We start from the raw sequence: 57,671 nt of genomic DNA, 5'->3' as shown, positions 1-57,671 counted from the left end.
CGCCACTGCCCTGATTGGAAACAAAAAAGGGCGCGACAAATAGCATATTCTTGCTTGCATCAATGCCTGCGCCATTAATCGGCAGAATCTTTTGATAATCCAGGTTCACGCTGCCACGCTCTGGGCCATCCTGGTAGTCACCACTGACAAAAGGGCTGTCGCCTAGGCCAACCCTGGTTAATTGTGCCTCTGCGTCAGACTCAGGCAATTGGATAACCCAGTGCTTATGAGTCTTGATACTAAACAGAGTCAGAATGACATTATCCCTGTCTTCATTAAGGGGAACCACAGTACCATCTTGCTGTACGACATAGAGATCATCGTCAGTAAAGTTAAACCGGTAGATCCCGGCTAGGATAACAAGACCAATCAAGGCGGCAATAAGTAATACAATTTTTTTAGCCATAAACATCCCTTTAACTGCCATGGGCATAAACATGCGAACATTCACAGCACAATACCCTGAGTTTTAATCCAGTACCATAATAGATAAATTAAATAATCTTTATTAGACAGCTATATTTCACCACAAACTTAGGTAAGCCTGCGCAAAAAAGAAGTGAAGAGATAGCATCGCATGACGAAATAGCGGCCGAATTGAGAGGGGGAAAAAATGAGGACGCTTAAAAGAAAAATACCCCAGCAATAATTGCTGGGGTAAACCAAAACTAGGATGATGGTTTTAAGGCTAGCATTGTTTTAGTTCTTAAACCGCTGCCAGCATTGATCCAAGATTGCAGTAACGCCGACCTGTGTAACCAAACATGAGAGGGGTCATTCTCATCCTCAGCTATCTGAATCAGGTCATCCCGATATCAACTGCAACTATTGTATTAAATAAAGAACAGACTGCAACGTGAATTCTGTTCAAGGATTAGCTCAACCTAAATAAGCCATTGCAAATCAGATAGGCAATACTTTTTTAACTATATGATTTTAAAAAAATAACCCTGGGAATTTCTCACGCCCAGGGTTATCGTCTTGTTAAGAGAACAATGTTTTTAAGTTATTGATAACTGAAAGTAGCAATAACCTTGACGCTGACATGGACAAAATGCTGCTTTTTCAGTCACTTCAGGTTATTTACGCTGAGCATACAGCGCTGCATATGGTTCATCCCAATATGGAGGCGAGCCAATATGGTCTTTAATAAAATCGATAAAGGCACTGACCTTTGGCGCCAAGTGCTTACGTCTTGGGTAAACCGCTTGCAGAGGCAGGTGATGAGTCAATTGCCACTCAGGCAATAATGGCACCAAAGTCCCCTTCTCTATCTCATCTTCGAGCAGGTAACTGGCCAGATAGACGACACCTAAACCGCTCACAGCGGCAGACTTAAGTGCTGGGGCATTGTCGACTCTGAAATTACCCGACACACCTATCTCGCAGTAATCATCGCCCTTCTTAAACTGCCACACGCTATGTTCGTGCCACTCACCCTGGTAAACGAGACAGTTATGATCTACCAACTGCTCGGGGCGATCAGGATAACCATGCTTAGCTACATAGTCTGGCGATGCGGCTAACAGAAACTGACACTTCATCAAAGGTCTGGCAACCATGCCCAGCGGCAACTGCTCTGACATGGTTAGTAAAAGATCTAGCCCTTCGCTGACCACATCGACCTTATGATCCAGCAAACTGACCTGCAACTCCAACTCAGGATGTCTGGCCATAAAATCAGGCAATGCAGGAATGATATGCATGGTACCGAAAGACTGCGAAATCCCCACCTTGAGTACACCACGTGTCGCATCATTGAGATTATGCACACTGGCAACCGCCTGGTCTGCGTCGCGAAGTAACTCCTCACCTTGTGCATAAAGTAGCTGTCCGGCTTCGGTTAAACTCAGGCTTCGAGTGGTACGCTGTATCAGCTGAACACCTAATTTATGCTCAAGATCGGCAACCTGAGTACTGACTTTTGACTTAGAAATCCCCAATTTTCGCGCTGCAGAGCTAAAACTCCCGGCGCGAGCAACATGAGTAAAAATTGCAATAGGTTCTAAAAGTTCTAACATTTAAATAGCCTTAAGGTGTATGCGACACTATAAATACCAATTATAAATCATAGAGATACCTCAACGGTTTAGAGTTATCCCCTTGACTATGCAGATTATTTTAAGAGTAGAGTCAGACTGTTAGCCATTTCAATTTCGTTATCGAAATTTAGCCAGCATTGTTATTATTTTTACAAGTATACCAAAGATTTGCACTTTGATTCTAATACCTATTTTTTAGTCACTATACACCCAGATAGGACATTAGGAAAAGCCAATAACAAAAAGCAACCTGAAGGCAAAAAAAAGCCCTGCACCCAAGGTAAATGCAGGGAAATGTGGATCTTGCGATGCCAGAGGAATTAACTTGCGAATTACTCGCGCAGCGGCTGCTGTTTAGCGCTCACTAATGGGAAATCGCTCAGTGCGGGGACTTCGCTGCGCAGCTGTGACTCAATCATAACCAGCTGCTGAAAGTTGTCACACAGCTTGTCGGCGCGCGCTTCTAAATCTGTTGCCTGTTGCTCGATTTGGGCTTCGATATCATCACCGACTCGCTCCATCTTGGCAGAAAAGGCGTTCATCTTCTCTTCGAAGGTATCACCATCGCCGTTCATCATCTCGCTGCCCAGGGTCATCATCATGCTACCGATTGAACTTTGCACCACCTGCTCCATCTCTTTTTCAAACTCCTTACCAAAGGTGTCTTCCAGAGAGGACTCGGTTGCGCCAAGGTAAAACTTATCGCCATTTTGATAGGCTACGGTATCGATACGCTTAGCCAGGCTGTCCATCATCTCATCAATCTTAGCGCCGGCGGCATCACCGAGTAGCGGCGTTAATGCCATGCTTACGGCGGTAGAGGCGATATCCACGGCGTCATGTACCACATCGATCACCTCAGGAAGTTGATTAGACACCTCCCCCGCATACTGATTAACCAGTGCCTGCTGTTTGTCATTAAGCTGGACTCTGTCGCCATCGACATAGAGCTGACCCAGCTCGATACGATAGACCTCTTTTTTTGATTTACTGACAACCAACTTGCTCGGCTCCACCGAGACATCATAGTTGAGACTCACCTCGCACTGCTTGTCGTCACGGCCAAAGGAGATCTGGTTATCTTTACCCTCGCCAGCCCAAGCCGAACTCGTGGTCGCTAGTACAAATGCAGTCAGTCCAAGAGATGCAGTCAGTTTCTTCATGTTCTTATTCCTTAAGTCGTCGATGATTCACATGATGTGTAGCTCAAGGGGCACCATGTGTCGTTGATTACAGAGAATACAGATATCGTGCCAAAATCAACTAATTCAATACAATCAACAATATAGCCATATTCGATAGGATAGACCTAGTGAGAAAACTTAACTCTCCAACCAGTTTTTAGTGAATTTTACTAACTGATAAAGCGGCGATCGCAGCCTTTAAAAGATAGAACGGCCCAAGGCCTGGGAGAGATGTTCAAGTGCGGCGGTTCCCGCTAATGAGTTGCCATTCTTATCTAGCTCGGGTGACCAGACACAGACACTCATATCACCTGGGATCACGGCAATAATACCGCCGCCTACGCCACTCTTACCTGGCATACCTACCCGATAGGCAAACTCTCCAGCTCCATCATACAGGCCAGATGTCGCCAGTAGGGCATTGAGTTTACGGGTCTGGATGGGTGATACCACAGGCTTACCGTCTATGCTCTTGCCAGCGTTTGCCAGGTAGAGCATCGCCTTTGACAGATCGGCGCAGCTCATCTTAAGGGCGCAGTAATGAAAGTAGTTTTTTAGCACCTTATCGACATCGTTATTAAAGTTGCCGAAAGACTTCATCAGATAGGCGATGGCCGCGTTGCGGGCGCTGTGTTCATATTCAGAGGCTGCGACACGCTTATCGTAAATCACATGGGGATTGGTGCTCAGTTTTCTCACCACCTCTAGCATATGATGCTTGGGCGCACCCAAACGGCTTTGCAAGAGATCGGCAATGATCAGGGCGCCAGCATTAATAAAGGGGTTTCGCGGCACGCCGCGCTCAAGTTCAATCTGAACCAGAGAGTTAAAGGACTGTCCCGAAGGCTCTTTACCGACACGAGACCAGATCTCCCTCTCTTCATATAGGGTTAAGGCCAGCGTGAGGCTAAATACTTTAGAGATACTCTGAATCGAAAAGGGCTCGAGATAATCTCCAGCCCCTATCGTTTGACCATCAACTGTGGTGACGGCGATCCCCAATTTTTGGGGATCCACCTCGGCTAAGGCTGGAATATAATCGGCAACCTTACCCTTGCCCAGCAGCGGACGGACCTGCTCAATAATATTTTCGAGCAGTGCCTTTTGCGGCATTAGTTCCACCAAATATCGTACAGTTCGCTAACCACAACATCTTTAGCTGGCTGATTCTTCCAAAAATCACTCACGGCTTGGCGATCTTCTTCGGTACACTTGCCTATGGTCTGGGTCGCGATGATCCCTTCCCACTCTTTATGACCGCCACCATGAAAACCCAGTTTTCTGGCTTCAATCACCTGATCGATAAACTGATCGACAATGTCATCGATCTGTTCTTCGCTTACCGAGTCTTCGAAGGTCCAGTTTACGTCGAAACCTAACTCTTGAAATTCATCGATGCGTAATTTCTTGCGTAAACGACGACTACGTGTTGCCATGTGTATACCCTCTCTTTATAGAAATTCAGCTTACTCGGTACGCTCAAACATCAGATCCCAGACACCATGGCCTAAGCGATGGCCTCTGGCCTCAAATTTGGTCAAAGGGCGATGATCGGGGCGAGGCACAAAATCACCACTGGCAGATTGGTTTTTATAACCTGGTGCCGCGCTCATCACCTCTAACATATGCTCACTGTAGTTTTCCCAATCGGTCGCAAGGTGGAACACACCACCCACTTTCAGGCAGCGGTGAATAAGCTGAGCAAACTCAGGCTGCACGATACGACGCTTATGATGGCGCTTCTTATGCCAAGGATCGGGGAAGAACAGCTGCACCCTGGCTAAACTACCGCTTTGAATGCTATTTTCCAATACTTCAATGGCATCATGGTGAAACACGCGCAGGTTTGTAACACCCGCTTCTGCCGCATCGGCCAAGCAGGCGCCCACACCTGGCTTATGCACTTCGATGCCGATAAAGTTAAGCTCAGGCGCCGCCTTAGCCATCTCGACCAGTGAGGCCCCCATACCAAAGCCAATCTCAAGCACAGTATCAGCCTCACGGCCAAACACCTTAGCCAGATCCAGCGGCTCGGGAGAGTAATCCAATCCCATGATAGGCCATTGCTGCTCCATGGCCTGCGCCTGGCCTTTGGTCAGACGTCCTTCACGTAATACAAAGCTTCTAACTTTACGAAGGTACTTACCCTCTTCGTTAAACTCTGCTGTGGTCACTTCGCTCATTATTTTTCAGCCTCTGATCTGCCATTAATTGGCCATATAGCGCCGAGAAAAAGTAAGCGTCAAGCATCTCAAGGCTCGACTCACAAACTCATTTGATCCGACCTGGATCCTGACACTTATATGATTGGAAAATTATAAAAAGAAGGGCATTATCCAAAGTTACTGCGCTAAGGCAAGCCCTATGTTGCCAAAGTATACCAATAATCCCGACAGGCGCGAATTGTGCCTTAACAAGGATGCCATTTAGGTTGAGAAAAACCTTACCCGTCTATACACTGAGCGCCATGAAAACAGAGCAATTTCACCAGCGCATCGTCTCCTGGTATGACGAACATGGGCGCAAACACCTTCCCTGGCAACAAGATAAGACCCCCTACAAAGTTTGGGTATCTGAGATCATGTTGCAGCAGACTCAGGTAGCAACCGTTATCCCCTACTTCGAAGCCTTTATGAAGCGCTTCCCAACCATAGTGGATCTGGCAAACGCCGATCAGGATGAGGTGTTGCACCACTGGACAGGCCTTGGCTATTACGCCAGGGCCCGCAACCTGCATAAGAGTGCTCAGATAGTGGCTAACGACTATCAAGGGCAATTCCCCACAGAATTTGAGCAGGTGCTCGCCTTGCCAGGAATTGGTCGCTCCACCGCTGGTGCAATACTCTCACTATCTCTTGGTCAGCATCACCCCATCTTAGATGGTAACGTCAAGCGAGTGCTGGCCAGGCATGGCGCCATCGCCGGTTGGCCTGGAAAACGTGAGGTCGAAGAGCAGCTGTGGCAACTCACCCAAACATTGACGCCGCAAGAGGGCGTAACCAAATACAATCAGGCGATGATGGATATTGGAGCCAGCATCTGTACCCGCTCAAAACCTAAGTGCGAGCTCTGCCCTGTTGCCATCGACTGCAAGGCACAGTTAATGGGGCGCCAAACGGATTTTCCCGGTAAGAAGCCGAAGAAATCAATTCCAGAGAAGCTAGCCTTTATGCTGGTCATTAAAGAAGGCGATCAAGTACTGATGAGTAAGAGGCCCCCCGCGGGAATATGGGGCGGCCTCTGGTGTTTTCCTCAGTTTGACAGTCAAAGTGCACTCGAGGAGTTTGCCAAGGCTAAGGGGCTTACCCTCAAGAGTCGTGACCCCTTTGACAGCTTTCACCATACCTTCAGCCATTTCCATCTGGATATCAGTGCCTATATTGCCGAGAAAACCACAACTCCACATGAGATCATGGAAGAAGCGGCATCTCTCTGGTATAACATAGCCAAGCCACCCAAGGTTGGACTCGCCGCTGCAACGGAGCGGCTACTGTCTAACTTAGGTTCAGTATTAAATAAGGAGTAATCATGGCGCGTACAGTTAACTGCCAGTATCTAAAGAAAGAGGCAGACGGCCTAGCCTTTCAGCTATACCCGGGTGAACTCGGTAAGCGTATTTTTGACAACATCAGTCAGGAAGCCTGGTCACTCTGGCAGGCCAAGCAGACCATGCTTATCAATGAGAAAAAACTCAACATGATGAATGTTGACGATCGCAAGTTCCTCGAAGAGCAGATGGTAAACTTTCTGTTTGAGGGCAAAGAGGTCGAAATTGAAGGCTATGTGCCGCAAAAAGATGACGAATAATAAAAAAGCGCCGAAAGGCGCTTTTTTGTGTCTGGCAGATACTCTTTACTTCAAAAAGAGATTACCGGCGGATACCTTCGACCACAAGATCCAGGGTTACATGGCTAGAGGCTGGTCCAAGGTCCATCTTGATATCATAATCTTTCAGGGCAAATTCTGTTTGTCCAACAAAACCGGCGCGATAGCCTCCCCACGGGTCTTGCCCCTCACCGATAAACTTAGCATCTATCGCCACCGGCTTAGTGACACCATTAAGAGTCAGATTGCCATTAAGCACGAAATTACCCTGGCCTAAATCTTCCACTGAGCTTGAAACAAAGCTAGCCTTGGGGTGCTTGGCAACATTAAGGAAATCTTCGCTTCTTAAGTGCTTGTCACGTTCGGCGTGGTTTGAATCCAGGCTTGCAGTGTCGATTTCAACATTGACCTTTGCATCGCCGATCTGCTTGCTATCGAAGCTAAAGTTACCTTCAAAGTCGTTAAAACGCCCAACGACAAAGCTGTAGCCCAGATGACTCACCTTAAACTGTATCGAGGCATGAGCACCTTGAGTATCTATTACATAATCGGCGGCTGATGCCGTCATAGGAAGCATGATTGCACCTGCACCTATTGCGCTTAAGAGTGTGGCGCCTAATAAAGCCTTCTTCATTGTGTCTCCTTAATGTTTAACATGCGTTTTAATGTTGCGTCTCTGTCTATGAGGTGATGTTTTATGGCGCCCAAGGCATGCAGCGATACCAAAGCGATAAAGCCATAGGCTAAATATTGGTGTAGCCAACCGGCGATATCCGCCTGCCCCTCGAACAAACGCCCGAGACTGGGTAACTCAACCAGCGAAAATACACCAATCGCCCGGCCGTCAGCCGTAGAGATCAGATAGCCGGTGATTAAAATGGCAATCAGCAGCAGGTATAGCAGGCGATGAACTATGGCCGCCGATACCTGCTCCCACTTTTTATGCTCTGTTAACGCCTTGGGGGCCGGGTTAAATCCACGCCAAAGCAAGCGACACAGGGTGGCGACTAACAACAGGACACCGATACTCTTATGCAGATCCGGCGCCTGCTTGTACCAAGGGCTGTAATAGGTCAACTCAACCATCCATACACCAAGGGCAAACAGCACCAATACGGCAATGGCCGACAACCAATGCAAGGCGATGCTGACAATCCCATAGCGGCTCTGAGTATTTTTAAACACGATTCATCCTCATTAACGACTTAACACCATGTTAACTTCGGTTTATCTAGATAAATATCGCGTAATTTCGCCAATTAACTTCTAGATTTTAGAAAGGTTTCAACCCTATAAGCCTTATATCGGGGGAAACAGAGGTAAGCTAGGAACAGATATGGTCTCTTTAAGACAAAACAGAGTAAAAAGTCAGATTTCATCACTCAATTTGTACTAAAAACCGACATCATTGCTAAAAAGCCAGCACTTTGAGCATTAACTAGCCATGCGGTTAAAATTATCCAAAAAAGCACTTGCAGGATAAATATCAGCGCTATATTATACGCGCACTCCAAACGGGACGGGTCACAAAGACCTGGTTTGAAGTAGTTAACTAGACACTTAGTTTAGTTGCCCGAATAGCTCAGTCGGTAGAGCAGAGGATTGAAAATCCTCGTGTCCCTGGTTCGATTCCGGGTTCGGGCACCACAATTTAGCCGGCATAGCTCAGTTGGTAGAGCAACTGACTTGTAATCAGTAGGTCCCGAGTTCGACTCTTGGTGCCGGCACCATATAAATCAGCCTCGACATTGTCGGGGCTTTTTTATATCTGTAATTTACCGCCCCTTGATGGGATTCATTGCACTCCTGATGCCAACATCCCCTCTCATAATAAAGCCGTCATTAACGAGTTGCCCCTTGATACTAGGCAACAAAAAAGGAGCACTAGGCTCCTTTTGTGGTTAAGTATATTTTTGAATATTACTTCCAGCTACGCATCTTATAGCCTTTTACGGCATAAAAGAGAATAAACAGGTAGCATGGCAACATCACCATATAGCCGCCCTGCTGACCCAGAGAGGTCGCCGAGCTAGTGAGTCCCCAGAAAAGCGGGCCGAAGGCGCCGCCTGCAATCCCCATCACCAAGAGCGCTGAGCCAGTACTGGTCAGTTTGCCCATGCCAGAGAGCGCCAGAGGCCACACCGCAGGCCAGACGATGGCGTTAGCCAAACCTAAGAAGGCGATCATCAGCAGAGTGTCGGGCAACATGGCACCACCGAAAGGCACCAAAAGTATATTTGCAATGGTATAAGATTCGTTGTCGCCAAACAGGATACCTAAGGTCAGCAAGAGCCCCAATATCGCAGAGATCATCAACGCTTTAGGCTGAGAGATAAAGCGAGGAATCGTCAGAATACCAAGCGAGTAACCCAGAACCATACAGATCATGGTATAGGAGGTCATCACACCATAATTCTCGACCCCCAAAGAGAGTGCGAAGGTACCTATGGTATCACCGGCAATCACCTCGACGGCGACATAGAAAAAGAGCGCAACCACGCCAAGCGCCAGGTTGGGATGCGATAATGCCTCACGAGTATGGCCTTTGCTGCCTTCTTCTGGCTCATCCTCATTTTCAAGCTCAGGCAGTGGCGACTTCTTCACCAGCACGGCCAATACCCCGATAAAAATGGCCATTCCCAGATAAGGGAAAACCAAACCATTAGCCATCTCATCTATCTGAGCCTGAGTAAGCTCTGTGCCCACACGATCTTTAAAGCTATCTAGGATAAGTGCGGTAAATACCAGCGGCGCGATAACCCCAGCACCTTTATTGAGGATCCCCATTACGCTTACACGGGCTGCTGCCGATTCTTCGGGGCCAATTCTGACCACATAGGGGTTCACCGCAGTTTGTAGCAGCGTTTGCCCTGTGCCCATGACCAACTGAGCGAAGAGAAACAGTGCAAATATCTGAGTCTTAGCAGCAGGAATAAACAACAGACCGGCAATCATCATGATCCCCATCCCCATTGCCATACCGGTTTTATAACCTACCTTGCGGATCACCCATGCAGAGGGCAAAGCGGTAAGGGTTACGGCGATATAGAAGGAGAAAAGGATGAGGGAGGCTTGCAGAGGGGTGAGTTGCAGGATCTGTTTAAGGTAAGGCATCAAGGACCCGTTCAGCCAGGTCGCAAAGCCCAAAATAAAGAAGAGCCCTGCCACGATCGCCATAGGGATCACGCTGCTGCGCTTACTTTCACTATTTAATGTCATTTCCATAAGCCTGTTTTCTTATAGTAATTAATCTTTGGATATCAGTTTGCTGATATCGGCTCGGTACATTTACGGCTACTGCAACAAGAGAGCAAAGCGGCGAAAGCATTGCCTTACTCTGCTCCATTGTTTCATCGATGTTAAAACATAAACACAAAAAAGACAACGCTGTCATTTTGTGTTTTTAACAGGAAGACCTAACCCTGCGTTTTAGTTATTAAAATGTCACGCCATTATTCACACCCAGGCTTAAACCTTGATGAATATGCCGCGCTTATACATCCAATAGAGTAACAGCCACTGCACTATCAATAGGGCAAGCGCCGAAGCCAGTGGCTGCATATCAAAAGGCAGTGCATGGATCAAACCACCAAACAAACTGCTAGCCAGATATTCCCATTTGACCAGGCTTGATGCCAAATAGATGATGATGGCGTTGCACCCTATCACGACAAATACAAACGAGAGGCGATGTAGCTTTATCACATCCACCAGCGCGTAGAAGATAGCCAGTAGTATTAAGCTCCAGCCCGTAGTCACCAAGACAAAGCTGCTGGTCCAGAGATCTTTATTTACCGGCAGGTAAGGGTCTATCAACCAGCCAAGAGCAACGCAAAGGACGCCCGCTAATAACAAGGTAATCACCTTGGCCCACTCCCCTTTGGGATGAGCCTTAACGATAAAGTGACCGGTAAATACGCCTGCCAAGGCATTTACTATGGCGGGAAAAGTCGAGAGGATCCCTTCGGGGTCGGTTGCCCTCCCCTGATACGTTATACCGGGGAGAAAATGACTATCTACATAGGCGTTAATAGAGCCAGACATAGACAGATCGCCGGCCACACCACCAGGAACCGGCAACCATAACTGCAGCGCGCCATAGCCAAACAAGATGCCAAACGCCAGCAATATCTGGGTACGCAGGCTTGTATGCCATACCAACAAGGCAGCAAAGAACCAGGCAAAGGCTATGCGGCCAAGCACGCTAGCATACCTTACCTCATCGCCAGCCATGGGGACGCCAACGCCCCAACCATGGTTATAAAGCACACCAAACACAAGTAGCAAAAACAAACGTTTTATTGCGTGACGGTAGAGCGGTAGCCGCTCATTCCAGGCAAGGCTGTCGATGCGTTTAGGAGAGAGACCTAAGGCAACACCAGAGAGGAAGATAAATAACGGAAAGATAAGATCATAGAAGGTAAAACCATGCCACTGACTATGGTGCATCTGGGCATCGGCGATACGCCAGCCCTGCCAGCCAGTCCAGACAAGTAGCGCGGCAAACAGTGCCTCACCGCCCAAGATCCAGAACATATCGAAGCCGCGCAGGGCATCGAGTGACTTAAGCCTAGGTTTAACAGTAGGTTTTGGACTTGTCTTATTCATTGAATCCATCAGGGGATCTCTTATCATTGTTCTTATAGATTAAAGCCCCGAAAGCTAGCTTTCAGGGCTCGAGACTGCTGACCTAGTTATTTAGGCCTGATACACCAAATGGCCATCGATATAGGTTTGAGCTACTCGATTATCCTGATCGAGCAGCACCATATCTGCCTTGGCGCCCACTCTAAAGACACCACGCTGGCGATGACCGATAAACTCGGCAGGATACTTAGCCGCCATTCTAAGCGCCTCTTCCCTTGGAACGCCGAGCATGGCCACACTATTGTTTACCGCGCCCACCATATCCAGCACACAACCTGCCAGCTCACCCGTCACCGCATTGAGTCTGTCTCCTTTACGGATGACCTGGGTGCCAAATAGCTCGAAACTGGCGTTATCATCCATGCCCACTGGCGGCATGGCATCAGTCACCAGCATCACCTTGCCTTTTGGCTTGGCAGCAATAGCCACCTTGGCAGACGCTGGATGTACATGATGACCATCGACAATCAATCCGCACCATGCGCTTTGGCTCTCAAGAGCTGCACCTACCATTCCAGGCGCTCTTGAATCCATGGGAGACATGGCATTAAACAGGTGGGTAAAACCGCTCGCACCAGCCTCAAGTGCTTTAATCACAGTGTCATAGTCGGCATTGGAATGACCAAGACAGACGCGAACACCTGAATCAACTAAGGTACGAATCACCTCAGGCGCCACATTTTCAGGCGCCAAGGTTACCACTTTAGTGCCCAGATCTTCTCTAGCAAAGATAGCAAGCTCAGCCTCTGAGATATGGCGAATAAAATTAGCCGGGTGCACCCCTTTTTTGGGGACGGAGAGGTGAGGCCCTTCAAAATGTATACCTAACACACCTGGTGTATTAGCCGCTAATGCCTCGGCAACTGTGTCTGCCGCCGCTTGCATCACACCAAGATCATCTGTGATCAGAGTAGGTAGAAAGCCCGTGGTACCAAACCTTGCGTGGGCCTGGCCAATGGTTTTAAGACACTCGACACTTGGCGCGGCATTAAAGAGTGCGCCGCCCCCGCCGTTCACCTGCACGTCGATAAAGCCGGGCACTAAGGTTCCAGCCAGATAGATGGGCTCGATGCCAGGCGCCTTTTCAAACGCGGTTATATGGCCAGCCTCTAGGGTAATGGCTTGATTATGATGATAGTGCTCGCCATCGAATACTCGCTCGGCGATCAGTGTCTGTTTCATATACTCAATTCCTGGCAAAACATGGTCATACAATGATGGTTTAATCTTGGCTGATGCCGTGACGCTGACGCGCAAAATAAGCTGCGCCTAATTCTGGTGGCGCCAATATAGGAGAGATCTTCTCAACCACTCCCTTGTCTAACCAGGGTGCTAAAGGCTCCGCAAGTCCACCTATCATAGAAAAACGCGGAGGCTTAACCTCAAACAACCTCTTAGCCAAGGCACTGATATATTCTGCGCCTTCCATCACAATCGCTTTAGCGACCGGATCTTGCTCCTGGGCACAAGATAACACCGTACGAGCCAAGGTGGCATAACAACCTGAAGATTGACCAGCCAGATGCTCGACTATTCCCATGGCGTCGCTCACCTTGAAATGAGACAGTAATCGTTCGGTAAGTAGTGTAGCAGGGCCGAAGCCGTCGAGATGCAGAAGCACCTGCTGAGCCGCCTGCAGGCCCAGCCATGCGCCACTACCTTTATCACCCAGTGCGAAACCATGGCCGCCCAAGCTCAGAGATTTATCACCGACATGGGCATATCCACAAGAGCCAGTGCCAGTAATGATCACAGCGCCGTCACCGCCTCTATGAGCCCCAATACAGGCCGTGTGCAGATCTGTGGTGACATACATCTTCGCAAACGGGTGTTGCCAGCTGGTAATTTCATTATAGAGGTGTTGTACATTGACGCCGGCAAGACCGACACCCGCGATAAGTTGCTTGCTATCACCTGGCGCCAATCCCGCATCTTTCAGCGCTAACTCAGTCGCCCCAATGATAGAATCAAAGGTGTGTGTTAGACCGTAAAGCGGATTAGCACGCCCCGCCACACCTGTACCCACGACGCTATCATCGCTGGCATAAATCGTTGCACGGCATTTGCTGCCACCGCCGTCTATGCCTATGAACAGGGCTTGTTCCTCTGTCTGGTTAAATCCCATCACGGACCTCTTTCACAGTTTTATTATCCAGGGCGAGATCTAAAACCGCCCTGCCCACTGACGAAGTTAATGCCATGTTACACCAAAAATGACAACGCTGTCATTTAATATTTTTAATCGCCTTAAAGCTAATTAGCGCCTCTAAAAATAAGGCGCCTTCAATTGAACTAAAGTCCTTTAAACTGGCAAATTAGAAAGCGTAGCTTGAGAGCCTAAAAGCGGCTCTCAAGCTAGATGAAGTGTTAATTGACTCTAAGAATCCGCCCCTTGCGAACACCATCGGCGGCCACAGCTCTGACCTCAACCTTGCCCGATACCTTCACCGCTTCGGTATAGGTCTGCCAAGGACCGTCGTCGACGCGATATTCAACGCCAAGGCCTGGATAGATAATATTGGTGTGCAGGTAACCCTCTTTGATCTTGGCCCCTACTGTCGGCACTCGATAGGCGATGCCAGCCTTGTCTAACTTAGCCAGCTCCTTATGACCGAGAGTATTGGCAAAAACTTGCCACTGGGCGGTTTGCGCAGCCCGCATCTCAGGGGTGAAAAAGTTAGACTCTGGGCCATATTTGGCCCCTTGATATTGGTAAGGTACTTCCCAATCAGCCTTGTGCCACGCCCTTTCGGCCAAGACTAACAGTCGCGGAAACACCAGATACTCGACCACTTGATCGCTACGAACGGTCTCACTCCAAAGCTGTCCCTGGATCCCCTTGAACCGTACACCAGCATCGAGCGGTCCACTGATACGATTACCCTGCTCATCAAGCTTTAGGGTATCGTCGGCTTCGAAGGTGTTACCTTCGATATCAGTCCACTGCTCGGCATTGGCAGGCAGGTTATCCGGCATAAAGCTAAATAGCTTACGTTCATTAGTGCTGCGACTCGCCCAGTAATAACCATGCTCTTTAGGATCTGCCTCGTAGGGAAAATCGAAATAAAGCACCTCGGGATTACTTAATACTGTATCCCAACCCAAATTGGCCTGAGCATGGGCGCGTTTATGGCCGCCGTGTGCCACTACGTCCCAAATATTGGTTTGATTCTTCTTCGGCATACGCTCAGGACGGGTATGGCTCATGCCATCACTCCAACCTGCCGCTTCTATGCCTTTAGCTGCCAGCATGTTGGCAACTCGCTCGATAAAGTAAGCGCCAAAGTCTGCCTCATTGTCTAGGCCATTACCTTTCTCTTTGAGCAGTGCCTGGCACACTGGCGATTCAACCCAGGCGCCTGCAGTCTCATCGGCACCGATATGATACAAGGTCAATGTTTGCCCAGCCGCCTGATGCAACTTGGCTATCTCGCTAACCACCTTATCGACAAAGTGATAGCTTGAGGCCATACAAACGTTGAGCGTGTTGTCGTCATAATATTGAATAGAAGCATATTGCGTCGTATCCAGCGGATCGATCAGGCGATATTCATTAGCGCCGGCCTCATCCCCCTTAGCCATCAGCTTGCGATACCTGGCTTCCATCGACTTAATGGCGGCACGCGAATGCCCTGGCATGTCCATTGATGGGATCACCTGGATCTGTCTGGCACTGGCGTATTTGAGGATCTCAATATAATCGGCCTTAGAATAGAAACCGTTGACCTTACTGGTTGCATCAGGGCCACTTCCCAACTGAGGTAAGAGGCAGGTGTTTTCTTGCAGATCATGACAGCGGCGACTCCCCACCGCTGTCAGCTCTGGCAACCCCTCTATCTCCAGGCGCCACCCCTCATCGTCTGCCATATGCAGGTGCAACTTATTAAGTTTGTACGCTGCCATCTGATCCAGCAGATTCAGGATAAACTGCTTACTGTGAAAGTTACGCGCCACATCCACATGCATGCCACGAAACTCATACCTTGGCTCATCTTCAATATGCATGGCACTTATCGATAGAGTATTTAAATCGATAAGACTCGCAAGTGATGACAGACCATAAGAGAAGCCGGCGTCATCGGCCGCGGCAATAGTGATGCCGTCTTGACTAATCGTAAGCTGGTAGCTCCCCTCGCTGACCGCAGATGGCAGAGTAGTGAGCTTGAGTAAAATCCCCTCGGGTGAAGCGTTAACGCCCAACCGAGATAGCCTATCGAATGCAGCCTGCACCGATGCCATAGAGGCATCGCCCAGCATCAATCGATAGCCGGCTGCCAGTGAAATGGGTGCACTCTGGCTGTCTATGATCTGCTTTTTAGGGGTGGGAATAATGCTGTTAACGGCAAGTTCGGGACGGTTTTCTATATCTTGATTGGCATCGAACAACACCTGAGGTGTTGCCCATTTCAACTTATCGGTATCGCTACGCTTATATTGAGTCTCAGCGCTAACATAGGCTTCGACATAGGGACGCTGCTCCATACCTGTTGCAGCATCTTTGCTTAATTGGGTACTGGCAATCACCTCAGGTTCAAGACCGGGTACGACAATATAGTAATTGGGCATGGCATCGGTTTCAGACAGCTGCCACAACTCACCTAAAAAGGTGATATCAACTGGCTGACCTTTTTGAAAGCCTGCAAACTTATCTGTCGGCGAGATCCTGTGTAGATCGCCTTTAACTTGTATCAGCTCAAACTCGTCGGTCAATACCTCTTTTACCGGACGCATCTGGCTGTAATAGATTGCCCAGTCCTTTTCGGCAAAATCAGTACCTGGGAGCAATCGAATCTGCGCCGCAAAGCAGCGACCGTCGACACCTGCCGAGGTGCATTGCTCGGGGTAATTAGTTAAGGTGCTATAGGTTACGTCCAGACTTGTGGCAAATTGATGCAGTGCTTGCTGTGCCGGGGCTTTAACTGAAATTTGAGCCTGCGCAGATTCGGGCTTTGACACCTCGAGACTGGCCTGCTGACTACAGGCTGGTAATCCAAGGCTAAACAGCAGCGCCAATGGGATGAGCTTATTATTCATTGTTATCCTCACATCTTTATACAACTTGAAGCTTCAAGTCTTCTTGCGGCCACCTTTCCCCTTTCAGTATCGGCAATAAACATCCTTTATATTGCAAGATCTGAGATCGCCACCACTTTGATTTTTAATAAGGCCTAGCGCTTTTACCGGGCAAAATATGCCAGAAACTCAGCAGACTTCCTCATCACGACCGGAGAATTTAGCCAATGAGGTCAGCTTCCACCAGTAGCTGTGTAAAGTTTGCATTTAGCCTCCCAAGAAAAAAATGCTAGATGTGCCATGCTTCATCGACGCCGAACAAACAGCAAATCTTTGACTCAATAACACATCTAGCCATCTCTAGTATCTGGGGAGAGACTATAGGAAAAAACAAACACAATAACCATAAAGTAAATGGCTACTGCCAATGCAAGCGTTAGGAGACCTCTCCCTAACAATGCAAACCTTACAAAACGAACGTGTCACACAAGCAAATGACAACGCTGTCATTCATTAATCTACCTAAGAAAGAACAGAATTTCTACATTTTTTTGACATTTTGAGGCAATTTTTTCTGCCGATGATGACAAAGCGCCTGTCTGTGGTTGTTTCTGCCTAACTAGAGCGCCTCATTAAGTCACACCTGTGTGACAACGCTGTCAACTCTTGCTAACATCTTATGCGCTCATTTTAAAAGCCGCCTGCTTCGCCAAAACCATAAGCTCTTGTTAGCGTCAAACTGACATGGTTTAGGTAAATGATGAGATAGGCTCGATTTGGGGATCTGTGAAAAAACGTAACCTTAAGACGTTATCACTTGCACTTGGCCCCATTCAGACGGTAAAAGATAGACCAGTAGTTACCTGATAACTGTGTTCACATCTCAGGTAATCGCCACAAACTAAAATTAATTAAGGTATCAAGATGGCCAAGATAGTCCCTCTTTCAACGGAAAAGCATTTAAACACTAAGCTAACTCACTCAAACGATTTCAGCCGTTTCAGCAAAGAACATCTGATCCCAGTACTGGCTAGAGAGATCCCCAGCCTTGCCTCTGAATTTCCGATCGTTTTTGTAAAGAATGGTGAAACGGGCCACTTCATCCCAGTGGCCATCATGGGAATTGAGCCAGAGGTCAACCTGTACTGCCAAAACAACCAGTGGGATGCCCCAATTAGTCCTATCGGCTTTAGCAATGCGCCTCTCTCTATCGCCAAAACCTCAGCCGAGGGCGACAATGTGATCGTATGCATAGATGAAGAGAGCCACATGGTTTCTCAAGAGGAAGGTAATCGCCTGTTTACCGATGATGGCGAGCGAAGCGAGTACTTAACTGCCAGAACTAACGCCCTATTGGACGTGGCGGCAATGCACCAACAAACCCAAGCCATTTGCCAATATCTTGCCGATAAAAACTTACTTACCCCGCAGCAATTAACCATCAAGTTGGAAAAATCGGAGCAGAAGATCAACATCAATGGCGTCTATTTAATTGATGATAAAACCTTAAATGAACTTAGCGATGAAGAGTTCCTCGAACTGAGAAAGAAGGGCCTGCTACCCATCATCTACGCCCATAGAGCCTCGCTCAATCAGCTGTCGCGTCTTATCGCCAAACAAAACCAGTTCGATAAGCTGCAATAAGCATCCACTTTAAGCCAATGGCGGGACGTTGGAATAAACAGCGCCCCGCCAAATCGATTTACCTCACACAAAAATTACCCATCTTAGAGTTTCTCAACTCAGCACTTTTGTAAGCCATACGCTGCAATTTTTTCTAGCAACTCTCTGTGATCGGGCAGCTCACTCACCAGATGCTGTGCAACCTTAGCTATTTGCTGGGCCTGCGCTTGACTAGCCTCAGTTTGCTCAGCCTGGGGTGCAGCTTTTGCCGTCGGGTAATGCATGCCATAGAGGACATAAAGATAGTTTTCTAAATCAAACACCTCAAACTTACTAAAAAAGTCTTGTCTGATAGGCACATGGTTGCGCCATAGGGCTAACCTGTTGGCCAATTCACTCGGCAACCCCGAAGGCGCACGATTATCTCGCCAGAAGGCGGAATCCTCTCTATCTGACAAGTAATAGTGCATCTTGATAAATTCAACCACCCGCTCCCAGGCATAGGTCATCACCTGATTAAACTGCTGTCCAAGTAGGTCGAGGGCATCCCTATCGGTAGGAAAACGGTTGGCAATGAATCCTGCGGCAAAATCGGTCAGTAAAATAGAGGTGGCCTCTAATGGCTCGAGAAAACCTTGGGCTAACCCCAGAGAGAGGCAGTTTTTGTGCAAGAACTCCTTACGATAGCCGAGCTTCATTGGCAACACTCGGTACTTATACTGCGCCAGATCTTGTCCCAAATAGCGAGATAACTTATTCAACGCCTCGTCGTCATCCATATATTCAGACGAATAGACAAATCCTACCCCGCGTCTGTTAGTTAGGGCGATGTCCCATATCCAACCCGCCTGATGGGCGGTAGCCAAGGTATAAGGCGGAATCGACGCATCGGCAGCAATGGGCACCTGCACCGCTATCGCCTTATCGGCGAAGAGCTGATGGGATTTATCGACAAAAGGCACCTTGAGCGTTTTATCGATCAGCAGCGATTCAAAACCACTGCAATCGATATAGAAGTCGGCGCTGATACTGCCTCGGCTATCGGTTTCAAGGGAGCCTATATCGCCACTGCCCGTTAGCGAAACATCGAGTACATTCGCCATAATATGCTCAACATTAAAACGGCGAATGGCATTCTCGGCCAACAACTTGGCAAACTTAGCCGCATTGAGGTGATAGGCATAACCTCAATGCCCCTTCATACTCGCTATGGGTGATCTGCTTTGGCGCCCTGCCCGCTTCACACACTTTGTGCTGGGGCGAAACCAGATCGCCATAGGCCAGCTCTGAATTGGTCAGCCAATGTTGAGTCAGATCCTCACCAAGTGGGCTTGGCATGTCGAAAAGATGATGGTAAAAATTGCCCTCTCCATGACGGCCCTTATCCATCCAATTAACAAACTTAATGGACTGTTTAAAGGTCACATCACAGCGGCGAATAAACTCCGACTCACTGATCCCAAAACGCTTCAGGCTCTGACGAATGGCCGGCACAGTACCTTCGCCAACACCGATAATGGGAATATCGGGCGACTCCACCAGACTGATTAGAACGTCCTCTCTATGCGCTAACACCTTGCCTAAATGATTGGCCGCTAACCAGCCTGCCGTTCCGCCACCCAGAATAATGATACGTTTAATGTCCATAAACCACCTACGCTAATGTGTCATTGGGCTTGCTGCTAATAAAAAGCCCAGCAAATGCCGGGCTTCTTTAGATTTTACTTTAAGATTAGAATCTTAGTGCAATACCGACCTTGTATCTTGCTTCACCATCGAAGCTCCATACTGGGTAGTCATCCTTGAACTCGTTAATCACATCTGGGTTATCTATTGGTGACACACCAATCTGGATGCTGTCTTCTTCGGTCAGGTTAACCGCTTCAAAGGTCAGATCCAACCACTCTGTCACACTGTAGTTCATGCTCAGATCCAGTGAGCCATAGTCCTGATGCTGACGGTTGCCGTAGAAACCAGGCAGTTCACGCATCATATACTCACTGCGCCAGTTGTAAGCCAGACGAGCAGAGAAGCTCTCCATCTCGTAGTAGCCCACTAGGTTAACTGTGTGCTTAGAAGAGTCAGAGAATACACCGACTTTGTCAGGATAGTTCTCAGCAGGTGAGCCGGCATCGGCAAAGGTATAGTTAACTGAGTAACCTAAACCATTATCGAAAGAGTCTTGCAGCTGCAATTCCACCCCTTCAATACGGCCACCGTTAGCATTGTACTTCTCACTCACAGTCCAGCAGTCATAAACTCCCTCACCACAAGCACTGCCACCTTGCTCAATCAGATTAGGATCTTCAATACCGATCTGCTGGTTAAGCTTTTGACGAGTGGTAATAAATGAGCTTACGTCCTTGATGAAGTAAGTCAAAGATGCCAAACCTTCACCACCGAAGTACCACTCCAGGCTCACATCAGCTTGAGTCGCCTTAAATGGGTCTAGTGCCACAGAGCCGCGGTTCAATTTCTCGTTGCCTGGTGTACCATCGTTCAAACCTGGCAGCGTAGAAGTCGCAAACAGATCGGCATAGTTTGGTCGAGACATTACCTGCGCCGCAGTGGTACGCAGTAATAGATCAGGTGTCAGATCGAAAGTCACGTTGATGCTAGGCAACACGTCGCTATAGCTAGACTTGTCAGTGCTCAGTTCATCGGCAAACTCACCGGTTGAACTCAGTGCATAGTAATCAGACTCGATATCAGTTGAGATGAAACGCAGACCAAAGTTACCGCGAATACCTTCGCCTTCGAAGTTTGCCATGGCGTATGCAGCCAGGTTCTTCTCGTTCAGTGTACCGTAGCCAGACTTGTCACGGGTAAAGCCATCGACAGAGGCTTTAGCATCGCGGATCATGGCATCAAAATTAGGCTTAGGCAGAGTGAAACCAGCGCCCGCTGAGATAGTTCCTGAATAGTATTCAGAAGCATCTCTGGATACTATGTCACCGACGATAGCAGCATCCGTTTCCTGAGTCACATCATGATCGGCGTAGCGCACACCGGCCTTAATTGAGGTGATAGCCCCAAAATCGACAGGCACGGTGAAATCAACCTGAGCATAGGTCTCTTCATCTGTGTTAGGTTGCTTCTTCAGCGCCCAGCCCGCAGTAGCTAATTCGCTGTTAAAATCACCCGCGTCGAATGACTTTTTGGCGATATCAATCAGGATTTTCTCACCAGTAGCATCGTAACGACCGGCAAAATCACCTGGCTGACCAATAGAGTTACCATAGTTAGAGGTTAAGCTAGTACCACCATCAGCCTTGGTATTACCGACACGGCCTTCCATGGTGAACCTGTCACCTTCGTATTTGAAGTCAAAGTCATAGGTATCAGATGACATCTCGGCTTCACGAGCCCAAGTTTGCGCCCAAGCAAATCCGCCTTCACCAGTGTGAGTGATATCAACACATACACCTGCAGCATTTGTCTCATCACAGGTGCTAACACCCTGCTGTGTTGGGAAAAGGAAAATAGAGGTGTTAGCGTTGTTTGCCTTAAGATCCAGGCTAGTTGCAGTAAAGCCAAACTCTAGGTTATCGGTTGGACGATACTGTAGGGCAACGTTGTAAGCGGTACGCTCACGATCTTGTTGGAAGGTTGTTGGCACTATCTCGCCCCAACCAAGCAAAGTTTCAATACCGTTACGCTGATACTCGGTTTGCGAACCGGCAGCAGAAACCAAGATACCAAATTTTTCGCTTTCGTTGGTCCAGCTGTAAAGACCAGATAGCGCAGGGTCTGTTGCTTCAGAAACCGTACCGTAGTCGCCTTTAGCGCTTAAAAACAGCGTGTTAGCGTCCAAATCTAATGGCTTGCGCGTCTTAACAACGACAGTACCACCAATACCACCTTCTGTGATATCGGCTTGAGAAGATTTATACACTTCAATACCGCTGATCATCTCAGGTGGCAGCAAAGAGTAGTTAAAGCTACGGTCGATAGCCTGCTGATCGAACCAACCGGTTGAGGCTACCGAGTGGCCATTTAGTAAGGTGCGTGTTAATTGCGCCGAAGCACCACGGATAGACACCTGCTGTCCCTGACCAAATTGACGGTTAACAGATACCCCTGGGATACGACCCAGCGATTCACCTACGTCTCCGTCAGGAAACTTACCAATATCTTCAGCTGTTACTGCATCAACAACAGCATCAGAGAATCTTTTAGCGTTGATCGACGCCTTCATCGACGCACGTAAACCACGCACTTCAATTTTTTCAATATTATCCGTATTGACAGCTTCTGCATCGGCTTCAGCCGCCATTGCAGAAACAGACACAGCACCACTCATGAGCAATGCAATGTTTGTAGCTAGTACACTTTTCTTAAAAGTAGATGGTCGCATCTCGTTTCCCTTCCATAACTTTATTATCTTTATTCGTATTCATAACCATCCCCGAAGGAATGACAACGCTGTCATGTGAGTACAAAGATTACACAACAATTAACAGATGTGCCACAACAAAATAACCAAAAGCGGAAAACTCTTCGGTTTTATACATTTACCAAACAAATTTAAGAAACACGGTAACGATTTAAGGTGCTGATTATTATCAACAAATTCAATATTGAATTCGTGTTACCAAACGAGAGTTAACTAAGGAAATCAATTTGATGATTGCTTAATAGGGTAAAAGTTAGCAATATTGTCGCTAGGGGAAGTGAGATTTGCTGTCTAACCATACAGTATATCGTTTGAGACATATTTATTTTCTGTTGCAGCTAAAACTGCGCAGACACAACGAGTATCCGCTAGATGAAAGTCACCATAAACGATGTCGCAAAACATGCCGGCGTTTCGATAAAAACGGTTTCAAGGGTCACTAATAACGAACCGTCAGTGCGTCAGACGACCATAGATAAGGTAAATCAAGCCATTGCGGCATTGAATTACCAACCCAATGTCGCTGCCCGAAATCTAGCAGGAACTAAATCCTATGTAATTGCCTTCGTCTATGACAATCCAAACGCTTACTATGTCATTGATATGCAAAATGGTATTTTGTCATCATGCAAACAACGCGGATATGAACTGCTAATCCATCCTTGCGATGCCAAATCAGACAATATTTGCCAGGAACTGGTTGATATGGTGCGCCATGCAAGACTGTCTGGATTAGTGCTGACACCACCGCTATCTGAAGATCCAAAAGTCTTGGCGGCGCTCGATAAAATTGGGGCTAACTATGTCCGGATCATCGCCGGGGAAGAGGCGGATTATGATACGGGTTTATCGATTATGGTAAACGACAAGCATGGCGCCATCTCAATAACCCAACATCTGATTGATTTAGGCCATAAAAAAATCGCCTTCTTAAGTGGCGATCATCAACACGAGTCGACTAAAGCCCGCCTGGCAGGCTTTACACTCGCTATGGAGAACAATCAATTAGAGGTTGACCCATCAAACATTATTAATGGCCAATATTCTTTCGAGTCAGGTGTGCAAGGTGCCAAACAACTCTTGGCTAAAGCAGAGCGCCCTACTGCCATTGTGGCCTGTAACGATGAAATCGCAGCTGGCGCGCTCTTTGCGGCTAGATTAGAGGGCATGGCCATCCCCGAAGAGCTCTCAATTGTCGGGTTTGAAGACAGCCCCTTTTCCAGACAAACATGGCCCAAACTAACCACAGTCCATCAGCCCAATAAGCTGATTGCACAAACCGCCACCGAGCTGCTTATTGAGAATCAAGGTAATAAACAAAGCGAACTGACTCACCAGGTCTTTATTCCTCAACCTGTGATCAGAGACTCCTCATCGAGTCCTAGATAACTTGGTAAGATTAGCCTATGCCATAAAAAAGCCGCTGATATTAATCAACGGCTTTTTTAATCTTCACCTTAAACGGCTTCTTCGTTCTCTTCACCGGTGCGAATACGAATCACACGCTCCACTTCGGTAACGAAGATCTTACCATCCCCGATTTTACCTGTTTTGGCGGTATCAACGATAACCTCTAAGGCTTGCTCCAATTGTTCATCTTGGATCACTAACTCAATTTTAACCTTAGGCAAAAAATCAACCATATACTCGGCGCCGCGATAGAGCTCAGTATGCCCTTTCTGGCGACCGAAACCTTTGACTTCAGAAACCGTCATGCCGGTAATACCGATCTCCGCCAGAGATTCACGCACATCATCTAACTTAAACGGCTTAATAATGGCCTCGACCTTCTTCATCAAACGCTCCCTAATATTACGTTAACCCTAAGTTTATGAAGTACTAGCTTACCACGTCCAATTAATCCGCCAAAGATGATTATATCGAGAGGTAAAACGATTCAATATTCATAGAACAGAACAATATATCAGTCCCCCATCAACCAGCATCTGCTTATCTATACTCTATAAACCCGCCGTAAAAAGCAGGGGCAAGTCATTGCAGGATGCATAGACTCAACAATCGCAAGGAAATGCCATGAAACTTAAAAATGGATTTACGCTCATTGAGCTAATGGTGACCCTATCGGTCGCTACCATACTCCTCTCCATAGCGGTACCCAACTTATCCAGCCTACATCAGGCATATCGCGCCGATGCAGCGATAAGAATCATCCAACAAACACTTCAGTTTGCTCGAAATGCCGCCATTAATTATGGTGTGCGGGTAACTGTATGCCCAATCAAAGATAATCAATGCACTAATGATTGGCACTTAGGACTCAGTGTTTTTACTGACTCAGGAACCAGCAATCAACTCGATGGTAATGACAAACTATTGATGCAAACAACCTCATTCAATCGCGATGACTTCGTTTACTACAACCGCGCTGCGGCGCGCTTTCAGCCTGATGGTCTCGCATCCGCTAGCAACGGAACATTAAGGTATTGCCCAAGCTCGGCCGATAGCCCTCATTCTAAAGCGGTAGTCGTCAATCAAGCAGGTAGAGTACGCTTTTCAAAGGAGAAAAATATCAGCTGCAATCAGTAAGCATCCCCTAGCTAGCAGTAGATGCCAAATTTAATCAAGCTGACAAATTATTGGCATTAAAAAGAATAGCTTATATATACTGAAATCCTAAAGCTTCTCGCTTATACTTTGTAACAGTAGCAGTGAGGATCCTTAAATGCGTAAGAACAAGAAAGGTTTTACCCTAGTAGAATTAATGGTGACAGTTGCCGTGGCAGCGATACTTTTGACGATTGGTGTCCCTTCTTTAACGTCAGTGTATGAACAAGTGCGAGTAAACAATAACGTTGAAAAGATTCATAATCTCTTTGCTTTCGCTCGCAATCAAGCAATCAGCTACGGAGCAACCGTAAACGTTTGTTCTTTTGCGTCGGCAACCTCATGCGGAACAGACACTGATTGGAGTGGGGGTATTAGAGTCTATATTACTGATGCCGATAATAACGATCATGAGTTAAAAGCTATTGACAGTTTTAATAGTCAAGACAAAGTTAAAGCATCAGCAATCTCAATGACTTTTTCACCAGACGGATTATCTTCAGGTGGAAATGTAACCTACTGTCCGAATGGCAAAGCCTCAAACTCGCAAAGAGTCCTCATTAGTACAAGTGGATTAGTTTCTTATGGCACTGACGGAAATGCCTGCTAATATTCATTACTTTTATAAAAATAAAAAGCCCCACTAAAATGGGGCCTTTGAAACTTATCACCTAAATCCTATCTAAGCGTTTGTTTATCTATTCTTTTTGCATTAGTGCTTGAGAACTCATGCCCCAAAGGCACACATTCTTCAACACTTTTAATAAAGTACTTCTTACCTTTATTATCTGTTAATTGTTTTCCTGGTAAACTGGCAACTCTTAACTGAAGATCTTTCTCGTTCCAGCGATAAAAAACGACTTGCTCGCCTTTCTTAGTACTATTGATAAAGCACTTATAATCCTGCTTAGCCGCAAATGCTGAGCTGGCTACACTTGATAGTGCGAAGCATAATACGCTGACTACTAATTTATTCATTTCCAACACTCCGCCGAAGGTCCTTTAACACCTGCAGATGTCATAGTAATGGTTCCACATGTCGAGTCTCTGCTAGCTTGTGCACCTTGAGCAGTTGCAGTAATAGTGAACGAGCTAGTACCCGATGAAGCCACACTATAATGACCATGTTCAGTTACAAATGGACTCGCTCCCAATCCGAGCTTCGTCATATCCGTAGCATAGGCACGATTATCAAGATAATACTGCTCCTGTAAATTGGCGACTCGCATTACCGCCGCTACCCCTTCAGAGCGGCCACTCTTAGTCACATAATTGATATATGAAGGATAGGCTATTGCCGCCAATATTCCGACAATAGCGACTGTTATCATTAACTCAATCAGGGTAAACCCAAGTAGTGAACTCTTCTTCATTAAAACGCTACTCATCTATGTGGTAATAAATTTTGTTTGTGTTCAAGCCCGATTCAATATCTACAGTCCCTGAGCAATTCTCGCCTTTTTCATCACATTTTCCTCGACCAATGATAAGTACAGCATCGGGATTATCGGGATCATTTGGGTCATCCGATTCTGGCGGAGTTATAATTTTTGGTGGCTGAGGAATACAGTTGTCACACACATCAATGACATACTCTTCTGAATACCTTCCCCCCTTATGCAGATCTAACGTATATAACTTCCCTACAGATTGAAGCGAACATGAATCTGGATCTGGGGCAGGGCCTGTCGGCGTAAACGAAGTGAAATATACTTTACCGCTTATGATCACTGACGGTGACAAGCTTTTCTCGCCGGCTCCAGCAAAATCGTAATACCAACCTCTTTTCTCCCCAAAGGCGATATTTTCACTCTCTGTGGAAGGAGCTCCTGATGTAATGTTGTAAAGATTATCTGGATAGCTCAACGGAGTTGGTACAGCTGTACCTCCTACACCAAACTGCTGTGTAATCACATTCCTATCTTGAAAAACAAAAAACATATCTTCTGTGGCGGTACCCAATGGATTGGCTCGGTTACCAGAACCTAAAGTCACCGCATCATATGGAACATTCTGATAGGCCACTGTGGTCGTGGTACCAGATTCATCTGTAACAGTGACTCTTGAAGTATTCGTAAAATAAGTTTGAGCGACAGTAGGTTCATAAAAAAATCTCCTATCACTATTACTTAATGCACCACCAACTTGTGCAAATTTAAACCCACTCCAAGTAGTTTTATCCTCTGAAGGCATGTCAATACGCCAAACATTTCCTCCAAGATCTGCTGCGTACAATCTGTCTGTTACACCATCACTGTTACTATCTAATGTTGCAATTGAGCCAACTATAGAATCTTCAATGTTAGGTAGCGATGTATTACCTGACGCGCCGAAAGAATGAATAAGCTGACCATTCGCAGCATTTACAATATACACCATCCTTCCTGAAGCATTTTGACCTCCGCCGCTATCATAACCAGTGTTATATCCGCCGCCGAAGATAATCACGGGTCCATCAAAACCTGGGATCCTTGTCACGACGGGAGTTGACCAAGTCTGTCCTAAATCTTCAAAGCCTACTGTTGTATTGGATATTTGCCACTTCAGACTAGGGACATCGCCTTTAACATCCAATGCATAATAAGATTGGCCACCTCTGCGTAAACCGAAAAACAACCAAGCTTCTTCTATCGTCGCACCATTTCTTTGCACATAAGCTACAGGGGAACCATCCACCCCATAAACACTGTGCCCTGCGGAATAATCATTTCGCCTAATAACACTAACATTTGGCAGCAATTCATATGGCATAAAAGCCCAACTTTCGGATACAGCGTTACCTGTATCTTTAAACGCATGCATTAGACCATGATTTGTACCCACAAAAATCATAGTATGGTCACCGTAATCAATAGCTAAAGGCTGAGAATGCAGAGGATCTCCCATGATGTCAGCTCTAACACCATTGATGTCAATCGAGGTGTACTCGTCCACCTCTCCAGTATCTTTGTAAGAAGCAACATCAACATTCCAGCCTTCAATCCACTTAAAAGCTTTCTCTAGCTCTACATCGACATTATCAATCGGCAATCCCATATAGGCAGCTAAATTACTTTTCCCACCTGCTTTTAATGAAACATCATTAAAATTACTCGCTGAAAATAATTTCAACCCCCCAAGGTCGCTATAAAGGCTTCGCCCACTAGGATCTATACTTCTCGTAGCTCCCCCTGCGGCAACGATATTACCGCCATCTACAGGATCCCCTTTTTCATCTAAATATCCACTTCTATCTCCGTTGGTACTGCAATCACTCCATATAGTACAAGCCGTATTAGCAATACTGCCTGAAGAGTCAATTGCCGGATCCCCGTTAGCATCTACTAACCCTCCGCTAGAGTTAACTTTTAACTTCTTAAGATTACCTGTCCATTTAGGGCTTTGCGAAGGTTCAAAAAGCGCATAATAAGCAGCATCTAAAGTTCGAGTGGGGTCTGCACTACTAAACGCTACACCAGGGGCAGAAAAACGCTGTCCTGTACTATCAATCTCACCAATGAGTTTAGTAATAGCTTCAATCAATTGAACAGTATTATCAGCCCTAGAATAAGTGCCTCTTAGTCCATTTTTTGGATCATTTGAACGTCTGGCCGTTTCTATAAGCAAAGGCTCAGCAGCCTCTTCATCCTCACCCAAGCTAAAGCCTATGGTATGTGTGATAACACGTTGAAAACCATCGGCAGGAGACATATCTTCATTAAACATATACTCAGCTAACGCTGGCAGGTAACTTTCTTTAGCGGGTTGATCTCCCTCTGCTGGACGATAAGTAAATGGCGTCCCCCCCAAGGAAATAATTAAATTATCAGCTGATTTATCTAATACAGGTGCCCCGTCAGTAATGTAGATGACATGCGCGAGCCGATTACACTTTGACAACGGCGAAATATAATTCCCACCGCTTTCAATACTGGTATCATACATAGGCTTGTTAGCATCATATTTAATATTGGTACCGTCACTGTTACCGTTATAATCGCTATCTGAATGGCCAAAATGTATTGCGCCACCACTAAAGTAACGGTAGGCCTCGTATAAGGTTTCGCATAAGGGCGTGTTGGTTTCTGCTGGTAGGTTAGTAATGGTATTAATTAATGCTTCCTTTTCAGAAGCTGTTCGCTGTTTTATTCCAGCGACGATTCGCCCACCATCACTGTCGCCCTCATTTGGAAAGTTCAAATTAAACACTGCTAAACCAAAATCTACAGATGGAACCGTACTTATCACACTCGAAATGGCAGTTTTTGCAATAGCCAAGCGCGTTTGATCTGGAAAATCAGGGTTAGTCCCTTCCGCAACATCTTTCTGATAATGACGATACCAACGTAAATAGTTAGCCGAATAAAGCGTAACCAGCTCCCCTGTATTGAAACCATTAACACCAGGTGTTGACCCCCAAGGAAGATATACAGCATTACTTCCATTACCACTCTTAAGACTATCAACTGGGTAACCTGGAGCAAACGATGTTATATCGTTATTATTATCAGTTTTTTGTGCAGGAATATCTTCCCAACAATCAACAGGATTATTTTGATCTTTGCCCGAGTTATTCTTTATCGGTTGCCAAGTACCTTTACCATTTCCACTTGTAATGTACTCTCGAATATAACCAGTAAATCGTCCGTATTTATTTAATGCCTCTCTGGCAACAGAGCACCCATTAAGCAAATCATTAAATCTATTAGTTTCTGAAGGGCTATCTGGAATACCTAAACCCGCTTCATCAATACCAACACCGATCGCAAAATAAACCATGCCATCGTCATAGGAGTTAGCGCTATCTAGTGGCTCATAGGGATTATTTGGATCATTAACGTACCCTCCCGGCAAACCTTCAACAATGGTGTCCATACTGCCTGAGTTGTCGAAAATTATCAGCACTTGAGGCCGTACATTATTTTCCGCTGGGTTAAGATAAAGATCTGTATCATCCGCAAAAGACTGTACAGGCAAAGCCAATGCTGTAACTAGGCTTGCAAATAAAATTTTATTAAACTTCATGACCCGCTCCCGCTGAGCACTTCCTGCTCAATACCTGTTACAACCATTACTTGACCTAGATTATCTCGTCCGAAACTAACCTGGCTGGATATTTCAATACGGCGACATTTAAACAAATCTGTTCCGCTGGCAGCAGCACTTCTCTGACAAGACACATTCTTAGGCTGAACGACTAAATTCCCTGCTCCATCATCGACTAATGGCAAAGGGGTTAGTACTTGCTTACCGCCAGAAAATGAGTTCTGAGCATCAATAGCTGACATAGTTGCTAAAAATGCTGGTGTCTTATTTAACAGAACAGCTGCAATTCCACCATCAGCCAAGGCTTTTGCCTCTATTCGTTCGGCCCCTGCGCCAGCCATTCGGAGTGATTGAGTAGAGTTTACAGCCAATGCAACACCAATAACCGTCATAAGAATCAAAACGATTAAGGCAAAAAATAGCACGACTCCTTGTTGTTTTTTCATGTGCCCCTCTACTAATTCCTAATCAAAACAGGGTTTTCAAGCATTACAGTGGTTGACATCACTTTCCGCCTAAAATGATCTTGTGGCGCTACAATTGTTTTATCACCCAGCAAATATTGAGTTTCATTAGTATAGCTAGGATCTTCTTCAACCGAACGCACAAGCAAAAAGACTTTCAAGGCCACAATCCTCTGAAAGGACTGATTATCCCACATCACGGTATTTACGCTTCCAACAGGAACATATCGATTCGGTATATCATCCCCATTATCATCAACACCATACAAAACTCTTAAATTTTCAATACCTTCTACGAGTTGCTCCTCGTTATTCATTCCATTGGCAACCGACAAAGTTCGTCGTCTGAGCACAGGTACCGTCCCATCATTTTTTATAAAGTAAATATGATGTTGATATTCCCAAAATCGACTATTGGTTAAAACTGGCGTCACTTGATTACCAGTAAAAAATATTGCCTGACTCGAAGTTGTAGCAACATAATGATTTGTGCCAACATTAGGAGACAATGTATTAGGACCAACCAGTCGTTTTATCTGCAATACATCTGTATTCGCATTCACTCCAGTAAGGCAGCCAAAAGCAACGCCACTAACGCCCGCTTCATACCCCCAAATCCGCCTAAAATGGGACGCTGTACCATTTGGCAGCGTTGCGTTATTAACTCCTCCACCGACACAATCATTTGGAACAGCTGCGGATGATATTGTCGTATTACTCCCAACCACAAAATCTGTTCCAGTCATATCTCCCATAAAGGCCAACTGGGTTAAGTCACGCTCCATAATTGCTAAGGCAATACGTCCATTTTCCTGCAATTGATTAAACTGACTGGTTGTCGTTACGTTAGATGATGACATGCTAAACATAGTAAATATGCCAGCAGATAAAAATAGGCTAATGACCAAAGCCACCATCAACTCGACGAGTGACATTCCAGACTGAGCACGTATAGTTAAAATCTTCATTCTGTTCAAATCACCGTCTGTACTGTAAATAAGCGTCGATGGGTTGTGGTAGAGCCACAATCAGAGGAGGCCGATTCAATAGATGTTTCACGAATCCCCTTCCACGCCATGCTAACTGTAACGCTATTACCGCTTACCACGACGCAGGCTGTTGGGGTATCTAGCCCTCCAACATTCTGAGTTCCTACTGTCTCAGCGCCACCATTGAATAATGTTCGCCACTCATATAAATCCCAAGCAGCCATCTCCGAAGATGAACAGATTGCAGCCCCCTGGCATTGCTTACTTACCGAACTTGGTATTCCACTATAGGTACCTGCATAAGTGGCTAACTGGGTAGGATTTAACTTCATACGATTGATAATATCGTTGGCGTAGTATGAAGCCTGGGTTTGCTGAAAAGACTCGAAGCTGCCTCGTTTAGAGACAACGTGAAGATTGAAAATGCCGATTAAGCCAATAACTAAAATGACGAGTGATACCATCACCTCAATTAGGGAAAACCCTTTCCCACGTTTTACCATGATGTCAAATCTCCGATAATAGCCATACTTTTGACAGTCGTTTCAGTTGTTTAGTCTCTAAAAATCTGAATGTTAGCATAACTTTAAACTATACTAGTTAATCATAGATTAGTCGAATATTACGCGCTAGTAATATTAAGTCTAAAAATGTATCTCCATATAGCCAGGATGATTTTTAAACAACAAAAAAGGAGGCCTTGGCCTCCTTTTCTCATCAAAACAATCAGATATAGCTAACGCAATTCCGCCGGAACGGCAAACACCGTATCTTCTTTTCGTCCCTCAACCTCGGTAATAACGCTAGGTGCCAACTTGGCAATGGCATCTATAACCTGTTTTACTAGGACTTCAGGAGCAGATGCACCCGCTGTAACGGCAACCTTTTCGATACCGTTAAACCATTCAGAGTTTATGTCATCGGCATTATCGACAAGGTAAGACTGAGTCCCCTTCTTGATAGCCAGCTCCATCAAACGATTAGAGTTAGAGCTGTTTTTCGAGCCCACGACAATAAAAAGGTCAACGTCATCGGCAACATTACGTACGGCGTCTTGTCTATTTTGAGTCGCGTAACAAATATCATCTTTACGCGGTCCCTGGATAGACGGAAAACGTTTCTGCAGCGCCGCGATCACATCGGCAGTATCGTCCATCGACAAAGTGGTCTGAGTAACAAAGCAGAGGTTTTCTGGATCTTTAACAACCAAAGCTTCAACATCCGCCGGAGACTCCACCAAGAGCACGCCCCCTTCAGGGTTATCATACTGCCCCATGGTGCCCTCGACTTCAGGGTGTCCCGCATGACCGATTAAAATACACTCGATCCCTTTGCGGCTCGCACGAGTAACCTGAAGATGCACCTTAGTGACTAAGGGGCAGGTCGCGTCAAACACACGTAGTCCGCGTTTTTTCGCTTCGGCGCGTACCGCCTGAGATACGCCGTGGGCACTGAAGATCACTATGCTATCGTCAGGTACTTGATCCAGCTCATCGACAAAAACTGCGCCTCTGTCTTTGAGGTTTTGTACCACGTACCTGTTGTGCACCACTTCGTGACGCACATAGATAGGCGGTGAAAACAACTCAAGCGCCCTTTCGACAATGCTAATCGCCCTGTCGACACCGGCACAAAAACCACGAGGATTAGCCAGCTTGATCTGCAAGCTTTGTGGAGGTTGAGTCATAATTAGAGCTCCTGAATCACTTCCAATTCAAATGTCACTGTACGACCCGCTAACGGATGATTGAGATCGACGGTAACAGAGTCACCAAGTACATTGCGAACGATACCTGGGATCTCACTGCCGCCAGGACCTGCGAAACTTAGGATAACCCCGGCTTCGAGTTGCATATCGGCAGGAAACTTGCTCCTGTCCATATGATGAATCGCATCGGGATTCGACTCCCCAAAGGCATCTGCGGCCTCTAGGGTAAAACTGTGCTTGTCCCCTTGCTTCAGGCCCTTCAACTCTGCTTCAAAAGCAGGACTCAAGGTTTTATCGCCTATGTTTAACTTGGCAGGCTTACCTGAAGCTTTAGTACTATCGGCGGTAGAGCCGTCTTCTAGCACTATATTCATATGACATAATAATGAACGCGTAACAGTCACTTAATACTACCCCTTTGCGACATCTTTGCCGTCTGGTTTACTCTCTGAGATAAACGAATCCAAGATAATCAGCCCGGCACCAACACAAATCGCCGAATCGGCAATATTAAAAGCAGGGAAATGGCTCGTCTTCCAATAAAAATCGAGAAAATCAACCACAAAGCCATGTTGCAGCCGGTCGATAAGATTACCCAGCGCCCCACCTATGACTAAGGTATAGGCCAGATTTAGTCGCCACATAGCGTTTGGTTGCTTACGCAGCCAAACAGTCAACAAGGTACTAAAACCGACAGCCACTATGGTAAACAGCCAACGCTGCCAGCCACCGGCATCGCTTAAAAAGCTAAAGGCAGCGCCATAATTTCTCACATAGGTGAAATTAAAAAATGGCAATAAGTTAATTGACTCTCTCAGGTCAAAATTGGCTAACACCCATTGTTTGGATAGTTGATCGGCGATAAACACCAATACAACTACCCAATACCAACGTAAGCCACTCTCTTTCCAGCTAGATGGCATTCTATTCCCTTATGCGAACTGACGTACTTCGCCGTCACCTTCAATATTGGTGACGCAGCGTGTACAAAGCAGTGGGTGCTCAGCAACCTGGCCCACATCTTCTCTATGGTGCCAGCAGCGGTCACACTTAGCCGCCTCGGTCTTAGCAACTAACAGTTTTAGACCGGCAAGCTCAGTAGCTACTGCATCATCACCCGCACTCGCCAGCGGCGCAATCTGGGTGTTAGAGGTCAGCAGCACAAAACGCAGCTCATCACCTAACAATGCTAGAGACTCGGTTAGGGACTCATCAGCGTAAAGCGTGACTTCAGCCTCTAAAGAACCACCAACGCGTTGTTCACGACGCGCTTGTTCAATCGCCTTGTTCACTTCGTCACGTACCGTGATGAGGTTTGTCCAGTACTCATCGCTCAGGTCGCTATCTAGGGTCACTGACGCTAAGCCTTCAAACCAGGTCTGAGTAAACACAAACTCGTCGCGCTCACCCGGCAGAGATTGCCATACCTCATCGGCAGTGAAGCTTAGAATAGGCGCAATCCAGCGCACCATGGCTTCGGCAATCAAGTAGAGTGCACTCTGACAGCTGCGACGAGCTAAGCTATCGCCCTTAGCCGTATATTGTCTGTCTTTGATGATGTCCAGATAGAAACTACCCAGTTCGACAGAGCAGAATTGCATCAGTTTCTGCGTCACCAAATGGAAGTTATATTGCTCGTAAGCCTCTAAGATCTCAGCTTGCAAGGCTGCTGCACGGCGTACCACCCAGCGATCCAATGCCACCATATCTTCAACGGCAACGGTATCCTTAACAGGGTCAAAACCATTGAGGTTTGCAAGCAAGAAACGCGCTGTGTTACGGATACGGCGATAGGCATCGGCACTACGCTTAAGGATCTCGTCAGAGACGGTCATCTCACCGCTATAATCTGTCGCCGCTACCCAAAGACGCAATATGTCGGCGCCAAGTTTATTGGTGACTTGTAGCGGGGCGATCACGTTGCCGATAGATTTAGACATCTTACGGCCCTGACCATCCACGGTGAAACCATGGGTTAATACCTGCTTGTACGGCGCCTTGCCACTCATGGCGGTAGAGATCATCAGAGACGACATAAACCAGCCACGGTGCTGGTCACTCCCCTCAAGGTAAAGATCGACAGGGTGACCATTATATTCTGGACGCGCGGCAACCACAGACGAGAAGGTAGAACCTGAGTCATACCACACATCTAAGGTATCTGTGACCTTACGGTATTGGTCGGCCTCTTCGCCTAACAGCTCTGCTGCGTCAAGATCCCACCAAGCCTGAATGCCTTCTTGCTCAATTCTGTGGGCTACACGCTCCATTAAGGAAACGCTATCAGGGTGTAGCTCTTCGGTCTCTCTGTGTACAAACAGGGTAATAGGTACACCCCAGGTACGCTGACGCGAGATACACCAATCTGGACGGTTTTCAACCATCTTCTCGATGCGGCTCTGTCCCCAGTCAGGGATCCATTGCGTCTTCTCGATCTCACTCAGTGACTGACTACGCAGCCCCTTTTGATCCATAGAGATAAACCACTGCGGCGTCGCGCGGAAGATGATAGGTGTCTTATGACGCCAGCAGTGTGGGTAGCTGTGACGATAGGCCACATGATTCATCAGCGCGCCTTTCTCTTCAAGCAGCGCAACAACGTTATCGTTCGCTTTAAAGACATGTTGACCAGCAAAGAACTCAGTGTCTGGCTTATAAACACCATTGTCTCCGACAGGGTTAGCCACTTCTAGACCATACTTTTGACCAATCACGAAGTCATCCTGACCATGGCCAGGGGCTGTATGCACCACACCTGTACCCGAATCGACAGTCACGTGATCGCCAATAATGACAGGTACATCAAAATCGTAGAAAGGATGCTTAAAGCGAAGTAGCTCTAATGCCTGACCTTTAACACTGCCAAGTACACGGTGCGACTCGGCGCCATAACGCTCAAGGCAAGACTCAACCAACTCCTGCGCCACTATGATGGCCAGTTGCTTGTCTTCTTTAGTGAACTCAACCAAATCGTAATCGATATCGCCGGCCATTGAGAGACCGCGGTTCGCAGGCAGGGTCCAAGGGGTAGTGGTCCAGATAACGGTCGCGACATCGGCGTCACATTGCTCGACACCGAATTTAGCCAGCACTGCAGCCTTATCTACTGCCAAGAAGGCAACATCAATGGCTGGTGAGGTCTTATCTTCATATTCAACTTCAGCTTCCGCTAACGCCGAGCCACAATCGGTACACCAGTGTACTGGCTTAACCCCTTTGTGCAGGTGACCATTATCAATAACCTTAGCCAGTGAGCGAACAATGTTGGCTTCGGTATCAAAATTCATGGTCAGGTAAGGATTTTGCCAATCCCCAAACACACCAAGACGGATAAAGTCTTCGCGCTGGCCGTCAACCTGCTGCGCCGCATATTCACGACACTTCTGACGAAACTCGGCTGCGGTTACCTTCTGTCCAGGCTTACCCACTTTCTGCTCAACCTTAAGTTCGATCGGCAGACCGTGACAGTCCCAACCCGGAATATAAGGCGCATCGAAACCCGACAAGGTTTTAGACTTAATAATGATGTCTTTTAAAATCTTATTTACTGAGTGACCAATATGAATACTACCGTTCGCATACGGCGGGCCGTCGTGCAAAATGAAGGGCTTGGCACCTGTGCGGCTTTCACGAATCTTTTGGTACAGCTTGTTCTCTGTCCAAGATTTCAACATCTCTGGCTCGCGCTTTGCCAGGTTACCACGCATCGGAAACTCAGTTTCCGGCAAGTTTAAAGTAGATTTATAGTCGCTCATTGATCCTATACCGTTAATTTAGCTAATAGAGCTCAGCCTGCATCTAAGCCAAGCAGAGCCTTGGCTCTGTCAGCATCATCTTTAATTTGAAGCTTCAGCGCATCTAATGACTTAAATGGCTGTTCATCCCTAATCTTTGCCACCAACTCGACTTCAACTGTGCGGCCATAAAGGTCACCATCGAAATCAAACAGATGGACTTCTAACTGACAATTTTGTCCATTGACTGTGGGCCTGAAACCCACATTGGCAACGCCTTCGTAAATATCGCTGCCGTCCCAATACAGTTTCACCGCAAAGACACCTCTCACCGGAGAGACCTTGCGTTTTAAGGCGATGTTCGCCGTTGGAAAACCTATGGTTCGGCCAATTTTTTCCCCGTGAGCCACCTTGCCACTGAGCGCATAGGGATGTCCCAATAGGCGCCTTGCCTGCTCCAGATTACCTTTGGCTAACTGAGAGCGGATCTCGGTGGAACTCACCCGCTTATCGCCAATGATAAAACTATGGGTATTGACCACAGCAAAGCCATATCGCTCGCCGGCGGCTTTCAGCATCTCAAAATTTCCACGTCGCTGCTTGCCAAAACAGAAATCATCACCGACCACCAGATACTTAACACCAAGCTGCTTAACCAAGAGATCTTCGATAAAGGCTTCGGCGGGCATCGAGGCAAACTTCTGATTGAAATTGACACATAGCAGACGATCTATGCCGAGCTCATCGAGCAAGACAATTTTATCGCGCAGCAAACTCAGCCTGGCAGGGGCATTCTCCCCTCTAAACAGCTCTTGAGGCTGTGGCTCGAAGGTCATCAGTGTCGCAGGAACCTTGAGTTGCTTTGCCTTTTTCACAAGGGGAGCAATGACTTCGGCATGACCACGGTGCACGCCATCAAAGTTACCAATAGTCAGCACGCAACCCTGGTGTCTGGGTAAAATATTATGTATACCGCGGATCAGTTCCATTACATTCAATAACTAGCAAGCATAAGTTCGCGGATTATATACTAGCTGAGAAGGATAATCAGCACTCAAAAGCCAGCTTTCATCCTCCAAGGGCGAATTCCTAACAATAACATAACCAACAGGTACACCACAGCCCCCGAACCGATCAACAACGCCAGTTCTGTCGCCCGTCCCACAAAGGTAAAATTCAACCAGTCGTCCATGCTCGGCATCAAGTAATAGAGCACCGACATCATTAGCACTGCGGCGGTAATGGTTTTACCCATAAAGACAAAGGTTTGCTTTGGCACTTGATAAACACCGGCGCGATGTAAACCGCGATAGAGCAAACAAGCATTAAGCAGCGCCGACAGAGAGGTCGCAATCGCCAATCCCACATAGCCAAAGGGAAATACAAAGATAAGATTAAACACCATGTTGCTCACCATGGCGATAATGCCATAACGCACGGGCGTCTTAGTATCCTGACGAGAGTAATACCCAGGCGCTAACACTTTAATCAGCATGAAACTTAACAGTCCCGACCCATAAGCCATCAAACTGTATGAGGCCATATAGACATCATCGACAGTAAAGGCGCCGCGCATAAACAGCACCATCAGCATAGGCTTGGCTAACAAAATCAAGCCGCACATCGCTGGTACGCCCATCAGTAATATCGCTTTAATGCCCCAGTCCATAGTCTTGGCAAAGCCATCTCCTTCGGCATTAACATATTTCTTCGACAGCGCGGGTAAGATCACAGTCGCAATCGCGATACCAAATAATCCCAAGGGAAATTCCAACAAACGGTCAGAGTAATAGAGCCAACTGATCGAGCCTGTCATCAAGAAACTGGCGATAAAAGTATCGAGCAGTAGATTGATTTGCGATACCGACACCCCAAACAACGCTGGCAGCATCAAGGTGCGAATCTTCACCACGCCGGGATGATGCCAGCCCCACGAGGGCTTAACCAAAGCCTTCTCTCGCATCAAAAATGGAATTTGAAACAGAAACTGAATTAAACCACCAGCAAAGACGCCCCACGCCAAGCCTATTTCCGGCTGTTCAAGCCGGGGGGCCAGGAAGATGGCGGCGCTGATAATTGCCATATTCAAAAATACCGGGGTAAAAGCCGACACGGCAAACCGCCCCCGAGTATTTAGGATAGATCCGGCCAGCGCAGTAAAGGTAATAAACCAGAGGTAAGGAAAGGTGATCTTCAGCATCAGCGAGGCTAGCTCAAACTTTTGACCATTGGGCTCATCGTTCAACCAAGCTAAAAACCAGCCGCCACCAAATAGCGCCGTCAATACCGGAGAGGCGATCACTCCAATCAAGGTCACCAGGGTCACTACTACTCCGAGCGTGCCGGCCACTTTAGCCAGCAACAGCCTTACCGCCTCGTCATCATGCTTCTCTTGGTATTCGGTTAATACAGGCACGAACGCTTGAGCGAATGCTCCTTCGGCAAATAGTCGACGTAAAAAATTAGGAATTTTATTAGCGAAAAAGAAAACGTCTGCGCTGCTCCCTGCCCCCATTAGGTTTGCAATTACAACGTCTCTCACTAAACCTAAAACACGAGAAATCAGCGTCATAGCACTCACTATCATGCCTGACTTAAAAAGTTTCTTGCTCAAAGCTCCCCCTGAAACGAGCACCACAGGTGTGTCGAGCAAGTTAAAAAGTCGACTTACCCCCTGTCACCAAGCAGCAAATACTGCTAGAATTGCGCACCATATTACACGAGTTAGGTTGAAGAACGCCAAGTCTGCTCTGATTATTTATCTTTAAGATAAAGATCCGATCATTGTCATTGACAAACTGACTAAAAAAAGGCATATTCCTCGACCTTTAAAAATATCTAACCCTTTTAGGAGTTGCACCTTGGCTAATAGCAAGTCTGCAAAGAAGCGCGCGCTTCAATCTGAAAAACGTCGTCAGCACAACGCTAGCCGTCGTTCTATGCTACGTTCTTACGTTAAGAAAGTTATCGCTGCGATCAACACTGGCGATCACAAAGCGGCAACTGAAGCATTCAATGCTGCACAACCAATTGTTGACCGTATGGCGACTAAAGGCCTTATTCACAAGAATAAAGCTGCTCGTCATAAGGCTCGTCTAAACGCTAAGATCAAAGCACTGGCTGCTTAATCTGTCGCGATATAAAAAAACCGGCTTAGGCCGGTTTTTTTGTATCTAAAATATAATGGGGCTGCTAAAAGCCGCTCAATCTCGCGCCCGAAAAAAAAAGCTGACAGCATACTGCCTATCAGCTTTTCTCCCTGCACTATATCATCTCTACCTAGTGGCAATAGATGGTATTGAGTAACTTAATAATCTCGGATACTTCCTTGCTTTTTAGCGAATAAAATACCGTTTGCGCTTCTTTTCGCGTTTCAACTAAGTTGTCTTTACGAAGCCATGCTAAGTGTTGCGATAGCGCAGATTGGCTAAGCCCGAGCTTTTTATTCATCTCACCGACACACATCTCACCTTCGCTCAACAAGTAGCATAAGATGAACAGTCGGCGTTCATTTGCCAGAGCCTTTAGCAATACAACAGCATTATCCGCTCGTTGCTGCATCAATTCTATATTCATTACGAGCAATTTCTCCTAAAACAAACCCCGGCACTAATATAGCGTTGACTTAAAGATATAGTCGGGACATAAAGCACACTTTTTGCTAGATTGTTTTCAAAAATGGGACATACGTAATAAAAATAAAGGAAACTCATGAAAAGCTCCCCTCTCCCCCTCTTATTCACCCTCTTTTTTACCGGGCTAGTAGGTTGTCAAAGCACGACAACAGCAGACACAAATCAAAATGTTAGCGCGCAACTACAACAAAAAGCACTCGAGTCCAGCTTAGCTTACGATATTGTCGAGTCATTGACGGTTGAGGTTGGCCCAAGACTCGCTGGTAGCGAGAAAGACCTAATCGCCGTTCAGTGGGCTGAGAACAAGCTTAACTCACTCGGTTTTGACAAAGTCTATAAAGAAGCCGTTAAGGTTCCCGTCTGGCAACGCGGAGAGGCTAAGGCCAGCATTGTCTCCCCTTTCGCCCAACCTTTAGTGATCACAGCCCTCGGTGGCAGTGTGGGCACGCCAGAAGAAGGCATCAATGCCCCTATCGTACGCTTTGAGTCCCTCGAAGCGCTAAAACTCGCCGAGCCTAGCCAGGTATTGGGGAAAATCGTGTTTATCGATCACATCACCCCTAGGTTTAAGACAGGTAAAGGCTATAGCATCACAGTTGGTGGTCGTTCACGCGGCGCCATTGCCGCTGCCGAAAAGGGCGCCTTGGCCATTGTCATTCGCTCTATTGGCACAGATCATGACAGGATGGCCCACACGGGTATGATGCGTTACCAAGAAGGGGTTGAGAAGATCCCTGCGGCCGCTATGTCTAACCCCGATGCCGATCTCATTGCCTTGATGCTAAAGCGCGATCCCAATGTCATACTCCACCTTAAGCTGACCCCTAAAAACTTGGGCTATGCCACCTCATATAATGTTATCGCCGAAGTCACTGGCAGCAGTAAACCCGATGAAATAGTGCTTATCGGCGCGCACCTGGACTCATGGGACGAAGGCACAGGGGCTATTGATGATGGTGCTGGTGTCGCAATTGTCACTACGGCTGGGCATCTTATCTCCCAGCTACCACAACGGCCAGCCCGCACGGTTCGGGTTGTACTCTATGCCGCAGAAGAGTTGGGGTTGATTGGTGGTAAGAGCTACGCTAAAGCACATCAACATGAGCTGGATAAACACTATATTGCCGCCGAATCTGACTTCGGCGCAGGGTATATCTACCAGTTAGACTTTAACGTCGCAGACAGCGCCTTTGCGGCCATACAAGCCCATACAGCCTCAATGCAAGCCAACGGCGTTGCCATGGGTAACAACCAGGCTTCAGGCGGGCCCGATGTCTCTATGCTGCCTAACCATGGCGTTCCCGTCGCATCACTTAGACAAGATGGCACCGATTACTTTGACTATCACCACACGCCAAACGATACCTTAGACAAAATCGATCCCAAGGCCCTGGCACAAAATGCCGCCGCCTATGCGCAGTTTGCTTACCTGATGGCGCAATCAGAGATTGAGCTTAGACCGCTAACGTCTAAGACCAAGTAGACAATCTCAGTTAAGCGAGAGTCGAAATTCCAACCTTAGTTTCAGACAAAAAAAAGCAGCCGGTGGCTGCTTTTTTCATGGGGTTGAGCCGTTGTGGCTCTGGCATTCGCTAGGCTTGCTCTTCTCTGAGGAATACAGGCTCATTAACGCTTGAATCCGCTTCACTGTAATAGTAGCCGGCCGTATCAAACTTAAGGAGATCTTCATAACGGCTGACATTATTGTCCAGCATATAACGCACCATCATGCCGCGCGCCTTCTTTGCGAAGAAACTAATGACCTTGTACTGGCCATTCTTCTTATCCTTGAAAATAGGCGTTATCACCTGACCTTGGATCTGCTTAGGCTTAACCGACTTAAAATATTCATTTGAAGCAAGATTGACCAGAATGTCATCCCCCTGCTCGGCAAGGGCTTTATTGACCTCTGTGGTGACAATATCGCCCCAAAACTGATACAAGTTCGCTCCTCTTGGGTTCGCCAGCTTAGTGCCCATCTCCAGTCGATAAGCCTGCATCAGATCCAATGGGCGTAGCAAGCCGTACAAGCCAGATAAGATACGTAAATGCTTTTGTGCTCGTTCAAGACTTTGCGCCGACAAAGTATCGGCATCCAGTCCGGTATAAACATCGCCACGAAATGCAAACAAGGCCTGTTTAGCATTGTCCAGATTAAAATCCTTGTTCCACTCGGCAAAACGCGCCGCATTCAAACCGGCTATTTTGTCACTTACCTTCATTAAAGAGGCGATATCTGCTGGTGTTAGCTCTCGACATACCTCGATCAGCGCTTCACTGTGCTCAAGCAGTGTCGGCATGGTAAAGGTTTGAGTACTTGCTGGTGTTTCATAATCCAGGGTTTTAGCCGGAGAGACTAAAATCAGCATAAATTGTCCTTATTTCTAACGATCAACGAGATGTCTATCATACTGACGCTGACATAAAAAAACCACGCCCATTGGACGTGGTTTTTTAGATGGTACTAATAGATATTGGCTATTAGCGCCGAGGTATTAGCCTACACCTCGGGCACGGCTATCGACTTATCTTGCTCTTTAGTCAGTACCGCCGCGTTAGGCTTACCTTTCCAGATCTGGTCATCGAGTCCATTTAACTCTGGGAACTGCGCCGCATCAAAGGTAGGCACCTTGCCTGCCTTCAGCTGTATTTCGTAATCTTTAATCACTGCATAGGCGACCTTAGAAAGCATGACTATCGCAGCAATGTTGACCAGCGCCATCAAGCCCATAGACACGTCGGCAAAGTTCCATACTAATTGCAGTGAAGCAACGGAGCCCGCCATAACCATAGCTAGCACTGCAACACGGAAGCTATACAGTATCTTCTTACTCTTACTGAGGAACAGGATGTTGCTCTCGGCATAACTATAGTTAGCAATGATCGAGGAGAAACAGAATAAGATAATCGCAAATGCCACAAAATAGGCGGCCCATCCACCCACTTCATTGGTCAAGGCTAGTTGCAACAAGCCAATGCCTTTCTGCTCGCCAGGCGCATCTAACACTCCGGACAGCAAGATAATGGCTGCAGTTGCACTACAGATGACGATAGTATCAACAAAGACCCCTATCATCTGCACAAAGCCCTGTGATGCCGGGTGATTAGGATTCGGCGAAGCCGATGCTGCAATGTTGGCTGCGCTACCCATACCGGCTTCGTTTGAAAATAGTCCCCGGGCGATACCCGCCATCATAGCGCCCATCGCACCGCCGGCGGCTTCTTCCCAACCAAAAGCACTTTTTACTATATAAGCAATCGCCGCAGGAACTTGCTCAATGTTCATCGCAAGCACCACCAGCGCAATCGCCAAATAAGCCACCGCCATGATAGGCACGATAAGCTCAGAAGCCTTAGCCACTTTCTTAAGGCCTCCGCTAATGATATAGGCCGATGCAGCAACTATGACTAAGCCAACCATGGTCTTATCGAAACCAAAGGCATTGTTAAGCGCGTCTGTCATGGTATTAGCCTGGGCGGCGTTAAAGGCAAAACCGAAGGCAATGATCAGCAAAATAGAAAACAGAGATCCCATCCAACGCTTACCTAAGCCTTTTTCCATATAGTAAGCAGGACCACCACGATACTGGCCATCGCTGTCTTTGATTTTATAGACTTGCGCTAAGGTTGATTCAATAAAGGCGGTCGCCATCCCCAGCAACGCAATGAGCCACATCCAAAAAACGGCACCCGCACCACCGACAGTGATCGCCACGGCCACACCGGCCATGTTTCCGGTACCCACCCTTGCTGCCATAGAGGTACAAAACACCTGAAAGGATGAAATACCGTTAGTTTTCTCACGGCCCTGTAACACTAGCTTAGCGCCATGACCAAACATTCTGAGCTGAATAAAGCCCAATCTTAATGTAAACAACACGCCCGCAGCGACCAGCACGTAAATCAGCACGCTACCCCACAACATGCCGTTAACCGCGTTAATCGCAGAGTCGATTAAATTTAATACAGATTCAAACATAGAACTTCTATAACCCTTAGGACGTTTACGGCGCCATAGTAAAACAGGTCGCCATCGTTGTTGAATTTCCTTCCCAATTTGATCGAATATTTTCGGCAGGATTATCTTTTCGAATTATCCTTTCATGATGCTAAAGCAACATGCCTGCCGAATCCGACACGCCAAAATAGCATACCATCAAAAAATCACCATGTGACACAGATCACACTTACCCATTTACATGACATTGGCATCACGCAACCAGACACAAACAAGCTACTGTATTAACGTGGATAACATAGTATTTACGACCAAAAATTTAACATTCTGTAAATTTTATCACTTTGCAAAAATAAGATATTGAACACGTTTTTGTAATAAAATTACAAATATAGTGCCTCACATAAGCTTTGATTAACTTTTTGCTTACTATAAATGGGGTTATTTATGTCACAACAGCAAGAGATCACCGCACTCAAGAAATTTGTAAGAGCAACCAACTTCTTGGCTACCTCGCAAATTTACTTAAAGCAGAACGTTCTGCATAAACGTCCGTTAGAACATAGCGATATCAAGCCCAGACTGCTAGGTCACTGGGGAACCTGCCCAGGTATCAACTTCGTCTACGCCAACGTTAATCGTCTCATCAAGAAAACCAATCGCCCTTTCCTCTACCTTGTCGGCCCAGGTCACGGCTTCCCAGCAGTACAAGCTAACCTATTTATGGAAGGATCGTTAAGCCATTTCTATCCTGAGACCATCCCTTACAACGAGACAGGTATCGAAGATATCTGTAAGAAATTTTCAGCCGCCTATGGTTATCCATCACATGCTAACCCTGAAGCACCGGGTCAGATCCTAGAAGGTGGTGAACTGGGTTACTCATTATCAGTGGCCTGGGGCGCTGTACTGGACAACCCTAACCTAATCGCTACCGTACTTATCGGTGACGGAGAGTCTGAAACCGGTCCATTGGCGGCATCTTGGTATGCAAACCGTCTGGTTTCGCCAGCCAACAATGGTGCCGTACTGCCAATCGTACACATTAACGGCTACAAGATCTCAGGCCCTACCCGTATGGGTCGCATGAGCCACGAAGAGCTTGAACTTGAATTCAAAGGCCTTGGCTACCATCCAATCATTGTCGACAGTGATCTTGAAGAAGATGTCTATCTGCAGATGACCAAAGCCATGGATGATGCCTATGCCATGATCGACGCGATTCAGACCAAAGCTCGCAGTGGCGAAGATGTCGTTAAGCCTCGCTGGCCAGTGATCCTGATGCGCACAGCCAAAGGCTGGACAGGTGTCGCCGAAGATAATGGTAAGAAGCTAGAAGGTAACTGCGAATCGCACCAGGTTATCGTTAACAAGTGTGCTAAAGATAAACAGCACCTGGAGGCACTGGATCAATGGCTTGCCAGCTACAAGTTCAGTGAACTCTATAGCATCAACGAGCAAAACCAGATCGTCTTTGACAAAGATATCCAATCACTGCTCCCACCAAAAGAGCTTTGCTGTGGTCGTCAACACCTGAGCTATGGCGGTGAAGTGGTACGTTCACTGAACAATCCTAAGCTGGAAGATCTGGCCTACGGCGCAGAAACACCAAGAGGCCAGCGTGGTTATTCTATGCTGAAGATGGGTCAATGGATGCGTGACGCCTTCAAGCTCAACAGAGACCAGCGTAACCTGCGTATATTCAGTCCAGATGAAACTTACTCTAACCAGCTTCAAGCTGTGTTTGAAGAGACAGATCGTGCATGGCAATGGCCAATTGAAAGCTGGGACGAAGATATGTCTCGCGATGGCCGCGTACTCGAGTTGCTATCAGAAAACTTGCTCTTTGGTATGCTGCACGGCTACACAGTAACAGGTCGTCACGGCATGTTCCCCACTTATGAGTCCTTCTCGCAAGTGGTGTCGTCTATGGCCGACCAATACTGTAAATATGTCTATGCCAGCCAGGGCGTACACTTCCGTAAGCCGGTTCCTGCTTGTAACGTCGTGCTCTCTTCACTGCTCGAGCGTCAAGATCACAACGGTTATTCTCACCAGAATCCATCATTCTTGGGCGCTATGCTTGAGAAACACCCAGAGATCATCTCGGCTTATCTACCTGCCGATGCAAACTCTACACTGGTCTACACTGAGCGCGCCTTCGCCGACCGCGATAAACTCAACATCATTGCCGCAGGTAAGAAAGAACTACCACAGTGGCTATCGTTGGACGAAGCACGTCAACAGGCCAAAGATGGTGTCATGGTGTGGGATTTTGCCTCAGATGATAATCCTGATGTGGTACTAGCAGGCTGTGGTGACTATGTCACGCAAGAGTGTATGGCATCTCTGGTTATCCTACGCGAACTGTTACCAAGAGTGCGCGTACGCTTCGTCAGCGTAACAGAGTTGACCAGCAGCGGCCTGGGTAGCCGTAAGTTCCAAAGCAAACCTTGGATGATGGATGAGATCTTCACCGCCGATAAGGGAGTGGTATTTAACTACCATGGTTATCCAAACACCATTAAGAAACTGGTATTTGATTACAAAGGTAGCCACAGATTCCGCATCAAAGGCTATGAAGAAGAAGGCTCAACCACTACGCCTTTCGACATGGGTGTACGTAACGGTACCTCTCGCTACCACTTGGTTATCGACATGGCTTACAAGCTATTCCAGCAAGGTGTTATCGATGAGACCCAACATGTGGCCATCACCACCGACATGCTACAACGCTTAGTCGATCACCGTAACTATATTAAAGCGAACGGTGTTGACCCAGAAAACATCGAAAACTGGGTGTGGACACGTTAAGACTAGATTAACGCCACATTAATCATTCGACTAGAAAAAAGGCGCTTCCCAGAGGAAACGCCTTTTTTATTACCATATAACCACTAATCATAAAAAAATTACCTGTTATACATGGCAATTTCTATATCCTCGTAAGATAATAAAAAGGCTAGCGATAATACCAAAGGAATCCCCCCACAAAGTGCTGGCATGTTTTTACAGGGTAGAAACAGCATGGGGGACGATAAAAAACAAAGGAATTGGAAAATGATGAACAATACATTGAAAGCTATTCTGCTTACATCAATGCTCCCATTTGCAGCTAATGCAGCACAAGAACTTACTCCTTGGTACGTCGGTGGTGGTTTAGGCGTAAACAACTACGAACCTAACTGCGATCAGAAAACCATGAAAGAGTGTGGTGAAGATGATCCTTATGCTTGGGATGTATTTGGTGGTTATCTGTTTAACGACTACTTCGGTATTGAACTAGGTTATCGCGACCTGGGCCGCGCCGAATGGGTCGACTATGCCAACAAACTTAACGACGCTGGTGCACGAGGAATGACACTAGGCCTTGTCGGTTTCTGGCCATTTGCCAACCACTGGAGCATGTCTTTTGAAGCGGGGGCAATGAACTACCTGCTTTCAAACAACAAACAGTGGGGAAGCGAGTACTACAGCGATAGCGGTGTAGCGCCATACTTTGGTGCTGGTATCGGCTACAACTTCACAGAGAACCTCAAGTTGCAAGCCAAGTATCGTCGTTATGAAAATCTCGATGAAAACGAGTGGAACACACTCGAAATGGAGAGTAATTACTGGGGTCTTGAACTCAGCTACCGCTTTGGTCGTACAGCGCCTGCCGCTGCAGTAGCCCCTGTCGTTGTCGCACCAAAAGATTCAGACAATGATGGAGTCACTGACGATAAAGACCAGTGTGCAGACACCCCAAGCAACCACAAGGTTGACGCCAATGGTTGCACCATCTATCGCGAAGTCACTGAAAAGCATGAACTGGGCACCATTCGTTTTGCCAATAATTCAGCCGTTGTGAACTCGGCATCTTATGATCAAATCGAAAAACTGGCTAACTACATGAACACGCACCCACGCTCAACCGTGGTAATTGCTGGCCACGCCTCTAACGTAGGTAATCCAGATTACAACATGGAGCTGTCTGAGCGTCGTGCCAACGCCGTTGCCGAGCTATTAGTTAGCAAATATGGTATTAACCAGCAGCGCGTAAGTGCTAAGGGTTATGGTATCACTGAGCCGCTAATCGAAGGTAATAGCCCTGAAGCAAACAAGGCTAACCGCCGCATCGAAGCACACGTAACAGGCGTACAAAAGGAAGCGGTATTAAAGTAAATCGATAAGGATTCACTGAGATCTTCTTCACTAAAATCGCTGCTTAGGCAGCGATTTTTTTTCCTGTCATAATTTAATGGTTATACTCTAAATCCGTTTAGGGAAAACGTCAGGCTCACTAAATGGCTACGGTTAGAATGCCTTTTACTGATATTTAGCAACTTTTCTGTAATTTTTTTTCATTCACGGTTGGAAATATCGGCAAAATCGCGTCTAATAGCCGTTAGCAAACCACACACTTAAGCTGCTTCTTAAGAAGGATGTAATTTTCATGGCTAATACACTAGAGCAATTCAAATCGATCACTACCATAGTCGCCGATACCGGGGATATCGAAGCCATCAAGCGTTATCAACCGCAAGACGCTACCACCAACCCCTCTCTCATCTTAAAAGCAGCTCAAATACCAGAATATAAACACCTGATCACTAACGCTATAGAATGGGCCAAGACCCAGAGCGACGATCTGGCGCAACAAGTCGAAGACGCAGGTGACAAACTCGCGGTCAACATTGGCTTAGAGATCCTGAAAATTGTTCCTGGCCGCATCTCCACTGAAGTGGACGCCAGACTCTCTTTCGATAAAGCCGGCTCCATTGAAAAGGCTCACAAGCTGATCAAACTTTATGAAGAAGCCGGTATCGACAAGTCGCGCATCTTGATCAAACTTGCTTCAACCTGGGAAGGTATTTGCGCCGCAAAAGAATTAGAAAAAGAAGGTATTAACTGCAACCTAACACTGCTTTTCTGTTTCGCTCAAGCCAGAGCCTGTGCCGAAGCGGGCGTTTACCTTATCTCACCTTTTGTGGGTCGCATCCTGGATTGGTACAAGAAAGACACAGGTAAAGAGTACAGCGCAGAAGAAGATCCAGGCGTTGTCTCAGTCACCAACATCTACAACTACTATAAGCGCCACGATTACAAAACTGTCGTCATGGGTGCTAGTTTCCGTAATACGGGTGAGATCATCGAACTGGCTGGTTGTGATCGCCTCACCATAGGCCCAGCGCTACTGGAAGAGATGGCCAACAGCAACACCCAAGTGGTGCAAAAACTGAAACCGACCACAGATATCCAAGCACCTGGTGCTCCGCTAACCGAAGCCGAGTTCCGCTGGGAGTTTAACCAAGACCCAATGGCCGTAGAGAAACTTGCCGAAGGTATCCGCAACTTTGCCGTCGACCAAGGCAAACTTGAAGAGATGTTAAAAGCAGAACTGGAAGCTTAAAAGGTAATTACGTTATGACTAAGCTTACTCAGCAAGCAGCCTGGGCTCAGCTCGAGGCTCAGACTAAACAGCTGCCCCATATGCGCGCGCTATTTAATGCCGATCCAAAACGCTTCGACAAGATGGCCTTGTCAGCTTGTGGCTTACTGCTGGATTATTCTAAAAACAGGGCCGACGAACAGACCTTGAACCTGCTGTTTGATCTTGCCAAGACTGCAGGCCTTAGCGAAAAAATTCGCGCCATGTTCAATGGCGAGATCATTAATAACACCGAAAAGCGCGCCGTGCTGCACACGGCGCTTAGAGCTAACGCCGACGAAGTTATTCTGGTCGACGGCGTCAATATCGTGCCAGAAGTCAAACAGACTCAGGCCAAGATGGCCAAATTTGTCCAAGCAGTAACCTCAGGTAAGTGGAAAGGTTACACGGGTAAGGCGATCACAGATATCGTCAGCATTGGCATTGGCGGCTCTTTCTTGGGCCCCAAAATCGTTACCCAGGCCCTAAGACCTTACTGGAACCCAGCGTTAAAATGCCACTTTGTGGCCAACGTCGATGCGACCTCTCTGTGTGAGAAACTACGTCTGGTCGATCCTGAAACCACCCTATTCGTGATGTCGTCTAAGTCTTTCGGCACGCAAGAAACGCTGACCAACACACTAAGCGCCAAAGCTTGGTTCCTGGAAAACGGTGGCGCTCAGGCCGATATCGCCAAGCATTTCGTCGCTGTGACCTCCAATGTCGCCAAAGCCACCGAATTTGGCATGGATGCGGACAATATCTTCCCTATGTGGGACTGGGTAGGCGGACGCTACTCACTCTGGTCGGCTATTGGTCTTCCTATCGCCCTGCTGATTGGTATGGATAATTTCAATGAGTTGCTTGCTGGGGCTAAGGCCATGGACAAGCACTTTGTTGAGGCCCCCCTGGAAAGCAATATGCCGGTGATCATGGGGCTATTTTCATTGCTGTATGGCAACTTTTACCAGGCACAGTCTCACGTGGTATTGACCTATGATCATTACCTCAGAGGCCTGCCAGCTTACTTCCAACAGCTGGATATGGAGAGTAATGGTAAATCTGTCACCCTTAACGGTGATAAGGTTGATCACTCCACAGGTCCAGTTATCTGGGGCGGCGAAGGCACTAACGGCCAACATGCCTACCATCAGTTATTGCATCAAGGCACTGCGCTTATCCCAGCGGATTTCATTTTACCCTTGCAAAGCCACAACCCTCTTGGGGAGCATCACGTCCAGCTAGCGTCCAACTGTATTGGACAGACTCAGGCACTGATGCAAGGCAGAACCTTCGACGAGGCACTTGCCGAACTTGAAGGCAGCTCGCTAAGCCAGGATGAAAAAGCGCTAATCGCCAAACATAAGGTGATGGAAGGCAATAAACCAAGCAACACCCTATTGATGAATAAATTAACGCCTGAGACACTCGGTGCCTTAATTGCCCTATACGAGCACAGAACTTTTGTTCAAGGTGCGCTATGGGATATCAACTCTTTCGATCAGTGGGGCGTCGAGCTTGGCAAGACCCTGGGCAATGATGTGTTAGCAAGACTTCAGAGTCAGCAAGAGGCAACAGCTTTAGATGCCTCGAGCAATGCCCTCATCAACCTCTATAGACGAAGCACCATCTAACTCGTCTCGATAAAAAAGCCAGTTTTCACTGGCTTTTTTATTCTCTGCAGCAAATATCACCACACCTCTTCCTATTTTGTACGTCAACCACAAACAGAGAGACCGTGATGACGCCATAAACAATTCACCCAAAGTTAACATTGCTGAAACATTTCTCTTGCACCATAAATTGGAAGTGTGATATTTAATTGTTGAGAAAAAATACAACAACAGGAGGTTGCCATGAATCGTTTAGATTATGGTAGTGCGCTAGATGATACCGTCATTGAAAGACCAAACAGTCGTTCGCGAAGCTCCAATAAGAAGCGAAAATGGCGTGAAATAGAGGCTATCAAAGAGAAACAACGTTTGATTAAAGAGCTTCAGGATATCGATAGCAGTTTCGAATACGACTTAGATAACCTTCTGATGTAAAGAGATGAAAAAATAGCGCCACTGGCGCTATTTTTTTATGTCTGTTTTTCATCTAATCTTCTGCTCTAGCAAGATACTCTTTTAGTTCCTCGAAGAGTAAGTTGTCGTCGTCACTAAACAGGGGATCACTAATTAATTTCTCCTGGCACATATCGGCCACCTCTTCCCATTGCGCCGGCGTCATTCCAGCTTCCCAAATGGGAAACAATTTAGCTTCTTCATACATCATGTGTTTTCGTTGCGCTTCCACATAATCTTTTAAGGCCTGGCTCAAAATCTCATTCTGAACAGGTACATCACTTAATACTAAATTCAGGCTGGACATCAAGCTTGAAGAATTATCAATCAATTGATGATGTTCTTCACCTAACTGTTTCTCCAACTCTTCACCGGGGTGAGTCTTGATATAAAACTCATTGATTAAATCTTCGAGCGGATGATGACTATGTTCGGCATAGCTCTGCATGTACTCGACGATATCTCGGATCAGGTTAAAGTTGACGGCTTCGCCATTTTGCAGCCTTTGCTGCTTATTTTTAAGAACATTTAACAGTATCGCGATATGTTTATGGTCATTATGAAGTCTCGCTAACATCGTCACCTCCAACCTTCTTGGCGCCTTTAGTTACTATAGTAAATTGTTGAACTTTTACTCACACTAATATGTAAGCCGTCATGATGACGTGACTCAGATCAAGTAAAGTGAACATAAAATAGTCACTTAGGAACACTTGCTCCTAAAACATCCATCACCTTCGCCAGAGAAGACTGCAGGCGTGTAAAGGCGACACTGGCCGATTTCACCTCTTTTAAATTACGCTCAATCAGGCCCGTAAAGTAATCTTCCTGCTCTATGGTCATATCCAACACATGAAAGCTACCCCGGATCTCGGTATTCATGTTGATAAGCGCCGAACTAAATCGCTCATCATGCTCCAAGGTCGCCGCATTGATATCCGCAATCAGGGATTCGATATCGACAAATACCTTTTTCAAGGTCTGCTGCCGATTGATATCTAAGACTCTTGCCTCAAGGCCTTCGACCACGACCGCGATGATGTCACGTAACCGGCCGTACATGACTTCATCTTTAATCGGCATGTTTTTAATCAAAAAAGAGACATGTTTGTCGTTACATATAGTGCGACAACCAAAATCAAACAAACGGCCATGCTTATCCAGCAGCTCAAGAATATTTGATTCAATTGGACTAATAGCCGCATGTTTAGGCGCAAAATACTCGACACATTCGCCGCGGATCTCCAAGCAGGTATTGAGATTTAGCTGCGCCATCAAATCAAAAAAGGCATCAGCCAATGACTGGTGGTCGTTACACAGAAAACATTGGCGGAAAAACTGCAGCACGCTGCCATACTGAGATGACTCAGTCATAGACTGAAACGCCATATTACGAGAGACAGATTCCGCCTTGATCAACTCTCGCTGTTTAAGTTGATAATTCGCGACGCTATGTACCTTGGCAAGTAACTCTTTAAGCTCAAACGGCTTAGCGATAAAATCAACCGCATTAACTTCATAGGCCTTTAAGCGCTCTTCCAGCGTATTCATCCCAGAAACAAACAACACTGCCACATCCTGGTTAGAAGCCAGCAATTCGCTGCAAAGGGTAATACCATCGGTGTCGGGCAGATTAATGTCCATCAAGAGCATATCGGGTGTTTGCGCTTGCAGCGCGGCGCGAAACTCGCCAGCACCATAAAAAGGCCGCACCTTGAAATCATCCTGCAACATTTCGACGATTAACTCACAGTAATCCCTGTCATCATCGACTACCCAGATCTCCATGTTGGTCATCTTAAATCTCCTTGAACGAACTCAATTCCAACCCCTTCAAGTCCCCTCACGAAAGCGCGAAGATCAAAGGGTTTTTGTAACACTTGAAAAGGTAAATCTTCTCGGCTGCTGATCCCCACCTCCCCCACATAGCCAGAAATCAACAACACAGGGATGGTCTTGTGCTTGTTTAAGTCTGTCACCAGCTCATAACCGTTGATCCCGCCGGGCATCAGCAGATCCGAGATGATTAAATCGATATTGTCTATCCCCTCTTTGTATTGCTCTTTTACTAACAAGGGATCGGTATAGGCCAACACCTCCATCCCCATCATCTGACAATAGTCACAAAGCACCTCGAGCAGATCTGGCTCATCATCAACAATCAATACCCTGACAGGCTGCGTCACTTGAGGATAGTCCAGCGAGCTGCGCTCTCGCTCAACCGAGCGAGCCACAGGCTTAATAGCGGGAAACCAGAGACGGATCTCTGTGCCCTCGGGGCCAGTTCGTATAATGCTCATGTAACCGTTAGAGCGTTTAACAAACCCATACACCATAGAAAGGCCAAGCCCCGTGCCCTTACTCTTATCCTTGGTGGTAAAAAAGGGTTCAAAAATCTTATCCAGCACGTGATGGGCGATACCGCTGCCCTGATCGATCACCGACACCCACACATAGTCCCGACTTTCTGTACTGACGGTATTTCCCACTCCAGGCAGATAGCCCGACAAATACTGCTCGCCGGTCTCTATAGTGATTAGTCCCTCGCCATTCATGGCATCCTTGGCATTAAGGACCAGATTGATCAACGCATCTTCAAGATCGCCACGATCGACGCAGATATCACGCATTTGATCCGCCATCTTGACGCACAGTTCAACCTGAGTGGTTAACGACTTACCCAGCAGCTCCTCAAGCCCCTCAATCACCTCATTCACCTGCAGAGGCTGGGCGCTAAACTGTTCCTGTCTGGAAAATTGCAGCAAACGCCGAGTAAGATCCGTACCGCGCTGGCAAGCCTTTAGCGCCGTGGCCAAATAACGGCCAATGGAATCATCCTTGCCCTTTAATTCCATTAGCTCTAAATTGCCTTTCAGCACACCTAAGATATTATTGAAATCATGGGCGACACCACCTACCAACTGCCCCATGGCCTGCATCTTTTGGGACCGTGCCATGGTATTTTGTAATAGCTTTTGCTGGGTAATATCGCGGCCAACCAAGGTAAACAGACTACCATCTTCAAATGGTTCGTTAAGGGCGATCAGATGGGTATGTAAAATTACCTTTTCCCCTGTCGCTGTCGCACACTCCAGCTCACCCGCAAACTCCCGCCTCAACTCAATCGCCTCAAGCAGCTCTTGCGCCTTTTCATCATCGCCGAAGAAAAGCTCAATAGACTTACCAATCAGCTGACTTCGGGGATACTGACTGATCGCCGTGGCCGCCGCATTGGCATACATAACAACGGGCGCCATGCCTTTCTGGCGCGACGCCACCACTATCATATCTTCACTATTGCTGACGATAGATTGATACATCTGGGTATCGATTGACTTAATGATCTGCGCATTGCGGCTCTGTAACCAATCCTGACTCTGTTGCTGCAACATGCCGCTGATACTGTCGGCAATAAAAGGCTGATAAGAGGTGAGAAATGAGAGCCAGCCCCTCGCTGGCCGGTAGAAGAAGATATTGACGTCAAGCCCTTCGACAGGCCATACGGTAAAGCTCTGCCATTGATGCGCGCCCATATGTTCATCAAGAAAAGGCCAATCCTTTACCTGTCGCCAAAGGGTGATATAACGAATAGAGTCGCGGCACCAACAGGTCACATTGGCGGGCATCTCGTCACTATCCAGCAAGCGCCGAGACAAGATCATCACAGACTCAGCGCCACTACTTTCGGCTAAGATACGGCACAAAGGCAATAGCACATCGTCGCCACGAATAAACTGCCCTTGTAACTTTCCCAGCTCAGCAATCAGCGCCGGGCCAAAGTCCATAAATTCAGATTGAGAGAGAGCCTTAAACACGATAGAGTCCATTCCGATAATACTATTGATGGTTTAGGGGAAAATTCCCATTTATTGAGCATAGTCCAGCCCCGGAAAATCGCTTAAAAATCTTAAACAATTTATGAACTTGTTCGATATCCATGAGGGAAACATGTCAGAAAGCCATTGGGTTGGTGCCCATGTTAGCGCCGCCGGCGGTATCGCCAATGCACCACTAAACGCACAGAAGATCGGGGCCAACGCCTTTGCTCTGTTTACTAAAAACCAAAGACGTTGGCAGGCGGCTCCTCTAAGCCAGGAACAGATCCGTGACTTTACAACCAACTGCCAACAGGCCAATATCAAACCCGAAGCCATACTGCCCCATGACAGTTACCTGATTAACTTAGGCCACCCTGATGAGGCCCAACTGCAGCGCTCAAGAGAAGCCTTTTTAGATGAGATGCAGCGCTGTGAGCAGATGGGGCTTAAGCTGCTTAACTTTCATCCTGGCAGCCATCTCAACAAGATAGGGATAGATGATTGTCTCGCTCGGATCAGTGAGTCGATAAACCTGGCACTGGACAAAACCCAAGGCGTAAGTGCCATCATTGAGAATACCGCTGGTCAAGGGTCAAATCTGGGCCATAGCTTTGAGCAATTGGCGCAGATCATCGATAAGGTGGAAGATAAATCCCGTGTGGGCGTTTGTATCGACACCTGCCACATGTTTGCCGCAGGCTATGATCTAACCACCCAAGCCGCCTGCGAAGAGAGCTTCAAGCAGTTCGACGCCATAGTGGGTAACCGCTATCTTAAGGCGATGCATCTGAACGACAGCAAGACACCGCTTAACAGTCGAGTCGACAGGCACCACTCACTCGGCGCCGGTTATATAGGCATGCAAGCCTTTAGCTTCATCATGCAGCACCCGGCCACTCGCCACATTCCACTCATATTGGAAACCATAGAGCCGGAGATCTGGCCCCAGGAGATCAACTGGCTACGAAGTCAGGCCAAGTTATTGTAAGCATTTGTACACTATGGCAATCACCCTAGCGCGATTGCCATGATCAAATTGGTCTTCCTGTAGCCAAACAATATGGGTGCCTTGCAGCGACTCGCCCTGCGTTTTAGCGCTCTCTTTCGCCGCCCTAAGCGGCGCATTGCCAGCTCCCATGCCCGTCACCATCGCGAAACTATCACAATGAGTCACCTCACAGTCATAGGCTTCATTTATACGCGATTGCAATACAGGTTCGTTCGATGCACAGGCCGATAGGCCCACCAGGGCAAGTAACATCAATCTAAAAGGCAACACCTTATGACTCAACTTTATGAAAAAGGGCTGAGAGATAAGTTATTTACATCTCTTTGATTGTGACGGCTATCACGCCTGATATAGGCCGATTGTTACATTTAGTATCTCAGACTGACTGACCAAAAGATGAAATAAATAACCATTTAGGCAAACGACAGGCGACCTTAGTGTTACCTATCTTATTAGCACTTTCCAATTGACTACCCACCTCGGCTAAAGCAGGCCCAGAACTGAAAAAGAAAAACCAAGGCACTAGGCCTTGGTTTGATACACTGCTAAGTTTTCAATAA

At 47.0% G+C, this 57,671-nt stretch carries 48 protein-coding genes, 2 tRNA genes and 1 pseudogene (1 of these 51 only partly in view); 16 read left to right on the top strand and 35 right to left on the bottom strand.

Going from position 1 to position 57,671, the window contains the following annotated elements; translation table 11 throughout:
- From NY07_RS13310 to trmB, 6 genes are all read right to left on the bottom strand, one after another.
- Nucleotides 1-406: the 5' portion of a hypothetical protein gene (locus NY07_RS13310; RefSeq protein ID WP_033539865.1), read on the bottom strand. It extends 245 nt beyond the left edge of the window; 406 of the gene's 651 nt are visible here — the first part of the coding sequence; its start codon is at nt 404-406; its stop codon lies off the left edge, out of view.
- Nucleotides 407-1,079: 673 nt separating this feature from the next.
- Nucleotides 1,080-2,021 carry a LysR family transcriptional regulator gene (locus NY07_RS13305; RefSeq protein ID WP_033539847.1) on the bottom strand — a complete coding sequence of 314 codons (942 nt, stop codon included), beginning with the start codon at nt 2,019-2,021 and terminating at the stop codon, nt 1,080-1,082.
- A 353-nt stretch (nt 2,022-2,374) separates the two neighbouring features.
- On the bottom strand, nt 2,375-3,205 hold the full coding sequence (locus tag NY07_RS13300) for a YggN family protein (protein ID WP_033539846.1): 831 nt from the start codon (nt 3,203-3,205) through the stop codon (nt 2,375-2,377).
- Nucleotides 3,206-3,424: 219 nt separating this feature from the next.
- A complete protein-coding gene (glsB, locus tag NY07_RS13295) occupies nt 3,425-4,339 on the bottom strand; it encodes a glutaminase B (protein WP_033539845.1) in 915 nt (304 codons plus the stop codon).
- Nucleotides 4,339-4,662 carry a YggL family protein gene (locus NY07_RS13290; protein WP_033539844.1) on the bottom strand — a complete coding sequence of 108 codons (324 nt, stop codon included), beginning with the start codon at nt 4,660-4,662 and terminating at the stop codon, nt 4,339-4,341. The genes glsB and NY07_RS13290 overlap by 1 nt, the downstream gene beginning before the upstream one ends.
- 30 nt (nt 4,663-4,692) lie before the next feature.
- Entirely contained in the window at nt 4,693-5,409 is a 717-nt protein-coding gene (gene trmB / locus NY07_RS13285; RefSeq protein WP_033539843.1) for a tRNA (guanosine(46)-N7)-methyltransferase TrmB, read from the bottom strand.
- Between the two features lie 284 nt (nt 5,410-5,693).
- Between trmB and mutY the strand changes: the two genes are divergently transcribed.
- A complete protein-coding gene (gene mutY, locus NY07_RS13280; RefSeq protein ID WP_033539864.1) occupies nt 5,694-6,752 on the top strand; it encodes an A/G-specific adenine glycosylase in 1,059 nt (352 codons plus the stop codon).
- Between the two features lie 2 nt (nt 6,753-6,754).
- On the top strand, nt 6,755-7,033 hold the full coding sequence (locus NY07_RS13275; RefSeq protein WP_011864926.1) for an oxidative damage protection protein: 279 nt from the start codon (nt 6,755-6,757) through the stop codon (nt 7,031-7,033).
- A gap of 61 nt (nt 7,034-7,094) precedes the next feature.
- On the opposite strand, the gene NY07_RS13270 is transcribed toward NY07_RS13275, so the two are convergent.
- Together NY07_RS13270 and NY07_RS13265 are read right to left on the bottom strand one after the other, a co-directional pair.
- The gene (locus NY07_RS13270) at nt 7,095-7,685 is read right to left on the bottom strand and encodes a YceI family protein (RefSeq protein WP_033539842.1); all 591 of its coding nucleotides are present in this window, start codon (nt 7,683-7,685) and stop codon (nt 7,095-7,097) included.
- Nucleotides 7,682-8,236, bottom strand: a complete 555-nt coding sequence (locus tag NY07_RS13265; RefSeq protein WP_033539841.1) for a cytochrome b — start codon at nt 8,234-8,236, stop codon at nt 7,682-7,684. Before NY07_RS13265 ends, NY07_RS13270 begins: the two co-directional genes overlap by 4 nt.
- A 386-nt stretch (nt 8,237-8,622) precedes the next feature.
- Between NY07_RS13265 and NY07_RS13260 the strand changes: the two genes are divergently transcribed.
- Together NY07_RS13260 and NY07_RS13255 are read left to right on the top strand one after the other, a co-directional pair.
- Nucleotides 8,623-8,698: transfer RNA gene (locus NY07_RS13260), tRNA-Phe, on the top strand.
- Nucleotides 8,699-8,705: 7 nt separating this feature from the next.
- Nucleotides 8,706-8,781: transfer RNA gene (locus NY07_RS13255), tRNA-Thr, on the top strand.
- A gap of 190 nt (nt 8,782-8,971) precedes the next feature.
- On the opposite strand, the gene nagP is transcribed toward NY07_RS13255, so the two are convergent.
- The 5 genes from nagP to NY07_RS13230 form a co-directional block, all read right to left on the bottom strand.
- Complete coding sequence (gene nagP / locus NY07_RS13250; RefSeq protein WP_373681757.1) at nt 8,972-10,276, bottom strand: N-acetylglucosamine MFS transporter NagP; 1,305 nt, start codon at nt 10,274-10,276, stop codon at nt 8,972-8,974.
- A 243-nt stretch (nt 10,277-10,519) separates the two neighbouring features.
- The gene (nagX, locus tag NY07_RS13245; RefSeq protein ID WP_235363931.1) at nt 10,520-11,659 is read right to left on the bottom strand and encodes a transmembrane glucosamine N-acetyltransferase NagX; all 1,140 of its coding nucleotides are present in this window, start codon (nt 11,657-11,659) and stop codon (nt 10,520-10,522) included.
- Nucleotides 11,660-11,749: 90 nt separating this feature from the next.
- Nucleotides 11,750-12,880 (bottom strand): N-acetylglucosamine-6-phosphate deacetylase, encoded by a 1,131-nt coding sequence (gene nagA / locus NY07_RS13240; RefSeq protein WP_033539839.1) that lies wholly within the window; start codon nt 12,878-12,880, stop codon nt 11,750-11,752.
- Nucleotides 12,881-12,920: 40 nt separating this feature from the next.
- Nucleotides 12,921-13,823: an N-acetylglucosamine kinase gene (nagK, locus tag NY07_RS13235; RefSeq protein WP_033539838.1), complete on the bottom strand. Its 903-nt coding sequence runs from the start codon at nt 13,821-13,823 to the stop codon at nt 12,921-12,923.
- 242 nt (nt 13,824-14,065) lie between these two features.
- Nucleotides 14,066-16,732 carry a family 20 glycosylhydrolase gene (locus NY07_RS13230; RefSeq protein WP_033539837.1) on the bottom strand — a complete coding sequence of 889 codons (2,667 nt, stop codon included), beginning with the start codon at nt 16,730-16,732 and terminating at the stop codon, nt 14,066-14,068.
- A 903-nt stretch (nt 16,733-17,635) separates the two neighbouring features.
- Between NY07_RS13230 and NY07_RS13225 the strand changes: the two genes are divergently transcribed.
- Nucleotides 17,636-18,355, top strand: a complete 720-nt coding sequence (locus NY07_RS13225) for a SapC family protein (RefSeq protein WP_033539836.1) — start codon at nt 17,636-17,638, stop codon at nt 18,353-18,355.
- A 98-nt stretch (nt 18,356-18,453) separates the two neighbouring features.
- On the opposite strand, the pseudogene NY07_RS18915 reads toward NY07_RS13225, so the two are convergent.
- Both NY07_RS18915 and NY07_RS13215 read right to left on the bottom strand, forming a co-directional pair.
- Nucleotides 18,454-19,981, bottom strand: a pseudogene (locus NY07_RS18915) (tryptophan halogenase family protein).
- A gap of 85 nt (nt 19,982-20,066) precedes the next feature.
- The gene (locus tag NY07_RS13215) at nt 20,067-22,691 is read right to left on the bottom strand and encodes a TonB-dependent receptor (RefSeq protein WP_033539835.1); all 2,625 of its coding nucleotides are present in this window, start codon (nt 22,689-22,691) and stop codon (nt 20,067-20,069) included.
- Nucleotides 22,692-23,102: 411 nt separating this feature from the next.
- Here NY07_RS13215 and NY07_RS13210 point away from each other — a divergent pair, with 411 nt between their 5' ends.
- A complete protein-coding gene (locus tag NY07_RS13210) occupies nt 23,103-24,119 on the top strand; it encodes a LacI family DNA-binding transcriptional regulator (protein WP_033539834.1) in 1,017 nt (338 codons plus the stop codon).
- Nucleotides 24,120-24,187: 68 nt separating this feature from the next.
- Here the strand turns inward: NY07_RS13210 and NY07_RS13205 are convergent, their stop codons facing one another.
- A complete protein-coding gene (locus NY07_RS13205; RefSeq protein ID WP_033539833.1) occupies nt 24,188-24,526 on the bottom strand; it encodes a P-II family nitrogen regulator in 339 nt (112 codons plus the stop codon).
- Between the two features lie 238 nt (nt 24,527-24,764).
- Between NY07_RS13205 and NY07_RS13200 the strand changes: the two genes are divergently transcribed.
- The gene (locus tag NY07_RS13200; protein ID WP_033539832.1) at nt 24,765-25,277 is read left to right on the top strand and encodes a GspH/FimT family pseudopilin; all 513 of its coding nucleotides are present in this window, start codon (nt 24,765-24,767) and stop codon (nt 25,275-25,277) included.
- Between the two features lie 136 nt (nt 25,278-25,413).
- Entirely contained in the window at nt 25,414-25,905 is a 492-nt protein-coding gene (locus NY07_RS13195) for a GspH/FimT family pseudopilin (RefSeq protein WP_033539831.1), read from the top strand.
- A gap of 68 nt (nt 25,906-25,973) precedes the next feature.
- Here NY07_RS13195 and NY07_RS13190 read toward each other — a convergent pair whose 3' ends face one another.
- From NY07_RS13190 to murJ, 12 genes are all read right to left on the bottom strand, one after another.
- The gene (locus NY07_RS13190) at nt 25,974-26,273 is read right to left on the bottom strand and encodes a TapY2 family type IVa secretion system protein (protein WP_033539830.1); all 300 of its coding nucleotides are present in this window, start codon (nt 26,271-26,273) and stop codon (nt 25,974-25,976) included.
- Complete coding sequence (locus NY07_RS13185) at nt 26,270-26,668, bottom strand: type IV pilin protein (RefSeq protein WP_033539829.1); 399 nt, start codon at nt 26,666-26,668, stop codon at nt 26,270-26,272. Before NY07_RS13185 ends, NY07_RS13190 begins: the two co-directional genes overlap by 4 nt.
- 7 nt (nt 26,669-26,675) lie before the next feature.
- A complete protein-coding gene (locus NY07_RS13180; RefSeq protein ID WP_033539828.1) occupies nt 26,676-30,299 on the bottom strand; it encodes a pilus assembly protein in 3,624 nt (1,207 codons plus the stop codon).
- Nucleotides 30,296-30,766: a pilus assembly PilX family protein gene (locus NY07_RS13175; RefSeq protein ID WP_033539827.1), complete on the bottom strand. Its 471-nt coding sequence runs from the start codon at nt 30,764-30,766 to the stop codon at nt 30,296-30,298. Before NY07_RS13175 ends, NY07_RS13180 begins: the two co-directional genes overlap by 4 nt.
- A gap of 11 nt (nt 30,767-30,777) precedes the next feature.
- Nucleotides 30,778-31,752, bottom strand: a complete 975-nt coding sequence (locus tag NY07_RS13170) for a PilW family protein (protein ID WP_033539826.1) — start codon at nt 31,750-31,752, stop codon at nt 30,778-30,780.
- Between the two features lie 5 nt (nt 31,753-31,757).
- Complete coding sequence (gene pilV, locus NY07_RS13165; protein WP_033539825.1) at nt 31,758-32,276, bottom strand: type IV pilus modification protein PilV; 519 nt, start codon at nt 32,274-32,276, stop codon at nt 31,758-31,760.
- 233 nt (nt 32,277-32,509) lie between these two features.
- The gene (gene ispH, locus NY07_RS13160) at nt 32,510-33,439 is read right to left on the bottom strand and encodes a 4-hydroxy-3-methylbut-2-enyl diphosphate reductase (RefSeq protein WP_181404220.1); all 930 of its coding nucleotides are present in this window, start codon (nt 33,437-33,439) and stop codon (nt 32,510-32,512) included.
- 23 nt (nt 33,440-33,462) lie between these two features.
- Nucleotides 33,463-33,885, bottom strand: coding sequence for an FKBP-type peptidyl-prolyl cis-trans isomerase (fkpB, locus tag NY07_RS13155; RefSeq protein ID WP_033539823.1), 423 nt, complete (start codon nt 33,883-33,885; stop codon nt 33,463-33,465).
- 6 nt (nt 33,886-33,891) lie between these two features.
- A complete protein-coding gene (gene lspA, locus NY07_RS13150; RefSeq protein WP_033539822.1) occupies nt 33,892-34,404 on the bottom strand; it encodes a signal peptidase II in 513 nt (170 codons plus the stop codon).
- Between the two features lie 9 nt (nt 34,405-34,413).
- Entirely contained in the window at nt 34,414-37,236 is a 2,823-nt protein-coding gene (gene ileS / locus NY07_RS13145) for an isoleucine--tRNA ligase (RefSeq protein ID WP_033539821.1), read from the bottom strand.
- Nucleotides 37,237-37,268: 32 nt separating this feature from the next.
- Nucleotides 37,269-38,204 (bottom strand): bifunctional riboflavin kinase/FAD synthetase, encoded by a 936-nt coding sequence (gene ribF / locus NY07_RS13140; protein ID WP_033539820.1) that lies wholly within the window; start codon nt 38,202-38,204, stop codon nt 37,269-37,271.
- 65 nt (nt 38,205-38,269) lie between these two features.
- Nucleotides 38,270-39,829, bottom strand: a complete 1,560-nt coding sequence (gene murJ / locus NY07_RS13135) for a murein biosynthesis integral membrane protein MurJ (RefSeq protein WP_033539819.1) — start codon at nt 39,827-39,829, stop codon at nt 38,270-38,272.
- Nucleotides 39,830-40,076: 247 nt separating this feature from the next.
- Here murJ and rpsT point away from each other — a divergent pair, with 247 nt between their 5' ends.
- Nucleotides 40,077-40,343, top strand: a complete 267-nt coding sequence (gene rpsT, locus NY07_RS13130; protein WP_011864900.1) for a 30S ribosomal protein S20 — start codon at nt 40,077-40,079, stop codon at nt 40,341-40,343.
- A gap of 151 nt (nt 40,344-40,494) precedes the next feature.
- On the opposite strand, the gene NY07_RS13125 is transcribed toward rpsT, so the two are convergent.
- A complete protein-coding gene (locus NY07_RS13125) occupies nt 40,495-40,791 on the bottom strand; it encodes an ArsR/SmtB family transcription factor (protein ID WP_011864899.1) in 297 nt (98 codons plus the stop codon).
- A 135-nt stretch (nt 40,792-40,926) separates the two neighbouring features.
- Here NY07_RS13125 and NY07_RS13120 point away from each other — a divergent pair, with 135 nt between their 5' ends.
- A complete protein-coding gene (locus NY07_RS13120) occupies nt 40,927-42,333 on the top strand; it encodes a M28 family peptidase (RefSeq protein WP_033539818.1) in 1,407 nt (468 codons plus the stop codon).
- A gap of 109 nt (nt 42,334-42,442) precedes the next feature.
- On the opposite strand, the gene yaaA is transcribed toward NY07_RS13120, so the two are convergent.
- Entirely contained in the window at nt 42,443-43,219 is a 777-nt protein-coding gene (gene yaaA / locus NY07_RS13115) for a peroxide stress protein YaaA (RefSeq protein ID WP_033539817.1), read from the bottom strand.
- A gap of 131 nt (nt 43,220-43,350) precedes the next feature.
- Nucleotides 43,351-44,829, bottom strand: coding sequence for an alanine/glycine:cation symporter family protein (locus NY07_RS13110; RefSeq protein WP_033539816.1), 1,479 nt, complete (start codon nt 44,827-44,829; stop codon nt 43,351-43,353).
- Nucleotides 44,830-45,255: 426 nt separating this feature from the next.
- On the opposite strand from NY07_RS13110, the gene NY07_RS13105 reads away from it, so the two are divergent.
- From NY07_RS13105 to NY07_RS13085, 5 genes are all read left to right on the top strand, one after another.
- Nucleotides 45,256-47,622, top strand: coding sequence for a phosphoketolase family protein (locus tag NY07_RS13105; protein WP_033539815.1), 2,367 nt, complete (start codon nt 45,256-45,258; stop codon nt 47,620-47,622).
- Nucleotides 47,623-47,868: 246 nt separating this feature from the next.
- Nucleotides 47,869-48,972 (top strand): OmpA family protein, encoded by a 1,104-nt coding sequence (locus NY07_RS13100; RefSeq protein ID WP_033539814.1) that lies wholly within the window; start codon nt 47,869-47,871, stop codon nt 48,970-48,972.
- Between the two features lie 271 nt (nt 48,973-49,243).
- Nucleotides 49,244-50,200, top strand: coding sequence for a transaldolase (gene tal, locus NY07_RS13095; RefSeq protein WP_033539813.1), 957 nt, complete (start codon nt 49,244-49,246; stop codon nt 50,198-50,200).
- Between the two features lie 14 nt (nt 50,201-50,214).
- A complete protein-coding gene (gene pgi / locus NY07_RS13090; RefSeq protein WP_033539812.1) occupies nt 50,215-51,852 on the top strand; it encodes a glucose-6-phosphate isomerase in 1,638 nt (545 codons plus the stop codon).
- A 222-nt stretch (nt 51,853-52,074) separates the two neighbouring features.
- Nucleotides 52,075-52,266: a DUF3545 family protein gene (locus tag NY07_RS13085; protein WP_011864891.1), complete on the top strand. Its 192-nt coding sequence runs from the start codon at nt 52,075-52,077 to the stop codon at nt 52,264-52,266.
- A gap of 52 nt (nt 52,267-52,318) precedes the next feature.
- Here the strand turns inward: NY07_RS13085 and NY07_RS13080 are convergent, their stop codons facing one another.
- The 3 genes from NY07_RS13080 to NY07_RS13070 all read right to left on the bottom strand — a co-directional run bounded on the left by NY07_RS13080 (nt 52,319) and on the right by NY07_RS13070 (nt 56,099).
- Nucleotides 52,319-52,861, bottom strand: coding sequence for a hemerythrin domain-containing protein (locus NY07_RS13080; protein WP_033539811.1), 543 nt, complete (start codon nt 52,859-52,861; stop codon nt 52,319-52,321).
- Between the two features lie 122 nt (nt 52,862-52,983).
- Nucleotides 52,984-54,081, bottom strand: coding sequence for a response regulator transcription factor (locus NY07_RS13075; RefSeq protein WP_033539810.1), 1,098 nt, complete (start codon nt 54,079-54,081; stop codon nt 52,984-52,986).
- Nucleotides 54,078-56,099: an ATP-binding protein gene (locus NY07_RS13070; protein ID WP_235363930.1), complete on the bottom strand. Its 2,022-nt coding sequence runs from the start codon at nt 56,097-56,099 to the stop codon at nt 54,078-54,080. Before NY07_RS13070 ends, NY07_RS13075 begins: the two co-directional genes overlap by 4 nt.
- A gap of 133 nt (nt 56,100-56,232) precedes the next feature.
- On the opposite strand from NY07_RS13070, the gene nfo reads away from it, so the two are divergent.
- The gene (nfo, locus tag NY07_RS13065; RefSeq protein ID WP_033539808.1) at nt 56,233-57,090 is read left to right on the top strand and encodes a deoxyribonuclease IV; all 858 of its coding nucleotides are present in this window, start codon (nt 56,233-56,235) and stop codon (nt 57,088-57,090) included.
- Here the strand turns inward: nfo and NY07_RS13060 are convergent.
- Nucleotides 57,082-57,363 (bottom strand): hypothetical protein, encoded by a 282-nt coding sequence (locus NY07_RS13060; protein ID WP_033539807.1) that lies wholly within the window; start codon nt 57,361-57,363, stop codon nt 57,082-57,084. The two genes, nfo and NY07_RS13060, sit on opposite strands and share 9 nt — an antisense overlap.
- Nucleotides 57,364-57,671 lie beyond the last annotated feature (308 nt).

The organism is Shewanella sp. ECSMB14101 (genome assembly GCF_000773485.1).
Classification (GTDB): domain Bacteria; phylum Pseudomonadota; class Gammaproteobacteria; order Enterobacterales; family Shewanellaceae; genus Shewanella; species Shewanella marisflavi.
The sequence above is the reverse complement of the archived record's forward strand: the minus strand, read 5'-3'. Positions and strand labels throughout refer to the sequence as shown.

Excerpts from the sequence above, each read along its gene's own strand:
- NY07_RS13305 (WP_033539847.1), bottom strand. The coding sequence starts at position 2,021 with ATGTTAGAACTTTTAGAACCTATTGCAATTTTTACTCATGTTGCTCGC.
- NY07_RS13300 (WP_033539846.1), bottom strand. The coding sequence starts at position 3,205 with ATGAAGAAACTGACTGCATCTCTTGGACTGACTGCATTTGTACTAGCG.
- glsB (WP_033539845.1), bottom strand. The coding sequence starts at position 4,339 with ATGCCGCAAAAGGCACTGCTCGAAAATATTATTGAGCAGGTCCGTCCG.
- NY07_RS13290 (WP_033539844.1), bottom strand. The coding sequence starts at position 4,662 with ATGGCAACACGTAGTCGTCGTTTACGCAAGAAATTACGCATCGATGAA.
- trmB (WP_033539843.1), bottom strand. The coding sequence starts at position 5,409 with ATGAGCGAAGTGACCACAGCAGAGTTTAACGAAGAGGGTAAGTACCTT.
- mutY (WP_033539864.1), top strand. The coding sequence starts at position 5,694 with ATGAAAACAGAGCAATTTCACCAGCGCATCGTCTCCTGGTATGACGAA.
- NY07_RS13275 (WP_011864926.1), top strand. The coding sequence starts at position 6,755 with ATGGCGCGTACAGTTAACTGCCAGTATCTAAAGAAAGAGGCAGACGGC.
- NY07_RS13270 (WP_033539842.1), bottom strand. The coding sequence starts at position 7,685 with ATGAAGAAGGCTTTATTAGGCGCCACACTCTTAAGCGCAATAGGTGCA.
- nagP (WP_373681757.1), bottom strand. The coding sequence starts at position 10,276 with ATGGAAATGACATTAAATAGTGAAAGTAAGCGCAGCAGCGTGATCCCT.
- nagX (WP_235363931.1), bottom strand. The coding sequence starts at position 11,659 with ATGAATAAGACAAGTCCAAAACCTACTGTTAAACCTAGGCTTAAGTCA.
- nagA (WP_033539839.1), bottom strand. The coding sequence starts at position 12,880 with ATGAAACAGACACTGATCGCCGAGCGAGTATTCGATGGCGAGCACTAT.
- nagK (WP_033539838.1), bottom strand. The coding sequence starts at position 13,823 with ATGGGATTTAACCAGACAGAGGAACAAGCCCTGTTCATAGGCATAGAC.
- NY07_RS13230 (WP_033539837.1), bottom strand. The coding sequence starts at position 16,732 with ATGAATAATAAGCTCATCCCATTGGCGCTGCTGTTTAGCCTTGGATTA.
- NY07_RS13225 (WP_033539836.1), top strand. The coding sequence starts at position 17,636 with ATGGCCAAGATAGTCCCTCTTTCAACGGAAAAGCATTTAAACACTAAG.
- NY07_RS13215 (WP_033539835.1), bottom strand. The coding sequence starts at position 22,691 with ATGCGACCATCTACTTTTAAGAAAAGTGTACTAGCTACAAACATTGCA.
- NY07_RS13210 (WP_033539834.1), top strand. The coding sequence starts at position 23,103 with ATGAAAGTCACCATAAACGATGTCGCAAAACATGCCGGCGTTTCGATA.
- NY07_RS13205 (WP_033539833.1), bottom strand. The coding sequence starts at position 24,526 with ATGAAGAAGGTCGAGGCCATTATTAAGCCGTTTAAGTTAGATGATGTG.
- NY07_RS13200 (WP_033539832.1), top strand. The coding sequence starts at position 24,765 with ATGAAACTTAAAAATGGATTTACGCTCATTGAGCTAATGGTGACCCTA.
- NY07_RS13195 (WP_033539831.1), top strand. The coding sequence starts at position 25,414 with ATGCGTAAGAACAAGAAAGGTTTTACCCTAGTAGAATTAATGGTGACA.
- NY07_RS13190 (WP_033539830.1), bottom strand. The coding sequence starts at position 26,273 with ATGAATAAATTAGTAGTCAGCGTATTATGCTTCGCACTATCAAGTGTA.
- NY07_RS13185 (WP_033539829.1), bottom strand. The coding sequence starts at position 26,668 with ATGAAGAAGAGTTCACTACTTGGGTTTACCCTGATTGAGTTAATGATA.
- NY07_RS13180 (WP_033539828.1), bottom strand. The coding sequence starts at position 30,299 with ATGAAGTTTAATAAAATTTTATTTGCAAGCCTAGTTACAGCATTGGCT.
- NY07_RS13175 (WP_033539827.1), bottom strand. The coding sequence starts at position 30,766 with ATGAAAAAACAACAAGGAGTCGTGCTATTTTTTGCCTTAATCGTTTTG.
- NY07_RS13170 (WP_033539826.1), bottom strand. The coding sequence starts at position 31,752 with ATGAAGATTTTAACTATACGTGCTCAGTCTGGAATGTCACTCGTCGAG.
- pilV (WP_033539825.1), bottom strand. The coding sequence starts at position 32,276 with ATGGTAAAACGTGGGAAAGGGTTTTCCCTAATTGAGGTGATGGTATCA.
- lspA (WP_033539822.1), bottom strand. The coding sequence starts at position 34,404 with ATGCCATCTAGCTGGAAAGAGAGTGGCTTACGTTGGTATTGGGTAGTT.
- ileS (WP_033539821.1), bottom strand. The coding sequence starts at position 37,236 with ATGAGCGACTATAAATCTACTTTAAACTTGCCGGAAACTGAGTTTCCG.
- ribF (WP_033539820.1), bottom strand. The coding sequence starts at position 38,204 with ATGGAACTGATCCGCGGTATACATAATATTTTACCCAGACACCAGGGT.
- NY07_RS13125 (WP_011864899.1), bottom strand. The coding sequence starts at position 40,791 with ATGAATATAGAATTGATGCAGCAACGAGCGGATAATGCTGTTGTATTG.
- NY07_RS13120 (WP_033539818.1), top strand. The coding sequence starts at position 40,927 with ATGAAAAGCTCCCCTCTCCCCCTCTTATTCACCCTCTTTTTTACCGGG.
- yaaA (WP_033539817.1), bottom strand. The coding sequence starts at position 43,219 with ATGCTGATTTTAGTCTCTCCGGCTAAAACCCTGGATTATGAAACACCA.
- NY07_RS13110 (WP_033539816.1), bottom strand. The coding sequence starts at position 44,829 with ATGTTTGAATCTGTATTAAATTTAATCGACTCTGCGATTAACGCGGTT.
- NY07_RS13105 (WP_033539815.1), top strand. The coding sequence starts at position 45,256 with ATGTCACAACAGCAAGAGATCACCGCACTCAAGAAATTTGTAAGAGCA.
- NY07_RS13100 (WP_033539814.1), top strand. The coding sequence starts at position 47,869 with ATGATGAACAATACATTGAAAGCTATTCTGCTTACATCAATGCTCCCA.
- tal (WP_033539813.1), top strand. The coding sequence starts at position 49,244 with ATGGCTAATACACTAGAGCAATTCAAATCGATCACTACCATAGTCGCC.
- pgi (WP_033539812.1), top strand. The coding sequence starts at position 50,215 with ATGACTAAGCTTACTCAGCAAGCAGCCTGGGCTCAGCTCGAGGCTCAG.
- NY07_RS13085 (WP_011864891.1), top strand. The coding sequence starts at position 52,075 with ATGAATCGTTTAGATTATGGTAGTGCGCTAGATGATACCGTCATTGAA.
- NY07_RS13080 (WP_033539811.1), bottom strand. The coding sequence starts at position 52,861 with ATGTTAGCGAGACTTCATAATGACCATAAACATATCGCGATACTGTTA.
- NY07_RS13075 (WP_033539810.1), bottom strand. The coding sequence starts at position 54,081 with ATGACCAACATGGAGATCTGGGTAGTCGATGATGACAGGGATTACTGT.
- nfo (WP_033539808.1), top strand. The coding sequence starts at position 56,233 with ATGTCAGAAAGCCATTGGGTTGGTGCCCATGTTAGCGCCGCCGGCGGT.
- NY07_RS13060 (WP_033539807.1), bottom strand. The coding sequence starts at position 57,363 with ATGTTACTTGCCCTGGTGGGCCTATCGGCCTGTGCATCGAACGAACCT.